This window comes from Paenibacillus sophorae, assembly GCF_018966525.1.
GTDB lineage: Bacteria > Bacillota > Bacilli > Paenibacillales > Paenibacillaceae > Paenibacillus_AQ > Paenibacillus_AQ sophorae.
The window spans coordinates 574985-631789 of sequence record NZ_CP076607.1 but is presented as its reverse complement, the minus strand read 5'-3'; the positions used below and the strand labels follow the sequence as shown (position 1 = coordinate 631789).

The following is a 56805-nucleotide window of genomic DNA, read 5'->3' as shown; positions in this document are numbered from 1 at the left end:
CGAGAAGTTCTTCCCACAGGGAGCGGCGGTGAAGGAAATCGAACTGGGCTATTACGGTGAACTGTTTAATTCCGAGAGCCAGGTGGCGGCGCCGATGTGGCGGTTTGTGCTGGAGGACGGAAAGTCTTATTACGTCAATGGCATCAGCGCCGACATTATCAGTCCCAAGACACCTTAGTGAAGTAACGGATTACGAAAAGAGGAGCAGGAGATATGGGGATTTCATTTACGGTGCTGTCCAGCGGTTCAACCGGCAATGCCACGATTGTACGGGGCGGCGGGACGACACTGATGATCGACGCGGGTTTAAGCGCGCGGCGGATTGAGGAGCTGCTGGCGATGCGGGAGCTAAAGGGAGATGAGATTGAGGGGATACTCGTGACGCATGAGCATTCCGACCATATCAAGGGTCTCGGCGCGGTCGCCCGTAAATTCAATCTGCCGATCTACGCCAACAGCAGTACATGGAGCGCAATCGAGAAGGGCATCGGGAACATCAAGGACCATAACCGGCTCATTCTGGAGACCGGACAATCTAAAGATTTTGGAGATATGCGGGTGGAATCATTCGCCATTTCCCACGATGCCGCAGAGCCGGTCGGCTACAACTTCTATGAAGGCAAGGAGAAGCTCAGCGTGGCGACCGACCTCGGCTATGTCAGCGACAAGGTGAGAGCAGCCATCTCGGATGCCGACGTATTGGTGCTGGAGGCCAACCATGATATCGAAATGCTGCGGATGGGGCGGTATCCATGGAATACGAAACGGCGGATACTCGGCGATATGGGCCATCTGTCCAATGATGCGACGGGTGCGGCGCTCAGCGAGATTCTGACGGGACGCACCAAGCGGACCTATCTGGCTCATTTAAGCCGGGATCATAATATGATCGAGCTTGCGAGAATGTCCGTTCGCGGAGCGATGGAAGACAGAGGCTGCTTCTATAGAGACAGCGAGTTCCGGCTCTGCGACACCTACTACGACCGGCCTACGCCATGGGATACGGTGAGCGAATCATAAGATGGTCAAGCTCAGACATTTTCCGCTCAAGCTCCTGGCGTGTAATTAGTCCTTTGTCAATCAGCAATTCGACCGCTGCGGTTAGAGCGAGTGTCATATGATAATGTTCGTCTTTCAGATCGCCTAGCTTGCCTATGAACTGCGCCAAATCCATACTTGAAGTAAAAGAATCCATAGCCGTTCCTCCTGCCACTATTTGTCGTTTTTTTTATTTTCATGAAGACGGCGCCGCTATCGGCGCTATGGTACAATAGAAAGATAAAGGGGCCGGCTTGCACACTGCTTGTCAGTCAGCTTTTCTAGAATTATAGTCTGATAGGCGGCAAAGTATTCCGCTATTACGAGATTGAGCGCTTCAGGGTCAATAGCAGATGAAACATTTTGCCGCAGAATGCAGTCTATAATGTGAACGAGGGCGACTGCAGGAAGGCTGCTCATACGGTTAGGCGTGAGTTAAAGAGGGGAGAGGATGACAGATTGGGACTGTTTGACGATGATTTCTATTCAACCAAAGTATCCAGACGGAGAGAACGAAAAGTCTCGAAGCGCCCAATGCCCCGCCGCTGGTCGAAACCCTTCAGAGGACGAAGCTTGTCAACGATGCAAGTGTCCGCGATTTGCTCCCTGATCAGCGCAGTGGTCGCAGTTCTGCTGTTCAGTCTCGTTACAGGCCAGCTTTCCCATCCAAAGGGGGCGGCGCCTGCCTTCATTCAGAATGTCACGCCAAGCAGTGGCGATCCTTATGAACGGATTATCAAGGCAGCGGCTACCGTTCGTCCAGCGGTTGTCAGCATAATCAATCATAAAGAAGAGGAAACCAAAGATACCCCGGATGAGTCGGCGCTCGGATCGGGTGTGATTTATAGGAAGACCGGCGATAAGGCATTTATTATAACCAATAACCATGTCATCTCCGGAGCAGGCAAGCTTGAGGTTGTTACGGTGGACGGCGAGACCCGCAAAGCGGAGCTTGTCGGCGCGGATAAAGTCAGCGATATTGCCGTCCTCTCCATTGATGCCGGGGGGATTAACACCATCGCGCAGATGGGCGATTCTTCAAAGCTTCAGCTGGGGGAAACGGTGATTGCGATCGGCAACCCGCTCGGCCTTGGCGACACGCTCACCTCGGGAATTGTCAGTTATACGAACCGCAGCATCCCGGTATCTCTTAACCAGGACGGCGTCTATGATTGGGAGCAGGAGGTTATCCAGACCGATGCCGCCATTAACGAGGGCAACAGCGGCGGGGCGCTCGTGGACCTGAACGGCCGCGTGATTGGCATCAACACGATGAAAATATCCGACACCGGCGTGGAAGGCCTGGGGTTTGCCATTCCGGCTAATCATGTCATCAAGATCGCGGAGGAATTGTCTCAAAAAGGGAAGATCGCGCGCTCGTATCTTGGCGTATACTCCATCGATTTGAATAATCCGTATGTTCCGCTTGCCGAAGACCAACGCAAGGCGCTCAATCTCCCGAGCAGCGTCAAAGAAGGCGTTGTGGTTCTTGATGCCGTCGGTCCGGCCAAGGAAGCCGGACTCAAGCTGAACGATGTCATAACGAAATTTAACGGCCAGACTATCGACTCCACGCTGAGCTTGCGCAAATATTTGTACAACGAGACTAAGATCGGCGATCCGCTCGTCATCACTTTTTACCGTCATGGCGTAGAGCAGGAAGTTACCGTTACACTCAAAGAGAAACCGGGGGAATAATTCCGGCGGAAGCAGTATATACTAGTAAAACTTTACTGAGGAAAGGCTGGCTGAGCTTGGATTTGAAGAGTCAGCCTTTTACGGTAAAAACTGGAGCATTTCCGGGTGCATAACTTGCCTTTGCTGCCGCGATGTGTTATTATGATATTAATCATATTTTAATTTGAGGCCTGAATTTTCACATTGAAAAGGGTTGTCAAGTTGGAATACAGCCTTTTTCAATGTGTGAATTTTTTCTTTGTTCAAAGATAAAAATAACATGTTAATTTTATTTTTTGGAGGCATACACCAATGCAAACAGGTACAGTTAAATGGTTTAACGCAGAAAAAGGCTTTGGCTTCATCGAAGTTGAAGGCGGAAGCGACGTATTCGTACATTTCAGCGCAATCGTCGGCGACGGCTTCAAAACGTTGGACGAAGGCCAACGCGTTGAATTCAACGTTGTTCAAGGCAACCGTGGACCACAAGCCGAAAACGTTGTAAAACTGTAGAACCAACAAACCGTCCCGCCTAAGAATCGGGACGGTCTTTTTTTAAAAATGATGAGCATTTGCCAATGCTCAACTATAAGATATTGTAAGCTGTGAGCTTATAATCAGGCTGATCACCTTTTACCATACTTTGCATATAGAGAAATGGAGGGGAACGGCAATGAACTACCGGAAGAAACCACTGGAGGAAATACCGGAAGAGAATACCGCCGTATGGTCCTGCACGAACGATGATTGCAACGGATGGATGAGAGATAATTTTACGTTTGATGTTGCGCCGACCTGCCCTTTGTGCAGCGCACCGATGGAGCAGAGTATGAGGATGCTTCCCCAACTGCTTAACTCAAACAGCAACCCTAAAGCGTTGAAGAAGGGGATTTCCATTTCTTAAATGGCGGCAGCCTCAATATAGACAATAGAGAAGCAGTTAAGGCGGGAAACCGTCTTATTTTTTTTGCTTTTGTCAAAAATTTTGTGATTAATGTCACAAATTTATTGATTTTTACCGATAAAAATGATTATAGATGTGATTAACGTCACAATTCACCTCTTAAAATTTTGACAAAATAGAAAGCAACTAAACGGGAGAAGGAAGGGAGAACATGGACACAATTATGCTGTCGCGCATGCAGTTTGCGTCGACAACGATTTTTCACTTTTTCTTTGTGCCGGTAACGATTGGATTATCATTCATCATCGCGATTATGGAGACCATGTACGTCCGCAGCGGCAACGAAGAATACAAGCGAATGGCAAAATTCTGGGGCAAGCTCTTTCTCGTGAACTTTGCGATCGGGGTGGTTACCGGGATTTTGCAGGAATTCCAGTTCGGAATGAACTGGTCGGATTACTCGCGCTTTGTCGGAGACGTATTCGGGGCGCCGCTTGCGGTTGAAGCGCTGCTCGCATTTTTCCTGGAATCAACGTTTATCGGAATCTGGATTTTTGGCTGGGAGAAGGTTTCCAAGAAGGTCCATCTGCTGTCCATCTGGTTTGTGGCGATTGGGACCACGCTGTCCGCTTTCTGGATCCTGGCGGCGAACTCATTTATGCAGCACCCGGTCGGATATACCATCAACAACGGCCGTGCTGAGATGAATGATTTCTTTGCGCTGATCACTAACGGTCAGGTTCTGGTTGAGTTTCCGCATACCGTATTGGGCGCTTTTGCAACCGGAGCTTTTCTGATTATCGGCATCAGCGCAATCAAGCTGCTGAGAAAGCAAGATGTTTCGTTCTTTCAAAAGTCTTTCAAAATCGCGGCAATCGTCGGCATTATCAGTTCGATTGGGGTTGCCTTTGCGGGTCACTGGCAGGCGCAGTATTTGGTTAAGACCCAGCCGATGAAGATGGCCGCCTCTGAGGGCCTATGGGGCAAGAGCGGCGATCCGGCGCCTTGGACGGTGGTTGCCAATATTGATCCTGTGAACAAGACAAGCACTCATGAACTGAAGATTCCGTATGCGCTCAGCTTCCTCTCCTACAGCAAGTTCTCCGGTGAGGTCAAAGGGATGAACGAGCTGCAGGCCGAGTATGAACAAAAGTACGGTCCGGGAAATTACATACCGCCTGTACGCACGACCTTCTGGAGCTTCCGGATTATGATCGTGGCAGGCATGGCCATGATTTTCATTACCCTATGGGCTGTGTATCTGATGTGGCGCAAGAAGTTCGATCAGCCGAACACCGGGTTTATGCGCATCTGCTTGTCGGGACTTCTGCTGCCGCCGATTGCCAATACGGCCGGTTGGCTCATGACGGAATTCGGGCGCCAGCCGTGGACGGTATTCGGTCTGATGACAACGGAAAGAAGTATTTCGCCCAACATTACGGCGGGCCAGGTATTGTTCTCGCTAATCACGTTCAACGGTATATATGCGGCTCTCTTTATCGTGCTGATCTATCTGTTCGTCAAGGTTATTAAAAAAGGACCGTACACTATCGAAGAAGACTCGCATTCGACGGACCCTTATAACAAGAAGGAGGGACACCATGCTCTCACTTAATGAACTTTGGTTTGTGCTGATTGCGGTTCTCTTCGTCGGATTCTTCTTCCTGGAAGGCTTCGACTTCGGTGTGGGGATGCAGTCTCAACTGCTCCCGAAGGACGAACGTCAGCGCCGGGTAATGATTAACTCCATCGGTCCTTTCTGGGATGCGAACGAGGTATGGCTCATTACCGGGGCAGGGGCGATGTTCGCCGCGTTCCCCGAATGGTACGCGACGCTGTTCAGCGGATTTTATGTGCCGTTTGTCTTCGCTCTGTTCGGTCTGATTCTCCGGGGTGTGGCCTTTGAATACAGAGGCAAAGCACAATCCGGCGGCTGGAGAAAGACCTGGGATCTGTCCATTCTGATCGGCAGCTTCCTTCCGCCTTTCCTGCTTGCCATAGTCTTTGCGAGCTTTATCAAAGGTCTGCCGATTGACGGCGACATGCAGATGCACGCAGCCTTTTTCGGCGACATTGTCAATGTCTATACGGTGCTGGCCGGCCTTGCGGTTGTCCTGATGTGCAATATTCACGGCCTGCTGTTCACGGCGCTGCGCACCTTCGGCGAGCTGCAGGAACGGGCTCGCAAACGGGCACGGACTCTGCTGCTGCCAACAGGCGTGCTGCTGCTGGCTTTTGTCATTATGACTTACTTCCAGACGGATATCTTCGACGTGCGCGGTGCGCTGCTGTGGGCTATTGTGGTGCTGGGTCTGGTCGCTTTCTTGCTGGCGGGTTATTTCAGTAAGAAGAAGCGTGACGGCTGGGCATTCGGCATGACCGGCGCGGTGCTGGGCCTCTCGGTAATCTCCGTATTCGTCGGCCTGTTCCCCCGGGTTATGGTCAGCTCGCTTGGGGAAGCTTACAACTTAACTATTACGAACGCCGCATCCGGTCATTATTCGCTTAAAGTGATGACGATCGTGGCGCTGACCATGCTGCCGTTCGTGCTGGGCTATCAGATCTGGAGCTATTTTATCTTCCACAAACGGCTTAGCGATAAGGAGACTCTCGAATATTAATGGATAGAAATTTGCTTGGGTATAAAGGAGTGAGGCCGGCCTTTCTGGCGGTAGGCTTCCTTACCCTGGTGCAAAGCTTGTCCATCCTGCTGCTAGCCGCATCGCTGGCAGAAGTTATCTCCGCGCTGTTCGCGGGGAAGCCGCTGAAGGAACAATGGGGCACTGCGCTGTTGTTCCTTCTTGCGTTTCTGGCGCGGCATGCCTGCGGACTGCTGATGAGCAGTATCTCGTACCGGTTCGCCGAGAAGACGGGCAGCGCCATGCGGCGTGAGATGATGGACAGGCTGTTCCGGCTGGGGCCGAGAATGGCCGGGGATCAAGGAACGGGAACCTTGGTGACGCTCGTACTGGAGGGAGTGACGAAGTTCCGCACCTACTTGGAGCTGATTATTCCGCGCATGGTCGGCATGGCGGTAACGCCAGTGCTGCTGCTCGTTTATGTGTACACACAGGACAGTATGAGCGGGATTATTCTAACCGTGACGATGCCGATTATTATCGTATTCATGATTCTGATCGGCATGACAGCCCGTAAGCAGATGGACCGGCAGCTGGAATCGTACCGGACGCTGTCCAATCACTTTGTGGACTCGCTGCGGGGGCTTGAGACGCTGAAATTTCTCGGGCGAAGCAAGGACCACAGCCAGGCCATCGCGGAGGTCAGCGACCGCTACCGGTCGGCAACGATGCGCACGCTGCGTGTGGCGTTCCTGTCATCGTTCGCGCTTGATTTCTTCACCATGCTGTCCGTTGCTTCCGTGGCCGTCAGTCTCGGCGTGCGGCTGGTGAACGGCGATATGACGCTGGTTACGGGACTGACGATTCTAATCCTGGCGCCGGAATATTTCCTGCCGGTGCGGCTGGTCGGCGCCGACTTTCACGCCACGCTTGACGGCAAGGAAGCGGGTGAAGCGATGAAGGGCATTATTGACCGTGAACCTGTAAAGGCGGTAGCGCTAGAGCGTGGGGCATCAGCTTTGACGGATGCTCCGGCAGGAGATGAGGGGCTGCCGGAAGATCGCTCCGGGGCAGAGGACACGGAGTATGCTTCGGCGGGCAGACCGGGTGGGAATCCCTCCGTCGGCGGGAGGTCTGCGGCAGTCTCCGGTCAAAGCGCTTCTGTCTTGCTGGAGTCGGCATTTGCCTGGAATGGCAGCAGTATGCTGTCTCTCCAGGGGATCGGGGTACGGCATGAAGAAGGCGGCCCTTCCTCGCTGGAGGAGATTAGTTTGCAGTTCACCGGCACCGGCAAAATCGGCATCATCGGCGAAAGCGGCGCCGGAAAATCGACGCTGATTGATGTGCTGGCCGGGTTTTTGCACCCGGGCGTGGGGAGCATAACGATTAACGGCTGCGAGGTGAGCGCGCTGACCGACGACGCCTGGCGGCGCCAGACGTCATATATTCCGCAGCGGCCGTACATTTTCAGCGGAACGCTGGCGGATAATGTCCGGTTCTACTACCCGGAGGCTCCGCTTGCTGCTATTTCCAGAGCTGTCGCCGCTGCCGGACTGTCGCCGCTTGCCGCCTCGCTGCCTGATGGACTGGATGAAAGGATTGGCGGCGGAGGACGTTCCTTAAGCGGCGGACAAGAGCAGCGGGTCGCGCTGGCGCGGGCGCTGCTGAGCAGCCGTCCGATCATGCTGCTGGACGAACCGACGGCGCATCTGGATATCGAGACGGAATATGAGCTGAAGGAAACGATGCTGCCGCTGTTTGAGGACAAGCTTGTCTTTCTGGCTACGCATCGTCTGCACTGGATGGCGGACATGGACCGCATTATTGTTATGAAGCAGGGCAGGGTTGCCGAAGTGGGCACCCATCAGGAGCTTCTTGAACGCAAAGGAACCTATTACGAGCTTGTAGAAGCGCAACTGGAGGGGATTCATTGAAACGGGAAGGCTGGTTTGCTCCATATGTGTCGTCCTATTTCTGGCGTTTCCTGCTGATTGTCATGCTGGGCGCGCTGACCGTATTCTCGGCTTCATCCCTGATGTATACGTCCGGCTTCCTGATTTCCAAGGCATCCATCCCGCCGGAGAACATCCTCATGATCTATGTCCCGATTGTCGGCGTCCGCGCGTTCGGCACAAGCCGGGCGGTCATCCACTATGTGGAGCGGCTGGTCGGGCATGATACGATTCTGCGGATTTTGTCCCAGATGCGTCAGCGGCTGTACTCCATCCTGGAACCGCAGGCATTATTCCTGTCCTCGCGCTTCCGCACGGGCGATATCCTCGGGATGCTGGCTGACGACATTGAGTATTTGCAAAATGTATACCTGCGTACCGTATTCCCCGCCGTCATTTCCCTGATCATCTACGCGGCGGCGGTTATCGCCATCGGCACCTTCGATGTGCGGTTCGCGCTGCTGATCGGCCTGTACATCCTGGTGCTGGTCGCCGTGCTGCCGCTTATTTCGCTGCTGCTGACGCAAAAACGTCAGCGCGAGATCAAGCAAGAGCGCAACCGGCTGTACCAGAAGCTGACCGATGCCGTGCTCGGCATGAGCGACTGGATGATCAGCGGGCGGCAGGGCCAGTTCGTCGAAACGTATGAGGCGGATGAGCGGGCGGTCGCCCGTACGGATGCCGCGCTGCGGCGGTGGGCGAGGCTGCGCATGTTCCTGGGCCAGTCGGTAGTTGGCCTTGGCGTCTTGTCCATGATCTGGTGGGCCGGGGGCCAATTCGCGCAGGGCGCTATTCCCGGCACGCTGATCGCCGCCTTTGCCCTTGTGGTCTTCCCGGTTGCCGACGCTTTCCTGCCGGTATCCGAGGCCATTGAGAAAATCCCGCAGTACCGCAATTCGCTGGAGCGGCTTGCGGGTGTGGAGGAAAGGCAGTCGGAGTTAGCGGAGGGCGGCGAAAAGGCGGGTAACACGTCATATGAGGGAGACTCAGAGCTGTCTAAGGCTGGTGGCGCAGACGGCGGCCAACCGGGCAGTGCTAATTTGGAGCAGTCAGGTGCTGACCGTGCAGCTGGGAGCGACTCCGGCCGCGCTGGTTCAGACCTGTCTGCAGCCGGTGGCAAAGAAGGTCATTCGGCGCATATTTCGCTGCGCAATGCAGGTTATAGCTACGGCGAAGCCGGAGAATGGTCGGTTCGCGATTTGACGCTGGACATTCCCCAAGGCAAGAAAATCGCCATCATCGGCCGCAGTGGTGCAGGCAAATCGACGCTGCTGAAGATGATTCAGGGAGCGCTTACTCCAACCGCAGGGTCAGTCACGATTAATGGACGTGCCGCCGCTTCTTACGGAGACCGGATTCCATCCATTATCTCTGTGCTGAACCAGCGTCCGCATCTGTTCGACACGACCGTTGCCAATAACATCCGTCTCGGCGCCCCGGAGGCTTCCGAGGAGCAAGTCGCGCAGGCGGGCGCTTTGGCGAAGCTTGGCGACCTGATCGCCTCGCTGCCCGCAGGTTACGACACGCGGGTACGCGAAGCAGGTCAGCGCTTCTCCGGCGGGGAACGTCAGCGGATCGCCCTGGCGCGCATTCTGCTGCAAAATACGCCTGTCGTTCTGCTCGACGAGCCTACCGTCGGCCTCGATCCGCGTACTGAGCGGGAGCTGCTGTCGACGATTTTTGCCGCAATGGAGGGCAAGACGCTGATCTGGGTCACGCATCACCTGGTCGGCGCGGAGCGGATGGACGAAGTGATTTTTATGGAGAACGGCAGAGTCGAAATGCGCGGCACCCACGCCGAGCTGATGGCTTCCGAGCCTCGGTACCGCAGATTGTATGAGCTCGATCGGCCGGGGTATACGGCGCAGCGCGCCTCTTCGGCCAATTAAGCCAAACGCAGCATTTTGGCACAGCAAGGCCATTCATAGACCCGTAAAGGCAAGCTGCGTCAGGCGGCCGTTTTTGCGGGTTTATTGGTTCCTTTTTCGCCGGAATTGTGGTAGAACAGTAAGAGGAGTATTACGCCTTAAGAGGCAAAGGGAAAGGAATGCTTGCAGGAAATGTATGTAGTATGCAAAGAACATCTGGAGCTGGCCATCGACATGTTCGTTGACGAATATGAGGATGCGCCCGACATCGTGGATCTGAAAGATACGGAATTCTCGGACTGGGACCCGCCGGCGAAGTGCGCGGAATGCGAGAAGAACGCGGAGTTTCTGGTGGTGTAAATAGAAATGGGAGAGAAAAAGACGGCTTCCCGCCGTCTTTTTCCGTTGATAGCACATTAGCGGATGGGACAATCAACAGAGGGGGATACACGCATGAATTTGAGCATGAATTGGATTACACTCCGGGTGCGCGATTTGGAGGCGTCCCTGAACTTCTATCACGGGATTCTCAAACTCCCGATTCAGCGCAGATTCGAGAGCAGAGGCAGGCAGATCGCCATGCTGGGGACGGATGGGCAGCCGAAAATTGAGCTAATTCAGGGGAGCGAATCGGTACTGAAGCCGGAATCCGGCGTGTCTATTGGTTTTGAGGTGGAGTCCCTGGATGAGGCAATGGAATACCTAAAGAGCGAGGGCATCCCGACTGTCCGCGGGCCGGTCGCACCCAATCCCCCCCTGCGGTTCTTTTATATCCTGGACCCGGACGGCTTTGAAGTGCAGCTAGCGGAGCATAGCTAGTCTCAAGACCACCACTTTTATATGAGGACATACGATATTATCAAAGGAATGGTATTCTCCCGCCTACGTAAAGGTGAGTAATGTACAACTAAGCCCGATTCCCTTAAAATGGAAGACGGAGCAAGTCATTCTTATCCGCCGGGAGGAAAAATGCAATGGAAATGGACCAGACGATCGAGGCTTTAATCGACCAGGCCGAGGTTTCTTTTATCGGTTCCGTGGATGACGAGGGGTTTCCGAACATGAAAGCAATGCTGCCGCCGCGCCGCAGGGAAGGACAGGGAGTCTTTTATTTCACGACCAATACCTCCTCCATGCGGGTCCGGCAGTATCGGAACTATCCGCAGGCCTGTGTGTACTTCTGCAATCCGCGTACGTTTAAGGGCGTTATGCTGAGAGGGACGATGGAGGTGCTGGAGGATCAGGACTCCAAGGACCTGATTTGGCGTGAGGGCGATACGGACTATTATCCGCTCGGCGTGACCGACCCGGACTACTGCGTGCTGAAATTTACGGCGGAGAATGGGCGGTACTACAGCCATTTTCATTCGGACAATTTTGAAGTGCCCATGATGCGGTAACCCTGAACAGAAGGAGGAACGCTAGAGGATGAAGCATCTTTTACTGAAATATATGGCCCGGCTGACCTCCTTGAGCGAAGAAGAGCAGCGCGCCATACTGGATGAAATTCTTATCGAAGAATACAAGAAGGGAACCGTTCTGCTCAGGCAGGGGGAAGTTCCCGACAAATGCTATTTCGTCCTGAAGGGATGCGTCCGGCAGCATGCGGTTGATGTGATGGGGCGGGACATAACCTCGAACTTCTACACGGAGGAGCAGGCGATCGCCATCTTCAACGTACATAAGCCAGATAAATCGTCGGATTACGCCCTGACCTGTCTGGAGGACTCTGTATTGGTCGTCGCCCGGCTGGACACCGAGAGGGAGATGTACGCCAAATACACGCAGTTGGAGTCCATGATGCGCCGGATGATTGAGGAGAGCTTCGGTCAGGTTCAGGAGGAGTTCGCCGCCTTTATCGCCTCTTCTCCCGAGGAGTGTTACAAGACCCTGCTTCTTCGAAGACCCGGACTCATCGACCGAGTTCCCCAGCATCAGCTGGCAAGCTATCTCGGCATGACGCCGGAGTCGCTGAGCCGGATCAAGAAGCGGCTCCACCGCGAACGCTCGGAGACGGAGCTCTGAACAGCAGCCAGATCCCGAAGCCCAGTTCCCCGGCGGTCATCGGCAGCATAAACACCCATTCCAGCCCCTTTACAAGACCCTCGGCTTCAGGCCAAAGCGTGCGGCACACATGGATGACGATATAACCCGCCCCGGCCAACAGCAGCAGTACGCTGATGATCTTCGGTATATTCCCTGCTCGGAGAGCCAGAACCCCCACAATCAGAAGATGCCCGCCAAAAATTATCAAACCAACCGACCATACCGCTTTAAAAGCTCCCAGAAACAGCATCGTCTCCGTCTCCAGCTGACCGGCCGTGAAGCCCGGAAATGCCCCGTTTCCGCTGCCTGTAATCAGGGAAACCACAACAAGGCTCGAGACGGCCACAGCCAAGACCGCCGTATATGAGAGGCGCAGCCATGCGCCCAGTAGGGACAGGCCCGGTTGCACCGGCTTCAGCACCTTATATAATCCCCATGCAGCCACGATGTCACAGACCATAATCAGGGTCCAACCCAGGATCTCAGCCCTGAACAGCAGGGGAGCGGCGCTCAAGCTGCCAAATGTAGCGGCCGGGTCTCCCTCCGTGACCAGACCTCCATGTACATATCCGTACGAGAATGCGGCGGCAGCCGCCATTAAAATGAGTGAAATCCCGGCCGCCCGGGCCGCTGGAGTCGACATTCGAATAACCCTCCTCATAAGAATTCTTCATGGTTACATTGTACAAAGGAGGAAACGGGACTTCCTTGACTTAAGTTAAGGAAAGATCCGTGTTTGTGTATTCACTGGTCCTTGTTTATCATTAGAGGACGAAGAAAGGGGAGTTCGGATCTTTATGTTCATTCAGCTCATTGCGGTCGGAAAATTGAAAGAGAAATACCTGGTACAGGGCATCCAGGAATATGCCAAGCGGCTTACGCCCTACCTCAAATTCCAGATGATTGAGGTAGCGGATGAAAAAGCGCCCGATACCTTAAGCGAAGCCGAGGTATCGGGCGTGAAGGCGCGAGAGGGCGAGCGCATCCTCGCGCATGTGAAGGAGGGCGCGCATGTCATCGCGCTCGCCATCGACGGCAAGCTCTGGAGCTCGGAGGAGCTTGCCGGGGAGCTCGACAGACTCGGCACCTACGGGACGAGCCATGTCGTGTTCGTCATCGGAGGCAGCCACGGGCTCTCCGATGCGGTCCTGAGCCGCGCGCAGCAGCGGCTCAGCTTCGGGCGCATGACGCTGCCCCACCAGCTCATGCGCCTGGTGCTGGTGGAGCAGATTTATCGGGCGGTGAAGATCAATCGAGGTGAACCGTACCACAAGTAGGGCGAAATTTTTCGCATTAACCGCTTGCTGAGTGTAGAAAGTTGCCCACGAGAGCAGTGGAGGGGTTAGCCTACCTCGGGTAAATATCTCGCGCAGACGGGGCTGTGCACGGGAATTTGGCGGCAGGCGTTGAATGATGGGGAGAATTACAGAAAGCTCAGGATGGAGTTTTCAAAATCAAAGAATTGAAGAGTGCTGTAGTTTTTAACGGATATGTTGATTCCATATTCAGGCTTGCTTGTTTGGCCGGGTTTGTTGTAATCCCGGTCAACAAAAACCGCATTAGGAACTGCCCATGTCTTCGCAGGAATTAAAAAGAAGTCCGGCATCATGTTGTTTTTAAAGATAAGTAGAGCCATATACAAATTGGGATTATTGATATTAAACTTGCTCTTTTGTGCAAGAACGTAACCGGTTCCCCTCAATGATTTGACTTGGATTTCCAAGAAGCTTCCTGCTTTGTTCTTCACGATGAAGTCGATTCCCCGATCATCAACTTCCGATGTAAACACCTCAAGTCCATAAGAGGCAAACTCCATCTTGGCAAAATACTCAGCGTATCGTCCAAGTTGCAGCGAATTGAGAACCGTCCAGTTTTTATTCGGCATTTAAGATTCCCTCCTGCTTGGGTCACAAGACAAGCGTTTGCCAGAAGCTACTCTATTTTTACAATTCCGGTTTCATCGACCCAGTAGATTTGGAACGGCATAGCGTCCTTAAGCCACTTCATTCGCGGTGTCAAATTCTTAAAGGTGCTGAATCCGTCTGGAAGAGCAATACCTAATGCTACATTGGGATTTTCTCCGTGATACAAGATCAGGTCAAAGATAGCCCCGGAAAACCAATGACGAGCTTGGGTGTGTTGACTTTTCTCTGGATATCCTTTAACGCTAATCCACAACTCTTTGCCTTCAATGCTTTGCGCTACTATATCCTTTCCTGAAGTTCTGGCTTCTGTGTCAGCAACGCTGCAAATCGAGTAACCATTGAGAATGAGATGATTAACAACTTTGCTTTGAACACAGCCTTCCCAATACCATGGTCTGATAGCAGCTTCCAGTGGTGATTTTTGGACCTCGACATTTGTTGTTGTGTTTGCTGACTGGTCAGGTAAACGATTGGTCGTTTTTGTTTTATGACAATGGTCGCATTTACCATGATGGCGGTGTATTTCAGAATTACTGAACAGTGAACGGCAGATTTTGTAGACCGTTTGTCTTGGAATTACATTTGCAGAGATGGACAAGCAGTCATCACATAACTCTGCATTGAGTAGTGAAACCAACACTTTTTGTATATTTGACATATATAATCCTCCAGATTGCTTTGACTGTTATAATTGTATCACAGTCATTTGTAATAATTGTCCAAATATTTCAATTTCACAATTTGGAGGTGTATCATTATAATTACTTTTGATAGAGCTAAGGCGTCTGTAGGGATATCAAACTTTGTGGAATATTATGAGGATTATCTTTATTATTACCAGCATCAATCTACAGAGAACAAGAAACGTTTGGCGCAAAAATTACTTGAATCAAACCCAAGAGCAGTTTCGATTACGGGTCAAAACACAAGGATTGTTTACACTGTAGCGATCTTTTCTAATGAATGGGACAAGGAAATGTTAAAAGCAGTTATTGAATCCAACCATCCAAGTGTAACAAGTGAAATTAAAGATAAGGCAAAACAGCTATTAAACAAACTTGTCGTCAAATAATTATAGACAACGTCTGATTATACTCGGGGCTCTCCCTAATAACAGAGAAAGCCCCTTCTGCCATTTGCTCGGCGGAAGGGGCTACGCTTAAAAAATGTTTTTCGGTCTCCGAATCGAAGCAGAGTTCCACGTTCTTGACCCTCCGCTTGTCGTCCAGGTTGATCTTCTTGACGATCAGGTGCATGAGCGTCTTGCGTTGCTCGAATGGGGACTTGCGGAGTAGATCGTCGAGCCGCTCTATAAGGGAACGCACAAGCTCAAAGGGCACCGGTTCTGCCCCATCGCCCTGTAGTTCTAGCTCCAGTCTTGACTTTTGGGTTAGTTCATTGTCTAATTCGCTATTGATGTCCTTCAGCCGCTCGGAGAAGAGATCACGGTCGATTTGATCTAGCTCATACAGCCCAAGATATTTCCGCCTTTTCCCCTCTAAAATGGCTATGCGGGCGTTGACTCCTGAAAGTTCGTCCCGAAGCGGCTTGATGCGTCCGGACTTCCGTTCGTTCACGCTCTTTACAATGGCCTTTAGTATTTGAGGCTGGTCAAGCACGTTCTGAATTCGGTCCATTACGGCTTTCTCTGCCTCGATTTTGCGGATACTGTTGGCATGGCAGACAGAGCTTCCTTTGCTACGGAAATTGCCGCACGAGTAGTACATCCTGGTGACCTTGGTACCGTCCTTATTCGTGTTCACTGTGCGACTAGCGGTCATCGCCGCCCCGCATTCGGGGCAGCGTATTATTCCGGTCAGCAGGTACTCTCCCTCGAAGCGCTTCTTCGGCATGAAGCTTTTTTTCTTTCGAAGAAGCTGCACTTTGTCCCAAAGATTCCGGTTGATGATTGGTGGGTGCTGACCATCCACTAAAATCGGATGGTCATTTTTTCCACGCCGCCGTTTCTCTCCCCAATTCTCGTACTGGTTGTAGCGGATTTTGCCTACAAACATCGGGTTATCTAGCAGGTCTCGCACTGCGCAGGTGGAGAAGGGGTTCTTGGTACCAGTAAGATAACCCTCTCGATTAAGCTGATTGGCAATAGCTTTGAGTCCTTGCCCGGATGCATACAATTCAAATATTTTTCGTATCAGCAAGGCTTCTTCTTCGACAATGACCAGCTTTGTTTCTCGGCCTCGTCCGTTGGCGGAACCTTCAATACGGTATCCGATAGGCACTTTGCCGTTGTGTTTGCCTGTCTTGGCGCGTTGTCGATGCCCCATCTTGACGTTATCGACAATGGTATTCCTCTCCAATTCGCCGACAGCGCCCATCATTTGGAGACCAAAGCGCCCCATTGGAGTTTGGGTCTCAAAGTTTTCAGAGAAGGAGCGGAAGGTTACGTTATTTTTTTCTAAAATATCTACAATTTGCAGAAGATCAATGCTTTTCCGCGCCATTCTATTGAATTTCCAGACGGTGACCTCATCTATCAAGCCTGCCTTCACATCTTGAATCAAGCGCTGAAGCTCATACCGTCCCTCAATGCTTTTTCCGCTGATGCCGCGATCGACATATTCTCCGACAATTTGTTTTTTGTATAAGGTACAGTAATTTCGCAGGGTTTCGAGCTGGGCATCAATTGAGTACCCATGCTCGGCTTGCTCATCTGTCGATACCCGCGCATAGATTGCAACCCTATTTATTTTTTCCATGTTGGCGGTTCACCTCTTTTTCGATTAGTATGGGAGGAATGTTGAGATGTAGCAGCCCGATATCTCCGTGAATGACAGCATGTTCCATGTCCCGGTCTGGGGGAACGGTAATACTCTTAATGAGACTGCGGTATAGCGCCTTTTTCTTGTCGGGAGCAGCCTTACTCAAAATGACCGCAATATCTTCAACGGCACGCTTCACGTGCTCCGGTGGATAGGTTTGCACGGAAAAGCCGGATATTGTTTGCTCCAATTTCTCCCGTTCCAGTTGGAGTTTTTCTGTTTCCCCTCGAATTTCTTCCAGCTTTTGTTTCAGGGAAGTCCCGTCGATATGTCCATCCTCAAAAAGTTCGTAACAGCGGAGGCTGCGGCTTCTTAGAGAGGACTCTGCGGCGGCAACTCGTTTAAGTTGTTCCTGAAAAGGAGCCGTGTTGCTTTCGTTCCTCCGGTTAACCTCGGTCAATAGTCTGTCTGCGATAGCTGGGCTATCCAAAAACAAGGCTAAACGGCTCATAATCCGATGTTCAGCCTCTTCCGCTGGGACATGGTGGGGACGGCAAGAGGATGGACCGTGGGAAGCGTAGTTGCCACATATATAATAGTAGGAAACCTTCATCTTTCCGCTTTTGCGTGTCCTGCGGACATGGATGGGAACCATACCCTTTCCGCAGGAGGGGCACTTGAGCAGACCGGCAAGTGGAAAAAGCCGTGAATGCAATTTTGTTACGGGCCGAGAATGCTTAGCCAACTGCTCCTGGACCTGATTCCACAGCCTCATATCAATGATAGGCTCATGCGTACCCTGGACGAATTTTTTGGTCCGGGGGCTGGACTTGTTTTCGTAGGTACTATAAGTGACTTGGCCTATATAGTTGCGGTTGGTTAGAATCCCCCGTACTGTAGCGGAGCTGAATGCCTTGCCGCGCTTCGAAGCATAACCTTCACAGTTAAGTCGGTTTGCGATGGCCCTGTATCCTTGTCCTCCCGCATAGGATTGAAAAATGAAGTTAACAAGGTTGGCTTCCTCCGGTATGATTTCGGTGTAAGAGAGTGCCGGATTGTCTGTATGAGGCAACCAACGGTAGCCTAGTACCTGGTTGCCTGCATTTCAATTCCCTTGTCGACTACGCTCCTGCATTCCGATCCGTACATTTTGAACAATCTGTTCCCTTTCCAGTTCAGCTACTGCGCCCATCATTTGTAGTGCAAAGCGTCCGATTGGCGTAGCCGGTTCAAACCCTTCTTTTAGACTGTAGAGTCCAACCTTATGTTTATCGAGGGCCTCCAGCACCGATAGCAGATCGTTCATATTGCGGGATAGGCGGTTGAGGTGAGTGCACATTACTTGGTTAAAGCATCCGTTACCAGCATCATTCAGCATTTCTTGCATGGCTGGTCTACCCGTAATGGACTTGCCTGAGCGTCCAGCATCTACGTAAACTTTGAACGGGGTAGCACCGATCAAGCGGCAATGTTTCAGAAGTGCTTCCTGTTGGGCTTCAAGGCTGAATCCTTCCTTAGCCTGCATCTCGGTGGACACGCGGATATATAATGCGGCATTGATCTTGGTTTTCATGAAAAATCACCTCTTATGAGTTTTTTGAAGCAGTATCTTAGGACACCAGCTGGAAATCAGCAGTGCCGAGAAGATCGGCGGTCATTTCCCAAGCCAGTCTTTCTTCTTCTTCCCATTCCATAAGTTGCAGTACGGCGGCTCTCACCAGTGGTGGGGCTTGTTTTCTCAGGTAACGGACAATCATATCAGCCAGAATGTCTATCGCAAGGCTCAAGTCAGTTTCGTTTGTTGCTCGAATATCCATAGATAGCCCTCCTTCACTTTTTCTTTTTTCTGTACTCTATGATTTCAAAAACAACTAAGGCGGTAGCGTTGATTAGTGCCAAGATAGCTTTTCTCATACGGAAGATCTCCCATGTGTGGTTCGCATCACATCAGCCCCCGTTCCTTCATGCTGACGAAATTACCGTCCCCAAGGATGATGTGGTCGAGCAGCTCGATGCCTAGCAACGTTCCGCTGTCACGCAGGCGCTCAGTAATCTCAATATCCTCCGAGCTGGGAACCGGATTGCCAGAGGGATGATTATGGAAGCACATTAGGGATGCAGCATTGGAAATCATACAAATTTTGTAGACCTCCCGTGGGTGAACAAGGGAAGCATTTAGTGTCCCGATGGAAACGGTTTGAAACGCGGTAGGCTGATTTTTGGTGTCCAGCGTCATTACGCAGAATACTTCCCTATCACAGTCACCGATGAGTTGCCGGAACAACTCGGCAGCATCCTCCGGCTTACGAATGACCCTTTGAGGGTAAAGTAAGGACGTTTTTTCCCGGACCATTCGCAGAGTGACAAACTCAATCCGCTTGGCGGCATTCTCCTTGCTCATTGGGGAAATCCTCCGCTTGTGATTTCTCCCAGCCAAGTCAATGTATCATCGTCTAAAGTGGAAGCTGGTATCACGTATTGTGCGAGCCAGTCGTTGTCCAGCAGAACACCGGCTCTGAAGGCAGGAACATCAGGAGTTCCAATGTTTTCCACGAACTCCATACCCAGTGAACTCGTCCGCAAAAGGGAGCGGATGTCATCTCCCGGTTCACACAAAATGAGCGGATGGGACAGCAAATGCTCCAGCTCCTCTCCTGGCTCAGCCTCAGCTTGTAGTCCCTCCAAAAGCTCAGAGATGAAGCGGTGAAGCGTCTGAGGAAACACATCTCGGCTTAGCTCAGCTAGGTCCTCCTGCGATTGAATAATAATCATGATCTTGCCCCTTTCAGTTATTATTGTGGAATCAAGATCATGATATGTGGTCCAAAAGTACGTCAATGCAGTTTAAAGATGGGTCCGGACGGGCTTGGGAAGTACACCTACCCCTACTTTCCCCTTTCCCCCTGCGGCCCCACCCGGAAAATGGGGCACCAAAACCGACAGCAACAAAAGGACATCTTTAGAAAAAAGTCAGGGGGGTGGGGGGTTTTTCTTTGAATGTTGTTGACTTTGTTGCCCTACTGCCCTCCCCCTGGCCCGCAGGCCCGGGGGGAGGTTCCCCTTTTTTGGGGAGTGAGGTTCAGGTTTCAAAAAGATCGCCTCTTGGTTGGGGCCGTTTCACAGCTGCTTCCCGGCTTCTCTCTCTTTCCTCCGTCTCGGTGTCACCCTCTACAATCGCGTCTCGCTTGATCCAAATCGTTTGGATTCGGCTTCCGTCCAAGACCTTCCGCCGCACGCGTTTAATTTTTTCCCTGCCGTTCTCGTTGCTGACTTCCGGTTCTAGAAGGCCGTCGATTTGGAGCTGCCGCCAGAGGTCGGTCTTTTTGAGCGGGATTTGCTCCTGCTGCTTGGACAAGAAGGCGCTGACCTCGTTGTACAGCACGTCCGGCAGGAAGAAGAAGCGCTTTTTGTCGTGCCAGCCAACGTGTGTTCCCCTGGGGGTCAGGTCTTCGTGCTGCTTACGCTCGGCTGCGTTCGCAGGGAGAGTGTAGAGTGATCCGTTATGCAGCAGTGCACCGACAATGGACAAGAAGTTCTCACCCGGTCGGCTGTCCAAAACCTGCTCGCTCTGCTGTTCGGACAGGGAGAGAAGGGTGGACCATCCCTCCTTCAGGTGGTCTTGCCGCTCCGTATCCATCAGAGCCCCCTCGGCAACGGCGAACTCCAGCAGGGTGTCCCAGCCCAGGAACAGCCAGGCGGCATTTTCCGCCAGTCTGCCGTGACTCTGCCCGGGCAGGGCCAGGTCGCGCCGTTCGTGGAACGTACGGCGAAGTCCATCCACAAAGCCGGGTTCCGACATCCGTTCCCCCACCCAGGCAACGTACCCGGCCATTGTGTGTGCCAGCAGGCTGCTTTGCCGCTGGGCGATGGTCAGCTTCGCCAAGTCGATGTCCCTCGGACGAAGTTCCACACCCTGAACCCTGGCGTTGCTGGAATGTCCGTCAATCTGCTGTTCCCCGGTGACAAGTGCAATCCCCTTGGCGGCGTAGTCGGTCCTCAGTGATGAATCGGCTTTCATCCGGCCCCGGCCAACCCGGTCGCCGTAGCTTCGGATCAGGAACTGCGCAATCTGCTCCATCTTTCTGGCCTCTGCCGAACTGGCGCTGGGGTGGAAGTCGTCGATCCACAGCAGGGAGTCCTTGCAGTCGAAGGCCCGTTTCTCCAGCGAGTTGGCCGTGTCCTTGAAACTGGCCGGAGGGCTTTTGGGCGTAAATGGGCCAAAGTGGCTCAGGAACAGTGCCGAGAGCGTGGACTTGCGAGTGCCGGTCACGCCGTACAGCCAAAGTAGAAAGGCAGGTTCAATGCCTCCCTGCCGGAGCGCTTCGCAAAGTGGGCTCAGAAAGACTGCCGCAAGGAGCGGCATCGTGACTTCGGGCTTGGCGACATTCAGAAGATTCAGGCTAGCTTGAATCGGTCCACGAAGGGAACGGTCCGGCTCAGGCAGTACGTACTTCTCCAAGCGCTTGTCCAGCCGAACTTCCACGTTCTCCTTTCCCACACAGCCCCCGCCGTGCAGGTACCGCCAACCCTCGGGGAACTGCCGAAATCCGAGGTGGGCGTAAACGCTCTTTGTCTCGGCTTCTTTGCTGAGAAGCTGGGTGAGGTGACGCATCTTTTGTTTGGCTGCAAGACCCGGCTCTAAGTTTGCCCTCATTCCCCAGTCGAAGATCCAGTTCATGGCCTCGAAAGCATCCTGTCTGACTTCGAGGGTGCGTAGGGGCTTGCCGGTGTCCAAGGAGAGCCCTTCAATCTTGAAAAAGTGCTGCTTTTCCGCACCGTCGTCCAGCAGAACGACGGACGAGGCGAAGGCAACAAAGTTGGCGATGGGGCGAAAAGACTCTTCGCCGTTCTTGTCGAATGTCACGTCCCCGACCTTGCCGCCCTTGATCCTGTAGGGGGTTCCCGCCAGCTTGCTTTCAATGACTTCAAGCGGTTTGGGTTCCGCCCTGCGCAGAAGCTCCGCCGGTGAATTGAAAACCAGCCCGTCTTTTAAACGGACGGAACCGAAGCAGGCCTTCACCTGAGCCTCCGAACAGCCGAAGGCGGCGCAGCGGGGAGGACCGAAGGACTTAGCCTCCGCGTCCGTCGCTATCTTCGCCAGTCTGGCTTCACTGCGTGCACTGTGCTTGTTGGAAGCTTCTGAGAAGACTTGAGCCTCATCCGGTGCTCCGGCACGTGAGAGCAGGGAAGCGGTCGTGAACCACTCATCCTCGCTGCACCCGTAATCACTTTGGGCATCGACGATCCCCTGGAGTTTGCGACAACCCTTGGTCAGTGACTGGAGGGTTGGTGTTCGGTCCAGAAAAGGAACCTCCGCGATTGTTGTTTGTGAAGAAGCAGTGGAGGGGCCACGTAAAGAGTGGTTCTTGACAAGTGCAGGCCGAGGGTGCAGTTCCTCTGAAACGTCTTCGTAGACGGTCCCCTGTGAGGAAATTGAGGCGTCTTCCTCCACGTCATCGTCAAAAAAGTGGTCTGTGATGTAAGCCGGATTCATGAGCCTTGCCATCCAATCCGGTGCCGGGGCCAGCGGCAAATCATCCGGGCTTCCGCCTTCCGCCCACGCGTAGCGTCCGCCGTTCGGGTGGACAGAACCGGGAATGACGGTGTACTGTCCATCACCCAACAGCTCCAGCGCCTCGTGGTGGTCGGTGCTTGAAGAGAAATTCTTCTTCTTGCAGGGACAATTGGGAGGGGCTTGGTAGAGGTATCGTTCGCCTCCACCCGGCGTAGGGTATCTCCAAGTGGGCGGCAGGTCGCCGCAAGACAGTTCCTCCAGTTTGGCTCTCCCGAAATCGCCGTCCACGTCGATGGCGACAATCCTTGAGGCAGTGCCAAGTACCAGTCCGGCATTGGAGTTTGGGCGTTTGTTGAACCAAGTTTCGATCTGTTCTAAATTATTAGTAGCTCGGTTCTTCCAGTCCGAAATCAACGGGGCTTTGCCCGGGCGGTTGCACGTCCTTCGGTGCTGTTCACTGGCATCAGAGTGATCGTGAGAGCATACTGGTAGAATGAGAAACCCACTCTGGGCCAGCCCCATGGCTTCATCTTTGACGCTCAGTGTAAAGTTTTGGTTTGGTATTTGATCGCCGTGGTGGTTTTCTATTTTCAAAGCGCAATTCCTCCAGTCGGTTGTAATGAAGAGACGGTCCACCTGTGAGGGCGAACCGTCCTGCGTCTTTATTCGTACTGATCTTCGTCGCCCGATTCGTCCGTGTAAGTATCTTCGGAATCGGTATCAAACTCGTCGGGAATCAGCTCCGTCTGGACGAGATTGGTGAAGGACCTGCCGTTCTTGGTGTTGATCTTGATGGTTAGGAGCAGTTCGCGTCCGACCAGGCCGTTGACGTCGAGTGCTTCTTTCGGTTTTGGCAGAAGGTCAGTCACCTCGAGCAACTGGCGGAAGGAAGAGCCTTCCTTCCAATCCGGTTGAAGCAGAAAGGATTCAACCAAAGATTCGCCCTCAGTGTTGAAAAACTCAGCCTCCAGCCGCAGGCGTTCGGTCCCGCTGGCGTTGATGACGGAGGCGGCAGCGATCAAGGCTTTGTACTTATTGTCGATCAGGGTGTCGAATCCTGGGCGGCGGAGTAGCAGCGGTACTTCATCAGGGCGGGTGAGTGCAGAGCGAACAAGCTCTGTTTTCTGGTAATGATCGTTAGTTCCTTCTTGCGGTTTGCTGATCGGACGTTTTTTAGTTGGAGGCATAGATATCATTCCTTTCAAAAGGTCTAGCATTAATATAATTCATCTGGTAATGAATTTAAATAGAATAATAACTTAATTATTCAATTATAAACTTGATTTATTCATTATTTATATTATAATATTCATTAATGGATGATGTTTTGAACTTAATTTTCTTCTTTTTGGTATCATCTGAACCTTTTGTCGTGGACTTCGCGCGATGAAAGCTATTCAGGCTTTTTGCCGTGAGTTTCGGGCTGTTTTTCAATTTTTCAATATTAAATTTGTATAGGGGGAATGGGCATGTCGGAGTATAAGCTGAAGCGAGATCCACAGGAAGCAGAGAAAATCAAGGCGGCTATTGTAGAAATCCTGGAAGAGAACTCAAAGCGTTCCCAGTTCGAAATTAAGGAGGAATTGTTTAATAAGCTTGGTTTTGAAGTCTCTCAACCTTCTGTTCACCGCTATCTGACGGGTGAGCTCAGCATGGTCAAAGACAAGGAGAAGGGGTGGATCAAGGCTGAGAAGGAAAAAAAAGAACAGCATCGGGAAACGTTGAGTGTTTTGCTGAAAGACTTTGTCGTGGAACGCATCGCTCCTGTACAGTTGGTTGTGCTTAAGCTGGAACCGGGTTATGCAGGACTTATTAATTTGCATTTGACGGAGGGATATTCGGATACTGTTGCTGGGTCCGTGGTAATGGGGGACGGGCTGTTGGTCGCTGTCAAAGATAATGAGGACGGAGAAACTCTACTGGAAAAGCTGGGCTTTATCGTAGAGTGAATTATCTTTAATGATGTGACGGAAAAAAACACAGCATCGCCCGAATTGGAGCGATGCTGTTTGCGTATTACATTTTAGAACAAGCGTAAAAAGTAAATAAACATCCTACCAAGACACGCTTTTTTCAGGTACTTATTCTGCTTTGGCAATTGTACTAAACTGGAACACACCTTGATCAACCTGAAGGGCGTTGTATGTCCATACGTTATCAGCCGTTTTCTCTGTGCCGTCTGCCGAAATGATCTTGATCTGCTCTTTTACCTTCATCGTGAGCGTGCCGCTCTCTTCGTCAAAAGCCGCCGATTGTATCTCGTAATCGACCAGTTCCTCACGGGTGCCTTTCTCGCTGAGCGTTTGGACAAGCTTTTGCTGCTGAGAGTATAGTTCGCTGTCGTACAGCAAATGGATCTCCACGAGCGAGAAGTCTCCTGTGTTGATGGCCTCAATCAAGGAGTTTAGATATCCCAGGTAGTTGTCCTCAAAAATGAAGTCGTCAGACTTGGCGTTGCTGCCTTCGATGATCGGGGTGTTCTCCGCAGATGAAGGTTCTTCCGCCGGAGTAATAGTAGCAGTTGCCTCCGCAGGGGAGGACGAGCTGTCGTCAAATGAAGTGATTCGGTAAACAGCATTTTGTCCCACATTGAAAATGAGTTCGCTCACTTGCACAGGTTGGACGACGAAACCTACGCGAAGTGTGCGCTGTCCGCCCGGCAAAACTGTTGATGTTTGGATATCGCCGGACTCCACAGTTTCCGCAGTTGGATCGCTCTCCAACAGTTCCTTGTTGACCGTAAGCAGGTTGAATGCCCGACCAGAGACTTCCAGCGGATTGTCAGTGCCATTTTGCAGAGTGAGGTCAAATACCAAGAATTCATGATCGAACACATCCTTGGTCGTTTCCGCGCTGTTGATTTGGATGAGAAGCCCCTTGTACTCCGTTTTCCACAGATGACCTGCTGGAGGTTCTGCAGATGTCGTACTTGTGGTGGTTGTGGGGACCTGAGTTTGCGTTACAACATCGGGACTTGTGGTTGGCGATGGAGCCAGGTCAGCGTTGTTCTTTGAGGCGCAGCCCGACATAAGCAGAGTGGCTGCCAAGATAACAAAAGTAATGAAGATTCGTTTCATGTAATATCTCCTTGTATGTTTTTTGATGTGAAGATAGCTGTTGAGCCAAGCACTTCATAGAGGGTATGAACTGTGCCTTCTAATATCATTCATTAAATAATCTACGGGCAGTGTTGCCAACTACATTGGTAGAGACACCATCAAATACGGCACCAGTGACCCCTCCAACCAGCGGGATCATCTTGGAAAGGTTGATGACTCCTTTAGTTCCGAACTTGGTAAGCAGACGGAATCCGACTTTCTTATTGATATTTATAAGTACCTTGCCAGATAAGCCTCTGAGCGCGCTCTCCGCTGCCTTTTTACCTACCACAATGCCGACATCCTTCAAAACGTCCTTGATCCCATTGCCGCACAGGCAAAGGTAAGCCATGGTGCGAACTTGGTCCTCTTTCACATCCCGTCCAGACATGATGGCGATAGCGGCGATCATTCGAAGCTGAATGTAAATAACTGATGCCAGATTCGCCGGGATTGCGGCAGGGAGGGTGACAAGCCCACCAAGACCCGTCAGAAATCCGCTGGTTGCGCTCTTTGTGTTCTGCCACCGGATCAGTGAACTGATTTGGTCGTTTAATTCACCTTTCTTCTGCAAAAACTCCTCCGCCAGCTCGTAGGCATCACTTGTACCAGGTATGCCTCCCATCACCGCCTTTTCGTATGCCCAGTCTAACGCTTGGTTAACAGCCTGCTGTGTAATTCTCATTTTCAAATGCCACCTTCACTTATAAGCGTATAATTTAAGAAAACATGAGGTTTGGTAAAAGGGATCTGAAGACCATTCCCCACATTTATAGGACAAAATTACCAAAGTCATTTAAATTATAATAACCTATAAGTTATTGTGCAATGAATATTCGACCAAATAGATAACTACACGTCACCTTCTAACTTTACTAGTCTCAAATAGAGAGGTGGCAAAGTTGAAAAATACTGATATTCAAGTACTGGTAGGAGCAAAATTAAGATATTTAAGAAAAATAAAAGGATTATCGCAAAAGGAGGCTGCTGAGAGGGTAGGTGTGACAGACGTTTACTGGGGAGCAGTTGAGCGTGGATCACGTAACTTATCAATTCAGTCTTTAGGCAAGCTTGCGTCGGCTCTTGAAGTAACAGTATGGGAGCTATTTCGTTTTGAAGAGCTTGAAATTGACACGGAGATTCATGAAAAAAGACAGGTTGCTCAAATTGCACATTCTCTATTGTTGACACGAAGCCTTGGAGAGAGCAAAATGGCATTGGATGTTCTAAGAAGGATTTTTGAAACACTTGACAATGAAAAGAAAATAAAATGATAGGTCCACTTCATTAAGAGTGGGTCTATTTTTTTATACGATATACTTGGAATTTATATTTACCTTCTCCTTAGAATGGCTGTCATAAAATTTCATGTCTCGCGTGGACTGGTTCGCCTGTTCGGTAAATGCACGGCTTATCTCAGGTTTGTCAAAAACCCAAAAGTCTCTCTGCCGTTGCTGACTAAAGAGACTTACGAGCGCATATTTAAAGCTCGCCTCGTTACAGATCCCAGCTGTGCCGACTGGAAGCAAATCCACCACTTCGCCTATCGTGAACTCTGTAGTGGTGATGCCTTGGGCTTCCAAAGTCAGAAGAAAGCAGGTGAACAGCATATCGCAGTTGGCTCGTCCCACAATTTTGTCCAACCGGAAGCGCTTTGAGGAAAGGTCATTCCAAGAAAATGCCCTTATGGTAGGCTCCTTGGTCCGAAAATCCGGCGACACCAGCTTGTAGGCGTGTCGGTTGCCGTAACCCTTCAGGAAACGATCGAGTTTTATCCGTGTATCTTCTTTGTCGGGCAGTTTTGGAAGGACGGAACGGAAAAAGGCGGTGTAGTCCACCAAATCGGCAAAACCCAACCCGTTATCTTCTCCTTGATAGGCATGGCCAATTTCCTGAAGCAAGCCCCGCATGGCATCCATTCGGTGACGATCCGCAAGCTCAAAATCGTTCGGGCGCTGGAGATGAAGCAGAAGCGCAGCTGCGCTGAAGCCATTGTTCCAGTCTGGAAGCTGCGCCTGCCAAAACCTGAAAATCTCCTGCGGCTCTGCTGACCCTAGCGGCAAGAACTCCGGCCAGGCCTTGAGAATGGCCGAAATCGTGCGCGATGCGGCAGAGGGTGGGCTTTGGCGCTGCCAGCCTCCGAAGTGCCAGCCGAGTGCCTTTTTGACAGTGGGCGGTGGAACAGCAGCAGCCGGATCGCAGAAAATCTCGCGCCATTCCTCAAGCGGTTCTGCCGGGTATCTGGCGTAAGGGAAGCGTCCCAAATGTTCGTCGACTCGCTCCTGAATGATAGCGGCCACGGCCCGCTTTTCTTTTTCGCTTAATGTAATCATGATATACTCCTTTCCAGTGTGTTCTTCGTATGAATTCCTTCTAGCAATGCCTTCATCCGGCAACCAGCAACCAGCAAGCTACTTGCCAAAATAGTCGGCAAACGGGTCTTCAGTGGTGGAGTTTGTTCTCCAGTCGGCCTCTTTGGATTCGCGCTTTTCTAGTCCATCGGCAAATGCTGCCCTAGCTTCATCCGAGACCCACAGCGGAGAAGCCAACTCCGAGACCCAATTCACCGCTAAAGCATTGGGACTTCCTTCGACAATTGGCGGTTCGTTCGCCAGTGTCTCCTCGTCAAGCAGCCGGAGGACATTCCCGGCCAACGCGACGTCGAGATCGGTCCCGTCCCAGTAAGGATTCACTGTGTCACCCTCTCTGTAGGTCAGCGCCAATCGTAATCTCCAGTACGATTCACCCAACTTGTCCCCCGCTCCATCTCTCCGAGCTGCTACTGCCAGCAGGTGCAGCGTTCCATCGTGATCAAATGTTTCCCTCAGAAATTCCAGCAGATGCTGTCTCAGGCCTTCACTTGTGTAAAAATCTTCGTCCATGTCAATCTCCTCCTAATTTATTGGTGTTCAATATATTAATATTTGCCTGTGTTTTTTTGCTTTACGGAAAAAGAAAACCCCTACCCGTATGAATGGGTAGGGGAAGACCGATGTATTTAGGAGGTAGTCGGATAGTTACAACAGGCAATGTAATCTTTGCAGATATAACAGGCCCATCATTGTCCACCTGAGGTGCGAGAAGAACAATTACAAGTTACGAAGCAGGAGGGCGTCTTTGCATTCAGGGTCACGGGAAACCGCGTACTTTTTCCCTTCCCACTCGACCCACAATCCGAAATTGACTAAATCTTCGTGCGGATGATCGACCCGCTCTTTGTGAAGGTCGGAAAAGTCGGTGATTCTGCTGAGAATGTCCGCCTCTTCGACGTAGAAGCAGTCAATGACGCTCCGAGTGGCCCGGCAACCCATTTGTCTGTGGCCTTGCCGGGTCGTAAAAGTATAGTAGTCAGCGCCCAACTCTTTCCCCAGCCTTCTCCAAAACTTCTCAGTCTGCCGGGTCAGGTCGCCTTCGTCGGTAATGTGGCGTGGTAAGATGCTGTAAGCCCTGGTGATGATGCCGACCGGCATTTCCTCTTCGGGAAGACCGCTGTTTTGCCGCAATGGATAACTCATGTTGTACCTCCTTGGATTGGGTTGAGTAATATGATGTCCTTTGAAGCTTTATGAACAACTTAGCCAAATTTAGTACAGGTGATGGGCAGATTCATCTTAAACCGGTGTATCTTTGGATGCAGCTTGCCAGGACCTGTTGCGGACAAGAGGCGGCAGATAGGTTAGGAAAGTTCTCCTTCGTCGAAGATATCTTCTGATTGGACGGGGAGAGGGAGGCTGGCTGGCTGTTGTGCCTTTATTGGAAATAAGACTACTGGCTCGCCGTCCTCCGTCTCCATGAGGGAACATTCACCGAAGGAAATGCTGCTCCGCCCGCTGAAGTCCAGCTCAAAGCTGTCGGTAAGGCTATCGACCAGCGGGGCGGAGTAAATGACGGACTTGTTGGCGAGTGTCTTCAGCGTGAAGCGGGCATCGTTCTCGGGAAGATGTTCGCCCAAAGCGACCCCGTCTTCACTAATGGCGACCTGGACTGTTGTGGGTGATCCGAGTTGCTCCAACACCTTCGGGGCAACCGCAACTCTTTTTCCACACTTAGGTGTGTTCACAATAGTCAGGAGCACAGGTTTCCCTATACGACTGGCACGTTGCTTTCCGGAGAATGAAGGGGCCTTGAATTTCGAACTGTCGTAGGGCAGAGGTGTTTCGGTTGTCATGTCGTTCTTTTCACGATTGAACATTGAACATTTCTCCTCTATAATTATTCATATTATTACCCATAAATATCTACAAAAGTTATGGGGTATCAGCATAATAGCAGTAAATATAGTAGAAGTAAACATTATTTCAACGTGCTTATCTACTGCTGATTATGTGTTAAAAGCATATTTATGAATAAAAATATTCAATTAAGATGTATGTGCTCTCTTTCGTGGAAGACTTTCATGGGAAGAATCTATGCAGAGTTGTTTCGCTGCGAGATGCAGGCGGAAAAAGCAAGACTCAACTCTTTTTGAACTGTGCAAGCCTTAAATTACTGAATAGGCTGCATAATGAAATACGCAAAAAAAATATTTTTTGGAGGACAACGATGCACAAAGAAAATGGACCTAAAAGCCGTGCCGTGCGGAAACGCCAAGAAGCGCTGGTGGACCTCATACTCGGCGGAAAGTACAATTCACAGCAGGCAATTTTGGATGCGCTGAAAGAAAAGGAGAAGAGTCTGGACGAAGAATTTGGCATCAGCCAATCCACTCTCAGCCGTGATCTTCAAGTGCTGAAAATCGACAAGTCGCCAGAGGGCTTCTACGTGGTGAGCTCCAATTTGGAGGAAGAGCGCATGGGGGCAGCGTTGGATGGGCTGTTGGCTTTGGCGAATGCGAAGGCGCATCATCCGGTTGATTTTACATGTATTACCTGTGATGAGGGGTATGAAAAACTGATAGCAAAGGGGATACGGGGGAAATACAAAGAAAAGGTGTTAGCAACAATATGCGACTCAGGGACTGTAGTTATTATGCATTCGAGTTCGATACAGGGTTTGTTTTAAAAAAATGGTCTCTGATTACATGGAGCTAAATATACTAAACTCATACGGACTTTCACAATTCTTACAACCTGGGTATAGAAAAAATCCCAGGTAACATCTACAATAGACTCACACATGTGAAAGAATGCTTTAATCTGAGTGCAATGAGTGGCAATCTTAGAAGGACCTTACGACTGGCTGTTAAAATCTAAAATGAAGGTAGGATTACATATGCTCCCAATTGATATTCCCTTTACCAAGCAAGATATCGTAGATGCTGTTAGTCAAGGAGACGATTCTTTTGATAATAGTGTAGTCTTGACGCTTGATGGAAAAGTGCTTGTAGTTACGCTTGATGAAGCACAAACAAATCCTGATAATTATGCTGTACGTCATGAAACATTCGATTCAGGGGATGATTACATAGGATTAGAGGCTAGCAAAGATGAAAAGCTTATAGAGTTAATCTACAATAATCTGTGTATTGGCTGGGAAAAGCATAAAAAGTTGGGAAGGACTTCAGTGAGTGCTGATGGAGTCTAAAAGTCATCTTTCATTCATTTGCTCTTGAGCAAAGTTTTTCTCTTGAGTCCATCTATTACAGTTAATATTGAGCCTCTTCTCTCCGCTTCATTCAGTGGCAGAAGGGGTTGTTTTTTATGTAATTATGCTTGTTCAAACAACTATAACTTGTTTGACTTAGCGCTAGAAAAAAATGCCACTAAACTGGTACAATAGACTCATCCATTATTATTACTGTGGGAGAGGGCTTATGGAGGAAATGCAGCAAAGAGAATACGATGAAGTCATAAAAAAGATCGAGAAGAACTACAAAGCGGTTACCCTATCCGAGTATAAGAAATTGGTCGGATTTATGCAGACCCGATACCACGGATACGATCAAATTCTGAGCGCCCTTCCTAAAGAACAGTTGTGGCATAATTATGACTACTTCGGAAGATCTTATTGCGAGGCGGTACAGCACAGACAGCGCTGGGGGCTAAGTTCCAAGCATTATATTCTGAGTTGCTTGTTGAAGGCCAGCCAAGGCTTAACCTCAGAGAGCAGAAGAAGAATATTCTCCGAAGAAAGAATGACAATTTTCCAAGACAATATAGGCTTTGGGCATCGAACCGGATTCGCACAAATCAAGTTTTTTGTGGAGAAAGATACTCCCTACTTGTTCTTGGTTCATGAATATGGTTTCAATAGCATTACCAATAAAATCGAAGATCTAGTCACAACGGTAGAGGCGGAGTACCTTCTGGACACCGGTTTTTCAGTCATAGAAGATAAAGTTCAGATTTATTATAAAGATGTGGGGGATTCTTACAACCAAGTCAATTTAGAAGTAGGTCTTGTCCATCCAAAGTGGCGGACCCTTGAGCCACAAGAGCGTTTGTGGTTTGACCACACATGGGATTCTCTTGGCAATGAAACCAAGGATCAACAACCTTCAGCGTTCTTCTTTGAGAAAGGCAAGCAATTTGATGCCTACAATACTATTATGAACATTTTTACCAATGTGAAGAAAGAACTCTTTATTGTCGACAACTATATAGATTCTACGCTGTTTCTTATGCTTGAGAAAGTGAATCCCGGAGCTAGAATTAGACTATTGACATCAAAACTGCAAGGCGATGCTCCGGTTGCTATTGAGAAGTTCAGGGATCAGCGAGGGAACTTCGAATGGTGCCAAGCAAAGGATTTTCATGATCGTTATATATTTGCAGACAATGACGGTTACCTGTTGGGAGCCTCCATTAAGGATTTTGCTGATAAGGCTACCACTCTGGTAACGATACAAGAGAAACAGGTTGTTAAATTGATAAAAAGTTATGCAATGGACAAGTTCAAAACTGCTATTTTGAACAAATCGCTTATTCAGAGTCCCTAAAAATAAAATGGTTTCCGGGCTGTAAAAACCGCGGCAAAAAGGAAACCCAGCAACGGGGTGGAGGATGTGCAACAGATGAATTTCTTTTTGGAAGGTCCAGACAGTACAGATTACGAATTGATTCGAGTTATTAATTATTTAAAGAGTATTCCTAATTTTGAATTGAAAATGGGTCGAATACTCAGAAAATCTATTGACGAAGTTGTAAACGGAAGGTATACAGGCAGATTCAGCATAGCCCAGTTGGATAAAACAGAAAAAACATACATCGGTACCCGAGTCCAACATATGCTTCAACACGAGCTTGAGTTGCCTTACGGAAATGTCATGGATGCTCTGATCGATGGAATAGAGGTCGATGTTAAATTTACAATCGGGAAAAACTGGACTATACCCTTAGAGGCAGATGGTCATATCTGCTTCCTTGTATCTGCGGATGACGATAGATCAATTTTTCAAGCAGGGTGTTTGCGAATTACACAAGAGGTTTTGAATACTGGAAAGAATAGAGATAGTAAGAGAACTATCAATCTCATGGGGAGGGGTTCAATCTCTTGGCTTGTATCCGACGGATCTCTTCCCGTGAATGGATTGCTTAAATTGGAGTCTCAAGTAATTGAGAGTGTTTACTCAAAGAAGTCCGGACAAGAAAGAATTAACGAATTGTTCCGTTCCTGCCCAGGTATCATCTTTAATGGTGCCGCCATTGAATCTGTTGCAAAACAGAAAGACTCATCCAAACGGGTTCGCGATGCGCGGAAATGGCTTAAGCCCGAGGGTATTAGTATCTACTCAGGAAAATACGACAATGATAAATTACTTCAAAAAGGTTTTAAACCCATAGATAAGGATGAATTCATGGCACTTTATGATCTCTGAGCAATATTAAAAATACTAAGAACTGCCAAGAGGCAGTCCTTAGTATTTTTAGCGTGCAATGCTCTGCAAAAGCTGAGAATATTCCGAAGGCTCTTCGACTTCCACTTGTACTGAAGGCTTGGAATAGATTTCTGTTACTACTTGCTCCAGCAATACATTGAAGGCTGTAGTTGTCATTCGGTGCCTGTCCTTCTTTAATTCCTCTGAGGACAGTCGGTCCAATTGTCTGGCCAAGTTTTGCGCAAGAACCTGAGCCAGCATTGGAGGAACTGCATTGCCGATTTGCTTCGCAATTTGCGTCTTGGAACCGACAAAAATAAAATCATCTCTAAAAGTTTGCAATCGTGCAGCTTCACGATGTGTCAATGGACGATGAGCTTCGGGATGTAAATAGCACCCTTTTTCCGGCTTGAAGAACTCTGTTCTGATTGTATAAGCAGGCTCATCCCAACGCAATCTACCAAAGACATCAGTAGTCCCTGTAGGTTTTTCCAACCAACAGCGAGGTGTGATCTCCGGTGCTTGCCGCATAAGATCAAAACGATTTCCACCCGGCGGTATTAATCGATAACGCTTTAGTGAGACTTCCGTAGGGTTTCTACCAAAGTGTAAATTTTGTAATTCGTCTGTTCCGGCTGTCGGTAATGGGTCCAAATTGGTGGTTTCAGGGTACAAAGGTAGGTCTGAGATTGCATCTCTAACAGATCGACGGCTAGTACCGGGCATAGGCAATGCAGGATGATGCGGACCCAATATGCCAACTATGAAGGCTCTGACTCTGCGTTGAGGTACACCAAATTCAACTGCTTTTAATTCTCCATAATTGACCGTGTAGCCCATTCGCTCGGCGAGAGTTCTAATTGCAACGGCTTCTCTGGATTTTAAAAGTTCCGGTACATTTTCTATGACAAAAGCCAAAGGCTTAACTTGGGCAACGACTCTCATATATTCCTGCCACAGTTGGTTCATTCGTAGGTGTTCGTCCCTTGGAGATATTTTCCCTAAAGGAGAAAACCCTTGGCAGGGAGGGCCGCCGATAATGATATCAGCTTTAAGATTTACCGTTCCCAGTTTTCTAATATCGTCATTGAACACGTAGCCCGGTACATCTATATCAAGCAGTTCATTTTGAAGTAGATCGTTCTCAATAATCTGATGACTGAAGTTCCTTGCATAGGTGTGAGCAGCGGCTTGATCGAACTCCACTGCAAAAACCGACTTGTACCGACCCGTTGAGTTGAAACCCAAGGAAAGCCCGCCTGCTCCCGAGAATAAGTCAATAGTTGTATAGGTTCTTTTGGACATACTGTCGTTAGCTCCTCTCCAAGATGTTCAAACTACGCGTAATCTATGATATCATATTTGGTTGCCCGAATCTTCTATCAGTTTATCATGGAACGTATGTTCCTACAATTACTTTTTAGTGAAATATTCTCAATTGATATGTTAAAAAGCTGAATGACTATTTGCAGTAGTATATTACTTTATATATCAAAATAATTAGATGATTTTACAACCTATTAATGAAATATACACTCAATAAGCAAAAGGGAAAAGTAGAAAGAAAAGGTTGTTAAGAAAGGGATTTATATGGTTATTGTCGAACATTTAGTTCATAATAACTATAAAAAGCGAATTGATAGAGGAGGGACTTGAATGTCAGCAACTAGACTTAAGCAGAATACTTTATCAAAACGAAAGATTTATGCGGTCGACTTATTCTGCGGAGCTGGGGGGTTGACTCATGGGCTGGTAAAATCCGGCATAGATGTTAAACTTGGAGTTGACATTGACCCAGCATGTAGTTACCCATATATATCTAATAATCAAAAGGTCAAATTTGAATTGAAATCAGTAGAGGAGTTAGGCGCTAAAGATATTAAAGCTGGATTCCGGAAAAATGGGATAAACTTATTAGCTGGCTGTGCTCCTTGTCAAACATTTTCTACATACAATCGAAAAGCTGATAAAGATGATGATAGATGGTGGCTGTTGTTGCAGTTTTCTCGCTTAGTAAGAGAAAGCTCTCCAGACCTAGTTACAATGGAAAATGTTCCTGAGTTAATTAAACAAGATGTATTTAATAATTTTGTTCAACAATTGACTGAAGAGGGATACTTTGTTAGTTATAAAGTTGTTGATTGTTCAGAGTATGGACTTCCTCAGCACAGAAAAAGACTTGTACTCTTAGCTTCAAAGTTTGGATCTATTAATTTACTTGAGCCGGGTAAGTTTGATATTACTACATTGTCAGTACGTGAAGCTATTGGTGATTTACCGCCACTAACCGCAGGAGCAACTCATGAAGAAGATTCTTTGCACCAATCATCATCTTTGTCTAAGAAGAATCTGGAGCGAATACGTGCTTCTCGACCTGGTGGCACTTGGAAGGATTGGGGGGAGCATCTTGTTGCGGAATGCCATAAGAAGGGTTCTGGAAAGGGATATAGGAGTGTCTATGGGCGAATGGTTTGGGATGATCCTGCCCCAACAATGACTACTCAATTTTTCGGTTTTGGGAATGGAAGATTTGGACATCCGGAGCAAGATAGAGCGATCTCTCTTAGAGAAGGGGCTATTCTGCAGAGCTTTCCTAGGGAGTATAAGTTTGTTCCGCCGGGAGAACCTGTGTCTATAAAAACAGTTGGCCGTTTGATTGGTAATGCAGTTCCTGTAAAACTAGGTGAAATCATAGGGTACAGCCTACGTGCACATATAACTGAATGGGAAGACGATATTAAAAATCGACGCAAATAATCAATGTAAATGGAGGAATAACTTTGACAGAGGAAGAGGAATATAAAATAACTATCAGTTTGAATGTCCTTAATCACTTGGGTATTAATTTGTATAGTAACATTGCATCTGTACTTGCTGAAACGGTAGCAAACGCATGGGATGCCGATGCTCTAAAAGTTACTATAGATATTGATAAGGAGAATGGCATTATTACCATTTTTGATAATGGGCATGGGATGACAAAATCAGATATCAATCATAAGTTTCTTAGGGTGGGATATGGACGAAGAGAAAGTGAAGATGGAAGGTTATCGCTTGGACTAAAGAGAGCTGTAATGGGGCGGAAAGGCATTGGAAAGTTATCACTGTTTTCTATAGCGGATACCATTGAAATTTATTCAATTAGAGATAATGAAAAAAGCGCTTTGCTAATGTCATTACCAGAGTTAAAAGAACAAATAAAGGGAACTGGAGATATGGGGGGAACATATAAACCCCAGGTAATATCTGATGAAGAAATAAATTGGCAGAATGGGACGAAAATCGTACTCCGTGATCTTCGTCAAAAGCGGATATTTGAGACATCATTGAGAAAAAAGCTAGCAAGAAGATTTAGTGTTATTGGAGATAAGAATGATTTCTCTGTAATAGTGAATGGAGATCCAATTACTATTGCCGATAGAGACTACTTTAATAAACTAGAGAATATTTGGTTGTATGGCGATGTTGAATTACCACGTACCGTTGAATCAACGGAGCATTTTGAAGACACAAAAACAAAAAGTGGTTATTCTGTGTCTGGATGGATAGGTACAGTAAAGGAATCTAGCGATTTAAAAGATGGCACAGAGAGCCTGAATCAGATAGTTGTCATGGTAAGGAAAAAACTTGCACAAGAAGATATACTAGCGGAAATTAATGAAACAGGGATATATAGTACTTATCTAATTGGAGAAATACATGCTGATTTTCTTGATGACGACAATATGGAAGATATTGCAACAAGTAGTCGGCAGCATATTATTGAAGATGATCAACGTTACATAGAATTGAGAGAATGGGTAAAAGAACAACTGAAAAAGATTCAAAGTAAGTGGTCTTCTCTGCGGGGGCAGAAGGGCAAAGATGAAGCGCTAAAGAATCCTGCACTTAAAGAATGGTTTAATTCTTTGAGTCCCGACTATAAAAGTTCCGCAACAAAACTGTTTGGGCGTATTAATCAAGTGACGGTGGGTTCGTCTGAAGATAGAGGGACATTGTTTAGCCATGCAGTTTTAGCATTTGAGAGTTTGAAGAATCGTGATAACCTAGAAGCGTTGGAGAAAATTTCAATTGAAAATCTACCTGCCCTAACAGAGGTCTTTGGTAGATTAGATGATTTGGAGGCATCTCTCTACTATCAAATAATTAAAGAAAGAATTGAGGTTATTAGGGTCTTACAAAATCGAGTTGATGACAATGATTTAGAAAAAGTCATCCAGAAGCATCTTTTTGACCATTTGTGGTTGCTAGATCCTGCTTGGGAACGGGCAACAGACTCCGAGTATATGGAACAGCGTGTTAGTAAAATATTTGGGGCTCTTCAAGCTGATTTGAGTGAGGATGAGAAGAGCTCAAGATTGGACATACGCTACAAAAGTGTTTCAGGGAAGAACGTAATAATTGAATTGAAACGTCCAGATAGGGTAGTCGACTATTGGGAGCTTGGAAAGCAAATAGACAAATATAGAGATGCTATGCAAAAAATACTTGATGAATCCGGGGCAAAAGAACCGCTAGAATTTATATGTGTTCTAGGCAAGCCTTTAAAGGGCTGGGAGAACTCAAAGAAAAGAGAAGAAGATGTTGATAAATTAAAGAGGCAGGATGCACGAGTTGTGCTTTATCCTGAGCTGATTAGAAATGCAATGCAGTCATATCAAAGTTATTTGAGTAAGAGTAAAAATGCAGGAAGACTATATGACTTATTGAAAAATATTCAGTCTGGAGTAATGGGGGTTGTTGATGAAGGAGGAGAATCAGAAGCAACTTCAGAAAGTGAAGCAGTAGAAGTTAAAAATCCTTCATAACCCATTATCCAATATTTCATAAAGGCTCTGCTAAAAGTGATGGCTCCTGATTTAGTACGATGATCAGTATACGGACAAGAGTCTGGTGAATAGCCATTTTCAGCAGCATCCCAGCCTTTACCGTATGCAGATAGAAACGCCTTGTTTTTGGTGGATGGAAGCACTCTATTCACTCCTTAGAAAAGCATGTTGTATTAGAATGCGGATGATTCCCTTATTTTATTCGTTTTTATTTAAATTATTACGCTACGAAAACCACATCATTAAATACCTTATTATATGGATTTAAAGAATTTTTAGAAACGGATCGAAATCATAAAGGGCACCCAAACGGGTGCCCTTAATTTCGCCTTATGAATGGTACGAGGATCATAACATTCATAAGGCGAATTTTTGCACGCCGAGGCACAAGAAATTTCGCCCTACAAATGTTACGGTGAACCGTACCATAAGTAACAGCGAGGTCGAGTGGTGCCGCTATTCACTAAAAGAAAATAGTCACATCGTTGATGAATATGCATCTCAATAGAGGTGCTTTTTTCATTACAGCAAGATTTGGAAAGTGCATTTTATGCCATGATGTTATCTTATGTTCATCAAATAATTACTGAAACGGAATGGAGGCACATAAAGAAGATTATGATTACCATATGGCGATCTTAATAATCTGAGTCAATCGTTAGTTTTTTGATAGGTGCGTAGATGTGGTAGGCCGAATCAAGATTGTGGATGTCATCAAAAAATTGAATAAGTTCGATGTGAGAATCGTCAGCTTCCTGCCTGGAAATCTTCAAAAATCTTGCATAATCAGTTATGAAAACATCACCTATATCAAGGAGATCACCAAAATATTTAAACTTGGCACAGAAGAGCTGTGGTAAATCAACGGAAAAATAAAAAGGTTTCTCTATTTGAATATCACTTGGGATCCCGAACAAGACCTTGAAGCGGGTTGAGTTGGGTTGGCAATTCGAATAAATGACATAACATGAGCCAGATACTGTTTTATCAATGTCATTTAACAGCTTGTTTGAATGAGACCGAATCTTCGTTTTGTAATCATCAGTTGCCAGGTCAACCTCAAAGGCTATGCCGCTCACCCTGATTGATTCGAACTCCGTTAGGGTGAAATCGGTGACAATATCACCATTGATGTTTTTAATGGGTCTTTTAACGACAGATGGCACTGGACTTTGAAGTATGTTCAAATTTTTTACTCTTAGAGAGTTTGGAGCAATACCGTATTGGCGTTTGAAAGCGCGGGTGAAAGATGATTGTGTTCCAAAGTTTAGCATGTAGGCTATATCTGTTAGTGGTAAATTATCGGTTTGAATGAATGGTAGTGATGCGTTCAATCTTCTGGATAGTATGTAGTTGTTTAAAGAACAACCCATCATGGCAGAAAAAAGTCTGTGAAAGTAATATTTGGACATGTTAAAGGTATTAGCCACAGACTCTAGTGATAAAGACTGGTCTAAATTGTTCTCAATATGGATTAAAGAACTCTCTATGACTTCATAATGGTCCATAATAACCCCCAATCATTTTTTTCAGAATAATCTATGATTATTATTACAATGGTGATTAGCCAAAGGAGGTAAGGTTAATGACGCAAGACAGAATGAATGGGATCATAATCGGCATTTTTTATATTGTAGCTGCGGTCACTTCAGTCATCGCTGTTATCTCATATGAGCCGGTATTGTCAGAACAATGGTATATGTCCGTGGCAAATGGATTTAAAACCAAGGTTTTGCTCGGTGTCATTAACGATCTCTTGCTCGTTCTGACAGCAGTAGGTACAGCGGTTATGCTGTTTCCTTATCTCCGTCGTTGGAATGAACAACTAGCACTAGGATATCTATGCTTTCGATTTATGGAAGCTGTTCTTATTGCAATAGGTGTGGTGAGTATATTGGGTTTATTGCAGCTTAGTATACATTATGAAGCAAACAGCTTAGCAAGTGAAGAAAATCTTCACGAGATCGGTTACATGCTGCAAGCTTTCCATCGTTGGACATCGATGTTAGGTCCCAATTTTATGCTGGGTATCAATACGGCATTGTATAGCTATTTGCTTTTTAAAACAGGTTTAGTGCCAAGACCGTTAGCGCTGTTTGGTATGATTACAGCTGTACTCGTATTCATAGCCGGTCTATTAGAAATGTTCGGTATCGTAGAACCTCTCTCTGCAGCAAAAGGACTTATTGCTCTACCTGTGGGCGTTTATGAATTGAGTTTGGCAGTCTGGTTGATTGTGAAGGGATTTCACAAGCAAAACCTCGAAAAACTAAAAGCGTGTTAGATTGTTTGCCCTATTAAACAAATAGAGATAGATTAATAAAAGAGAAGTATATCCGAAGAAACCACTCCATTGTCAAAGGAGTGGCTTTGTCTTTATATATTGATGTAAATTTATGACCTTGTAATATTTCGATTAATATGTTTCTTTGGGTGTGAAAGGGCCAATTCCCTTTAATACATAGTCAAAGAAATTAAGAATAATTTGATTTTCGGTTTCAATACAGTAATAGGTATCAATCGTTGCTTTTCCACCTTGCAGCATATTTGCAAGTACAGGAGAAAAAAGCGGTAAATCGGTCAGGCTTAAATGTTTTGCACCTTGAAAATGAACGGTATATACCTCTGAGAAGTTTCGATCAGCCGCTTTGTTTGCCGCATAAGTGGAATTGTTATCAAGCTGTCTCCAAACATCGTCAGAATAAATATTAAGAAGCGGGGTCGTGTAGGTTTTGTTCGTTGCCACCAAATCATCAGTATCTTCATCATAACTAAGCTCACTGAACAGAGGGGCATCAATATTGACAACCGCATGCACATCATCACGCTCTCTGCCAAGCCAAACACTGGCTGCGCCGCCCATGGAGTGCCCGAACACACCGATTTTGGCTGTATTGATATGTTGATAGATGGGGTTACTGTCACTTTTGGATTTTTCAAGTATCGTATCAATTACAAAATTCATATCGTCTGTTCGCAGCTTCATCCATTTTTGAATGAGTCCGTAGAGTTCTTCCACCGTGTAAATGCCCTCTTTGTTGGCATTGCTGACTTCCCGGTAATATTCTGAATTGATCATAGCTTTCGTTCCATCCGCTGCAGCCGTATAAAAGGAATGATAGGGATGATCAATTGAAACGACTACATAACCGTGGCTGGCAAGCTCCGTATAGGTAGAGGTGTTGCTCGACTTAATACCGTATGCCCCGTGGGAGAATACCAATAGCGGGTATGTGCCGTCTGCATGTTGGGGATACCAAAATTCCACATTAACAAATCTGTGTTTCCCTGTGTCGGTAAATGCCTCAATGCGGCTGTTGTCTGTGTAAGTATAAGTGGCTGTTGCGACTTTATATTCGCCCGTAACCTTTGGCAATTTATACTGCGGAAAAACAAGTACAGGTGTAAATGCAAATGTCAGCACAACGATCATAATGATTGCTTTTCTGACGATACGAGCACCTTTGTATTCGTAGGGATTTGCTTTGATGCGGATCAGCGAAACCGTTCCAATTAACGCCATTATAAATAACAGGATTGCACACAATATCCAGCGGAAGCTCCAAATGATGACCGAAAAAAGGGTGAGGGTTGTAAATGCAACAAATACAGCAATTCTAACCCAATTTCTGATTTTTTGATGGCTTTGCTTCGTTACCATGCAATATATTGCAAAAGCAATCTCGATAATCAAAGCGATAAAAAATAGTAATGTCCCCATAGTAGTATTCCCTTCCTATTCGTATTCATTTTGATGATTTCATCATAAAAAACTGCTAAAAGGAAGTATATAGAAATACAATAAGCTGTATCTACAGGCAAATAAGCTGCAAAAAAAGCGGCAAGCTATAAAGCTTACCGCTTCAGTTCCTTTAGTTTTTCGTTAATCCTTTGGGCTTCTTTTTTATCACCTTGCCATGACAGCAGACGAACGATGACATAGATTAGCGCAATTTGCAATGCCATAATGATTACATGTAAGGCACTGTTCACAATTCCAATTACATTACCAAGGGAAATCAATATCATTTCCAAAGCTAAGAAATGAATTATGATTCGTACACGCATGTTCTTCTCACTTATATCATTAGGAGAATACAAAATAAATCCAGTCAATGCGCCTAAAAGTGAGAATATCATAAGGATATAGATCGACTTCAAATCATAGACCATATCAGGATAGAAAATTTGCCGCAAAATAGTAATAATAATGATGATTGCTGCGAAGATGATCAAGAAATTTCGAATAACCCCTTTTACAAATTCTGAAATCTTCATATATGTCCCTCCTCTTACAGTCCCAGCATATTTTTAAGCACGGGCACATACTGCCTTGATATAACAACACGTTCCCCGTTATCAAGCACGGCTTCAAATCGGCCGCTTATTGACGGATGAATAACTGAAATCTTAGCTATGTTCAAAACAGTTGATTTGGATGCACGAAAACAGTTCTTTTCTTTGCATAATTCCTCTAACTCATAAAGCTTTTGTTTTACCTCAAAAACTTTGTCCTTGCTGTAAATAAAAACCTTTCCGTCAACTGCTTCAAAATAATAGATATCACTAAGTTTTATACGGTGGACACGCTCATTATGATATCCGAGCAGAATGAGGCTTTCTGTTTTCAGCTTATTTACGATGTCGCATATTTCGTCATCTACCTCATGGCACCTGATGAGGATTTCCTCTTCCTGTTCTTTGTTTATTTCTTCTATTGAAACTTTTATATCCTCACCCACTTTAACTAGATCTCAGACGATTCGAACAATTAACGATTATAACAAAAGAAGTAAAGATAGGATACAACGATATACAAGGGGAAGTGAAATCAAAGACAGCGCGGTGAACCGTATCATAAGTGAGTGTAACGTTTTTGTCTTGATTCTCAGTGGCAAGCTGATTGGGCATTCAAACTTGAACTCGATGCTCTTAAGAGTCTAGTCAGTGTTGAGATGATACGCTCAATCAGAGATTCCAAAAGCTGCTTCTTAAGCTGTACGTCGTTCTCCATTACAGAATGGACTTCATTTAGAAGGCGGATGCCGATGCGATTAACAAAAAAATGAGGGAACCGTCCGGCAAGAGCTTGAACGGTTCCCTCATTTTTTTCGGTTATTCCACCATTTTCGGGCTTCCCAACGTTCGCATAAAAGCCTCTAGATTGTCTGTTATAAACCCGGTATTTTTAAATCCGGCATTGGCAATCATGTCCTTGGTATCTTTGAGAAACTCAGTCAAGCTGGCAGTAGAGGCATTCCCGAATCTGTTTTCACCGACGATGTCCCCGATCTGTTTGGCTGCTCCCTCTCTGTATTCCTTCAACCAATCCTTACGAGTCGATGCTTTCTCAGCGAAGGTTCGCAAGATGCTACCCCAGTCTTTTCCGTTCACAATAGCTTCCTGTAGCTTGTCCAGCGTTTCCGGCTCGAATTTCTGCATCATATCGGTCAAATCTATATAATCGTCCGGAGCCCCAATAGGCCTTTGCGGGGGTGTTTCGTAATGGATTTCTTTCGTTTCAGGGTCTACGGTTCTGGTTTTGGAGATGGCTCCGATTTGACGGATCGTATTCATAAATTCCGCCGCTTCGTCATCTTTCATGTAGTTGTCCGCGATATACTTAGCTTGAGTGAGTCCCAATTCTAATAACGCTGATCTTTCCTCTTCTCCGGTTACGTCGGTAATGAAATTGGATTGAATGATGCCGTAAACAGCTTCCTTCACCTCCGAGGGTTGATCTTTGAGAAGGCGATTCAGCGAATCATTGATTTGAACGGTTCCAAAATATTTAGCCGAATGATTCACAATATCGGATGCCGCCAACTTTCTGGCAGCCGGGCTGATTTCCACTGTATCGGTGTCATGCGAGAGTTCGGGTATCGTGCCTGTGATCAAGGCCGGTTTATCGGTATGCTGTTTCGAATTTATGTATAAATTTAAGTCATACTGGGTCGAACTGTAAATCTTCATAATTAACCCACCCCTATCCCGTTTATTTATTTCGATTTTCCTCTTATATCCATAATATCGGAATATTATTCCATATTTTTTATATAATTGGACAAAAAAAAGCAACGGGCAGTTTATTCCACTGCCCATTGCGCTTTCGTCGATCTTATCAACCCCCGTAAATGCTGTAGGCAAAATGATACACAATATCTGTATCGTTCACGCTAGGGCGATCCGTTACCCTCGCCAACACGCCGCAAATGTCATAATAGTGAGTGAAGCTTATGGCGCCAGGCAAATATTGGCTAATGCTTCCGGTTGAGGGAGGCAAGGATAACGTAATGGAGAATTCGCCGCTGCTGTTTGTCCATACCTTTCCGCTCCGATATCTGTTGTTGCTGCCTTCGGACCAATTATCATTCTCCCAAATGACTTCGACTTCCGCATTGGCTACGGCATAGTTATCCGAGGTCGCAGCAACGCCGGTCACCGTAAAGCTATTTCCTGTAATCCGGTAGTAGCGTCCATATGCATAGCTGGGGTAATCATTCGGACCGCCATTGGAGTTATAGCCCGTTATAACAAGTTTATCGGCTCTTAATACCGGCTGCAGATGGAGTGAGTAGTTGTTATCCGAATAGGCATTTGTCGTATAAACCCGCAGATAGTAAGTGCCTGTTCCCAGTGACACGTTGCCATTTTCGGAGGGCGTCAATGCCATCCGATTATTGCTTAATGCGCTATACAATTCCGCTTTGTAGCCATTGCCTAGAGACGCTTGGTCCAAATCAATATGCATTGCGTCATAATTTCTGCTTTCAGGAACCGTGATTGTATACCAATCCTGATCTACCTCCGAATTGATGGAGCGGCTTGCAAGAGTAGAACCTCCTGTGGCCACCGTGAAAGGATAGGCATGAAGCGCATTCTCGTCCGTCTCGTATGCATCATAGGTTGAGCTTGTGGAGACTGTTAAATAGAACGGATCGTTAATGCTGCCTCCAACTGCACCATAAGCTTCAATCAAGTAGGCTTTGGAACCGGCAGTACTGTTTCTCGTGCCGACATTTTCGGCCAAGGTCCCGGATCCATTTTCATAGTTATTCAAATAAGTTCCATAAATCGAATAATCAATCGGATTCGGGTTCAACTCCCCGGTGGACATATCAAATTCATAGAGATAAAGATCGTAATCAAGCTGCGCTGATGCTGGACTATCCATTTGGACCTGCAGTATGCTCCCCGGCTGTACATAAATAGGGTATAAATAGGAGGACGTACTTTCCTGTTGAATGTAGCCCGTATATGTATAAGTCGCCGCTGTGGCTGTAGAGCTAATAGATTGTGGAGCCGCAATCAATCCTTTTTGCATTTTCGAAGCCGTTGAAGCTGATTTCAAATTCTCGAATGCCTTTACTTGGTGCTGTTTCAATTTCGATGAATCCATCTCAGGCGCAGCTTTGGTAAGCTCGGATATAATCTCTCCACTCGGCTGCAGTACTTGTTCTGTGACATGAGCATCAGGGGTAGCCCCGGATTCCGCCATGTCATCGGCAGCAAACGCATTGAGGCCAAAGGCAAAGCTGAAAACTAGATTCATGACGATAACGATAGAAAGTGTTTTTCTCATAATTACAAACTCCTCTCTTTTATTAGAAATTTTTACTACTATTCTAGTATATCCCAATTATGATGGCTTGTTAAGGGAGGCTAATAGGATGTTCTAAATTTCGCCTTATTGATGAGACGGTGAACCGTATCATAAGTAACGGTAAGTTTTTTTGGAAAATCCCGCAGCAGGCTTGGAAAGGAGCTTTGCCGGGCATGGGTTTGGGATGGGCTACGCATGGCGAAAAAGTCGGCGCAAACGGGATTCTGCGAGCTTTTTGGGATCACAGAACGACGCGGTACCTGGAGGGGGGGACTTTTGCTTGCGAAAAGCAAAAGCCCCCTTCGCCGTTTTGGCGGAAGGGGCCAGTTCGCAGGTTTCGAGCTGCCGGATCAGGCGGTCTTCGGCCTCGACCAGCCGCTCGTACGTCTCTTGTTGGTTTTCGGTCACATCCACGCTTCGTCTCGTTCAATTGACCCCTCGAAAGGGGTCTTGGCTCTAGGTCACGAATATGATATATGTACGGCAGTAGAGCTTAGCGGTGATTTAGTTTAACCTATATTTAAAGGAGGTAAAAAATGGATTTACGCCTGAAGTTTAATGAAGATGTATTAAATTATGACAAAATGCGCCCAACGTATGTAAAAGAACTGTTTCATGATGTGATTCAGTTTTCAAACTTAAATAATAGTAAAAAAGCTCTAGAAATAGGTATAGGGACAGGACAAGCCACATTACCTTTTTTGTATACCGGCTGCAAGGTTACGGCGATCGAACTTGGTGAATCTTTGGCTAATTTCTCAGCTGAAAAATTTTCGGAATTTGCTAATTTCAATGTGATCAATCATGATTTTGAAAGTGTAGCTCTTGATCATAATCACTATGATTTAGTTTATTCTGCAACTGCTTTTCATTGGATACCGCAAGAAATAGGATATACAAAAGTTTATCAACTTTTGAGAAATGGCGGAGTATTAGCACTATTTTGGAATCGTCCGTTTCCAGCCAGAAAAGGTGACCTTCATACTGCAATGCAGAAAGTCTATGACAAATATAGACCATTATTTAAAAAGCCGATATTAGCACACAGACACAGCGAGGAAAACTGTTTGGAAATGGTCAATACAATTAAACGGTACGGTTTTATTGATGTGAGTTTTAAGCTATATCATCGAACAAGAACATTTGACGCTAAAAGTTACGTTTCACTTCTTAATACTTATTCAGACCATAGGGCATTACAGGAGGATAAACGAATACTTCTTGAAAAAGAAATTATAGAAGCAATCAACCATTACGGTGGACATATTAATTTACACGATACAATAGAATTATTCTTAGCAAGAAAGCCTTAGCCACTACCGATACATACTTTCCAAGAAATGATTAAGACGACCAGTTTTATTTCATATCGGGATATACCTCCGGAGGCACACCTTACGGCGTAACAAGGGATGAAATGAGCTTAGGACCGAATGAGAAATGGAAGGGGACTGTATCATAACGATTTACTTTCATGTTGATTGATTACTGAACTATCGAAGAACGATAGTTGAACAAAGCGAGATCAAAGAAAGGGCCATCCCACTATAGGATGGCCCTAAAACTTGCCGTTACAGACAACGCGGAGAACCTTATCATAAAATAACGGCGAAATATAACGATAGGTATAAAATAATCAGCTGCATACGCGGCTCAGCCTGAACCCGCCGAGGTCGCAGACAATGATTTGCCGTCTACTTCATTCTTTGCCCCTGCCCCTCGGGCAGAGAAGTTCTACCCTGGCTACCCGTATGAAACCGCAGGGGGCCGCCTTTCGATTATTTTTCCCTAAGGATGCCTGGCTCTGATTTCGATAGCTTCGTTATTCAGGAGTCGAATTGTGAAGGGCCGCACAGGCTAGAATGTCCGCCGTCGTGCGAATTCTGCCAAGCCGCGGGAAGATCACGGAACGCACATGCTCATGCTCCGCCTCACTGAAGCCAGTCATGGCGTCTATCGCAAAAATCACCTGATACCCGTGGGCGAAGGCTTCTCGCGCTGTGGTATCCACACCAATACCTGAAGCAATGCCGCAAAGGACGATCGTCGTAATGCCACGCCGGCGCAACTGCTGATCCAGGTCCGTCGCATGGAAGGCACCCCATTGGCGCTTTGTAATCACGTGGTCGCTGTCCGTGACACCGATCTCTGGCACAATTTCATCCCAGCCGGGTGGCAGGTTCATTGCAGGAGGAGCCTGATCCAGCAAAGGACGCGGCATATCCTTGAAGTCCTTGCTGGATACGCGCACGAGCCCCACGAATGCACCTGCGTTTCGGAACGCCTTCACCATGGAGGCGGCACGGCTGACGACTTGCTCAGCTGAATGAGGGGCATAGCGGGTTCCAAGCCATTTCTGCAAATCAATTACGATTAAGGCTGTCTGAGGAAAATGAAATAATAATTCTTCCATGAATCATCACACTCCGTGAACAAAATCGAGTTTGACCCTCACCATGACTCTTTGTATAAAATTATGAACTATTGGTCACTTGACTCTATGTTTATTATTTTGTACTCTTGGTCACGAGGTGTCAAGAGAGGATTTGTGATGATGAGTGTAACGAAACAGGAGATTATCCGTTCAGCTTTCCAGTTGTTTAAGAAAAAAGGGTTTCTTGCGACTTCGATTCAAGAGATCGCCGAGGACTGTTCCATTGCCAAGGGCTCGGTGTACAAATACTTTCCCTCGAAGGAGTACCTATTCTGCCAAGTATTCGATGAGTGCCAGACGGCGTATTTTGACCAGGCAGAGCATTTGAAGAAAACAGAGACGGGGACTCCCAAGGAAGGGCTCGTCAAGCAGATTGTGTTCCGCTATCAGTATTTTATCGAATTCAACCGTATTTTGGTTGAGTTTACGGAGCTCCCTATTACGCAGGATGCTACCTTCCGTCCGCTTCGGAATCATGTTCGCGGCCGCATGATGGAGTGGCACAAGGCTTGGCTGCTAGAAGTTTATGGTCCGCAAATTGAGCCGTTTCTGTGGGATCTGGTGTTTATATACCGTGCCATTCTTAAGGATTATCTGCTGCGCATCCTTTATGAGGTGAAGCCGCTGTCGATTGAAGATACGGCTTGGTTTATCGTCGATAAGTTGGATGCGCTCGCCGCACATATGACAAAGGCAGGCTCGAAGGCACTGCTCGGGCAAAGTTCTTACGACGCTTTCATCCACATGGGCTCGGACGACTGGCGGAGGGACAGAGCGCAGGCTGCTGAGGAGCTGCTTGGCAGAGTGACGGCTGCACTGGAGGTCTGGCCTGACGGGAGCGCTCGGCGGAAGGATCTACAAGAGGTTATTCATCTGTTAGGCGCTGAGATTGCCCAGCCGCAGCTAAAGCGGCCGCTCATCCAGGCGCTGTGCGCCTTTTTGGAACAGGAGCAGGAGCTTAAGAGCCTGGTCATCCAGTTAAAGCAGATTGTCCTATCTGAACGGGATTGAACCACAGAGAACCCTAACCGCAAGTAGGGGCAAGTTTTTTAGATTACTCTTTGGAGAATACCATATCTTTATCAAGCTAAACATCTGTGCAGTGAAATCCGATAAAGCAAAGGAATGGTACCTGTTCGAATTGCTTAAAAGGAGAGTCTGTATGCCTACTAAACTAGTAAAAAATATCATCATGATTTGTTTGGTTCTTGTATTGTTACCGGCAACATCCATTTGGGCAGCATCCGTCATTACGGACCCGGCTTTGGCGAAAGTCATTCGAGCGGAATTAAAGCTGCCGGCGAATAAAGAGCTGAAGGCGGTTGATTTGAAGAAGTTGAAGTCTTTGTATGCTAGGGAGTCCAAGTTTAAAATTACCAGTCTTCAAGGTCTTGAATATGCCGTCAACATACAGAGCTTAGTTCTTCCTAGCCAAAAGATAAGGAATATTACACCGCTGAGCAAGTTGAAGAAGTTAACGTATTTAAATGTTGACGGGAATCAGATTACAGACCTTTCACCGCTTTCCAGGTTAAGTACTCTGCAAACACTGGTTGTTGACGATAACAAGATAAAAAGTCTAGTGCCGTTAAAAAATCTAAATAAGCTGACTTATCTTATTGCCAGTAAAAATCAGGTGAAGGATCTAAGTCCCATTCAGAAATTGAAGTTAGAATGGCTCTTGCTGAGCGGCAATAAAATTCAAGATTTGACGCCGTTGAAAAATCATCCAACATTGGAGCATCTCTATCTGGATGATAATCTCATCCGGGATATTGCAGTGCTCGAAACCATGCCGCAATTAAAAGAAGTATCTTTGGCAAACAACCCGCTGAATGAGCAAGCGGAGCAGGTTATCCAGCAGCTGGAGAACAATGACGTCATAGTATCTTTGGAAAACAAATGAAACTCAGCCGGAGTAGATTCAAGCTTCTCTCGGGTGTAATCTGACCCCAATTTATAAAAAGAAATGAACAAAACCACTCGGATTGCTTACGAGTGGTTTTTTCTGTGAAAATCAAAACGGTTGGATGATCGAGTCTCGTCTTTAAAAGGTCCGTGTCTATAAACAATGAGCAATAGCTTACGGGCTAATGCAATGAACGTTTTTTTCACTAGGAATTCACGTTCCGGGTCGAGAATGTTTCAATCCAATCCCCATAGCAGCAATAACTTCCCTTGTAATCTTGGTGATTGCTGCTATTTCCTCTGTACTCCTACTACTAATCAAAGTCATATGTTCATCTATCGCTTTGCGGCGGTCGGTGTTTTCTTCAAACCGAAAAATTTCGCTGGCTGAAACTTGAAAGGCTGCGATTATTTTCTCTAATGTCTCTAAAGAAATGTTACGGTCGCCCCGTTCTACCCCACCTATGTAACTGTAATGAAGCGATGCAGCTTCGGCCAGTTGTTCTTGTGTCCATCCCTTTGCTTTTCTAAGCTCACGTATCCGATTGCCAACGCTTTCTGGTAAATTCATGGGATCACCTCCACTTAAGGGTAGAAGAGGTACGCTGACCATTACAGATAATCAAACACAAATCATTATTTTAATTAACTGTACTTAAAAGTACTATTTATATTGACCAGCTATGCAAACAACTATACAATCAATTAAAAATGGATAAAAAAGGAGGCCCTTACCTTGCGCCCTTCCATTCTGAAATCCCTCAAGCCGGATATCATTGTCGAAATGCTGGAAATAGCTTTTCTCTTCGAGAATTGGGACAAGCTGCTGAACACATCGGACATTCTCTACAGCTATGCACAGTGCATTTATGAGGAGCGGCAGTTTTTCAAGGCCAAAAGATTACCTGTGCCGCATGTGAATATGGCGCGTCCGCTGGTTTACTATTACGGGTTCAGTCATCTGATGCGGGGGATTGCTTGCCAGAAGCAGGGCCAGTATAATCGGGCCAGAGAATACATTGATAAATATGCGGAACTCGGCTGGATGGAGGATTTAGGGGAGGAAGGTATGCAGATTGTCGAGGAGTTCAGGTTCCTGGCAAGGGCGAATGGATATGCGCTGGATATTTTGTCGGGGAAGACGGAACGGCTGGCGGAATATGTGGTTTTTTTGAAGAATAATCCGGAGGAACTGCTGCCGGGGCTGGATACGATATTGCAGGCTGCGCTACGGCATGGTCTGAGTGTGGATGATCTTTTAGATACGTTTGCGGAGCAGGCAGCTGAGTTTGGGGAGTACGAGGATGCAGGCAATGTCTCGCATTATTATAGCTATTGTCATCACTTGGCACTATACCACAAGCAGGCTGGCAGACAAGATAAAGCGTTGAAATACGCGATGCAGGCATTGATTCTGGCTCACCAGTCAGGGAATGACAGGAATTTTAAAAAGTGTATGGCCCTATTCGAATCGCTGCGAGAAGGGGCGGATGAGGAGCAGATTCGACAGTATGAGGAACGCTTGAGGGGATGTCTGCTGGAGGTTCACCAGCAGTTGGTTTAGTCTGTTCGTCTTCCTTATCGGAGGGAGCCGTATCATAAATAACGCAGGCTGAATACCTAAAAAAGTAAACGGTGAAGATCAATCGCGGTGAACCGTACCACAAGTAAACACAAAGTCATCGTTAATTGAAGCGTCAAAGAACAATTCAATGTCCTTGACGCTTCTTTCGTCGGGGTTGTTTCCAACGTTAACAGTGATCTTGTTTATGATTGAGTGAAGTAAGTCTTTTTGTTTCACTGGTTCAACCTTCGTTATTACCGTTGAGAAGCCCGATAAGACTTGATGAACCTGCTCAAAAGAAACCTCTTGTATGGTTGGTCTATTGAGTTCATACTCTGTATCCTTCTTTATTTCAATCAGCTTTTTCTTTTCGTCTTCGAACGTACCCAACTTCTCCACTACAGATGAAGGGGGATTGTCTGTAGTTACGATCACATCAATCAACCGCTTAATGTGTCTCTCAATATTCAGAAGTTGTTCCTGAATATATTCAAGTTGATCTTGGAGGGGTTGTTTTAATGTTCTGACCTTACCGTTTACATTTCCTACAATTTTCTCTAAGAGATCAGGATTAGATGTAATTTGCTCGATTCTCTTAAAGACGAAAGCTTCAGCTTCATCTGCCCTTACTAAATTGGTCTTACATACAGCAGAGCCTTTAGAGCGTAATGCCGAACATTGATAATAACGGAGGTATTCACCAGTGGAGTTTTTAGTTCTATGTCCAATCATTCCCTGTCCGCACATTGGACAACGCAATAGGGTAGTAAGCGGGAAGTGACCGTGAAAGGTTTTTATAGGCTTGTGAGATTTCATTTCATTCATTGATTTAGCTTTCTCCCAAACAGCCAGATCAATTATAGGTTTATGCTCGCCTTGGACAAGAGTATAGTTTTCATTCTTACCTGCTCTTCTCTTTTCGTTCCAATTTTGAACCTGATTAAACCGAATGAAGCCCGCATACAAAGGATTAATGATAATTGTACGTATTGTTGGGATGGCGAAGAAGGCGTTCTTTTTGGTTTTGTAGCCCTCTTTGTTCAATTGGTTAGCAATTGCTTTATAGCCCTTACCATTGATGTAAAGGTCAAATATATAGCGAACAAGGGTAGCTTCTTTTTCATCAATAATAAGCTGTTTGTTTACTGACTTGTAGCCTAATACAATACCACCATTCCATTTGCCTTGTTCAGCACGTTCGTTCATACCCATCTTCACGTTCTCAATGATTTGATTTCTTTCTAATTCAGCAAAGCTTCCTAATATTTGTAACATCAACTTACCCACAGGGGTAGAAGCATCGATGTTTTCACTAAGGCTGAAGAAAGCAACTGAGTTCTTTTCAAGCGTATCAATGATCTGAAGAAAATCCAATTGCTTCCGTGACATTCGGTTAATTCTCCATACTGCCACCATATCAAACAGACCGTTTCCGCTATCGGCTAGAAGCATCTTTAAATTCGGTCTATCCTCGATATTCTTGCCGCTGTATCCATCATCCTTATAAACATTTACAATTTCATAGCCCTTATTCTCAAAATGACTTTTTAGCACATTGATTTGGGCATCAATTGAGTAGCCCTCTTTAGCTTGCTCTTCTGTCGAAACACGTATATACAACGCTACCCTCATCGCTCCATATCCTCCGTATCAATCTCATCGTCTGCAAAGAACGCATCGTTCTGTTTGTTTCGTACGTACTCAGCTACCCACCGTAATACTTCCCTTTTACTTTTAGAATCAAGTGAAGCGATATTATTTTCGAACAAGGAACAGAAGAACTCGAAATCTTCTTCCTCTTCGGTAAGCATAGCTAAGTTACCAATGACCCTCTCTGCTCTGGATAGATCAAACTGAATGAAGCTGGATAAAGTGTTTTCGAAGATGGATTGTTTCTTATGGATTTCGTCATACCTCTTTGAATACCATCCAGAAGCCCATTTCTCTTCCTCTTGCTCCATCAACTTAATATTCATCTCTAGATTCGCTTTCTCTTTTTCAGGTGAGATGAATCCAAAGAAGTCCAGAATACCTTCGATTTTAGATTCGTCGACCCCAAGTTCGTTAAGCAGAGCGTAGCAGGTATTGTAATCGGGATTCTTTATCTTTCCGTTTTCAAGTTGCGAGACGTACGTTACTGCTTTACCAACTTTCGAAGACAGAACCTTAGAGGAGATACCTGTGGTTGTCCGTATTCGTTTTAGTTCTTGTCCGAAATCAATGCCGTTCATTTTCATTCCTCCCTTTGATACCCCTGATTATAGCATATGGTAGCATAAATATCAACCAATGCAACTTTATACTTGATTTATATGCTACCGTATGCTACTGTGGAGATACAAACTTACACGTAACGGAGGGAACAGACGGAATGAACACAATTAACCGACTTGATGTTTTTATAGATAGGGTGTCGAGTATTGTACTAGACTTTCTTTCTAATGAAGCGGGCGAAGCAAATGATGAATGGGGCATTGTACCAGCAGTGTTTACGCAGTGCTGGTCAGTAGATGAGGATTCGATAAATGAACAAGACAGGGTATTTGCCGAATTTCTTGAATCATTAACCCCAGCAGAATATCACAGTTATTTCGCAGAGCAAGAAGAAACCAGAAGAGTCTATTGGGAGTTAGAGATGGCAATGGTAGCATGACTTCGGGTAGGAAACAGGTCATGCTACCCTCTATATTAATAGCACACTACACGGTGCGTGGGATATGGATGTAATGGAGGAATTATATATCATTTTTGAATCAAGATTTTGACAAAGGGGAATGATTATGTTGAAGAGTATACAGATCGACACGCTTCATCTAGTGGCGAAGCTAACTAACGATCAGAAGAGCGAATTGTATGATCTAATTGATTTTGGTAAGGATTACGGTGAGGGCTTTAAGGTTTACTGGAATGGGAATGCCGTATATAAGCACATCATCCACTCGAAAGAACCTTTCTTTATGGTATTCTTTGAGCCGAGGGTGGGGACAGGACTATGGACAAAGTCGCACTATGACATACTGGTTATCCTCCAACAAGAAGCGATACAGTCAAAACCAGCAATTCTTGAATTGATCTTCAATATTGGAGATTGGCGAATAAAGCGAATGGATATTGCATTTGACTGGTTAATTCCAATGAATCAGCATTTCATATGGAAAAATGCAAATGTGAAGAAGGAAATGGTTATCGATAATCAGAACTACTATCTTTACGGTGAACGAAGTGAAAACCGTGCGGTAGTATATGATAAGAAGTTACAGCTAAAGAAGAAAAAGAACATTGACATTCCACATGAACATTTGACAAGGCTTGAAATCCGCATTCGACCTAAACTGAACAATTTATCAGTAAGTGCGACTAGCCTTGGATGGTTGAAAAAGCACCTAGATAAATTCATCTTTGTTGAAAACGCAGCGAAGCTATCACGAAGTTTGAAGGAAGAGGATAGGAAGGCATTCAGGGCGTTGAGACGTAATGCAAGAATGGACTGGTCAGCATATGGTGGAGATTCGGCGAAACGAAGAATTAGAGAGAGCGCAAAGGAACAATCCGTTGATCTGTTTGATCTCTTCATGTCTCACAGAATGCAAATGAATATGACAGCATAACCTAGAATCCTGCTTCTTCACGAAGTAGGGTTCTTTTTTGTATCCGTGAATAGGTCTGAAATTGGAAATGACACATCCTTCGACCGACTGATGTTATTTTTTACGATACGATAATGGTATGTAGTCGAAAACCGAGTAATATATAGGTGTTTATCGTTAAAGATATAGCTTGAAACTGAAAACGAGCATTTGGGAGATAGTACAGGCAATCGTGAGGATATACGAGTATAGGTAACATTTGCTCGTTAGATTGCGATAGACGTAGGTTTACTGTTCATATTCCTTGACACGACGATAGAAAGTATTTGGCTTCATATCAAGTCTTCTCATGGCTTCTGTTGCAGTGATTTGTTCTGCCTTCCATTCTTTATATACCTTCTCAAAGACAGGTGTAATCGCTTGTTTGGGTCTTCCAAACTTCACTCCATTATTCAAGGCAACTTCAATACCTTCGGCTTGTCGTTGCTTGATGTTATCCCTTTCAAGTTCATACAAAGCACCGAAGACGGTTAGCATAAACTTCCCTTGTGGAGTGCCAGTATCAATACTCTCCTTTAAGCTAACAAGTTGTACTCCCTTTTCTTCGCACTCTTTAACAATACTTAGGAAGTCGTAAGTGCTTCTAGCAAGCCTAGAGATTGATTCTATGTAGATTGTGTCACCTTCTCTTACGAAGTCCAATAGGGCTTGTAGCTGAGGTCTGTTGCGATCTTTACCACTGACCTTCTCAGTGAACCATTTGCCGATCTGGTGTTGTTCTAATGCTTTCATTTGCCGATCTTCGTTTTGTTCAGCGGTTGATACTCTGACATAAGCAACGTTCATCTTGTTCATCTCCTATGCACTATCTTATGTCATAAAGTATACAAACATTTTTGAAATATTTCAATAGTTTAATCGGACTTATTGACATATAGTTTTGAAGGGTAATAGAACCTTGTCAATTTGTATACTTTTTGACATGCGCCAATGCGGATTATGCGTACTTCTAACAGCACTGGAGGAATTGCGTTAAGAAGACTTGTCAGAGTATCCCAACGCACCTCTAGAAGCCCTGTATGCGGTCTGATGATGTAAGTGGGGTGGGGGGTGGTTTATATCTATAATGTGCTAACCGCTTTCATAAATAGCCTAAGCACATCCAGAGAGCGACTATGAGTAAAATACGAAGCGATAACGTAAGGTATAAATAAAAAGCCCCCTCTGAAGAACAGAGAGGGACACAACTACTTGATCAATTCTTCTAGCGAGACGGGGAATAATGGTTTTACCAACTCATAAACTGCCGTAGCATATTGTTGAATTTCATATTGTGAGTCATGAGCAAGCCTTTGATTGAGGAAGTGACAAACAGACTGAAGTGAAGCTGTCCAATAATACGCTGTGTACATTCCATAAGCTGAAGGGATAAGCAGACGTGCTTGTTCAGGAGCGATACTATTTTCTAATGCCCATTCGTAATCCTTTAGCCCTTGTTCAATCTGCCGAAGTAATCTTTGTGTGGCTTCAAGACCGATTGTATCAGTTACAGGCTCTCCGCTTCCCTGCTTAGAGTTCTCAGGCTTACTTCGCCAATCAGTTGGGTTAGGAACATAATTTTCTACATCAATCGTTATGTATCTTCTAGAAGCTTCATTCCAAGCATCCATTGTGTGGTCACTTCCCACTACGTACTTCCAATGTTGCCTTGCTACCATAAGGGGGGCGTAAACTTCAAATTGGATAGTAGCATGACGGAATGGGGACATGTGATCTTCCCTTGCTAAAAACTTGATAAGCTT

62 protein-coding genes and 1 pseudogene (2 of these 63 only partly in view) are annotated in these 56805 nt (G+C 46.7%); 30 read left to right on the top strand and 33 right to left on the bottom strand.

All coding sequences use genetic code 11. The features are described from left to right. Together yycI and KP014_RS03035 are read left to right on the top strand one after the other, a co-directional pair. Positions 1-178: the end of a two-component system regulatory protein YycI gene (gene yycI, locus KP014_RS03040; protein ID WP_036592602.1), read on the top strand. The gene continues 554 nt to the left of window position 1, outside the view; only the last 178 of its 732 coding nucleotides appear in the window; the start codon falls outside the window, past its left edge; the stop codon is at positions 176-178. A 35-nt stretch (positions 179-213) separates the two neighbouring features. Beyond that, entirely contained in the window at positions 214-1020 is an 807-nt protein-coding gene (locus KP014_RS03035) for an MBL fold metallo-hydrolase (RefSeq protein ID WP_036592605.1), read from the top strand. Here KP014_RS03035 and KP014_RS03030 read toward each other — a convergent pair. Beyond that, entirely contained in the window at positions 989-1195 is a 207-nt protein-coding gene (locus tag KP014_RS03030; RefSeq protein ID WP_036592606.1) for a hypothetical protein, read from the bottom strand. The genes KP014_RS03035 and KP014_RS03030 overlap by 32 nt on opposite strands. A 302-nt stretch (positions 1196-1497) precedes the next feature. On the opposite strand from KP014_RS03030, the gene KP014_RS03025 reads away from it, so the two are divergent. The 11 genes from KP014_RS03025 to KP014_RS02975 all read left to right on the top strand — a co-directional run bounded on the left by KP014_RS03025 (position 1498) and on the right by KP014_RS02975 (position 12043). Beyond that, the gene (locus KP014_RS03025) at positions 1498-2736 is read left to right on the top strand and encodes a S1C family serine protease (protein WP_036592607.1); all 1239 of its coding nucleotides are present in this window, start codon (positions 1498-1500) and stop codon (positions 2734-2736) included. 291 nt (positions 2737-3027) lie between these two features. After that, positions 3028-3228 (top strand): cold-shock protein, encoded by a 201-nt coding sequence (locus tag KP014_RS03020; protein WP_036592608.1) that lies wholly within the window; start codon positions 3028-3030, stop codon positions 3226-3228. Positions 3229-3388: 160 nt separating this feature from the next. Then, the gene (locus KP014_RS03015; RefSeq protein ID WP_036592609.1) at positions 3389-3619 is read left to right on the top strand and encodes a cold-shock protein; all 231 of its coding nucleotides are present in this window, start codon (positions 3389-3391) and stop codon (positions 3617-3619) included. 211 nt (positions 3620-3830) lie between these two features. Next, entirely contained in the window at positions 3831-5234 is a 1404-nt protein-coding gene (locus tag KP014_RS03010) for a cytochrome ubiquinol oxidase subunit I (RefSeq protein WP_090834534.1), read from the top strand. Next, on the top strand, positions 5221-6240 hold the full coding sequence (gene cydB, locus KP014_RS03005; protein ID WP_036605288.1) for a cytochrome d ubiquinol oxidase subunit II: 1020 nt from the start codon (positions 5221-5223) through the stop codon (positions 6238-6240). Before KP014_RS03010 ends, cydB begins: the two co-directional genes overlap by 14 nt. Further along, positions 6240-8132, top strand: coding sequence for a thiol reductant ABC exporter subunit CydD (gene cydD / locus KP014_RS03000; protein ID WP_090834533.1), 1893 nt, complete (start codon positions 6240-6242; stop codon positions 8130-8132). The genes cydB and cydD overlap by 1 nt, the downstream gene beginning before the upstream one ends. Then, entirely contained in the window at positions 8129-10039 is a 1911-nt protein-coding gene (gene cydC, locus KP014_RS02995; protein ID WP_036601411.1) for a thiol reductant ABC exporter subunit CydC, read from the top strand. The genes cydD and cydC overlap by 4 nt, the downstream gene beginning before the upstream one ends. Positions 10040-10210: 171 nt before the next feature. Next, positions 10211-10378 carry a CxxH/CxxC protein gene (locus KP014_RS02990; RefSeq protein ID WP_063619538.1) on the top strand — a complete coding sequence of 56 codons (168 nt, stop codon included), beginning with the start codon at positions 10211-10213 and terminating at the stop codon, positions 10376-10378. Between the two features lie 93 nt (positions 10379-10471). Beyond that, entirely contained in the window at positions 10472-10837 is a 366-nt protein-coding gene (locus KP014_RS02985) for a VOC family protein (RefSeq protein ID WP_036601413.1), read from the top strand. 155 nt (positions 10838-10992) lie between these two features. Further along, a complete protein-coding gene (locus KP014_RS02980) occupies positions 10993-11418 on the top strand; it encodes a pyridoxamine 5'-phosphate oxidase family protein (RefSeq protein ID WP_036601415.1) in 426 nt (141 codons plus the stop codon). A 28-nt stretch (positions 11419-11446) separates the two neighbouring features. Further along, on the top strand, positions 11447-12043 hold the full coding sequence (locus tag KP014_RS02975; protein ID WP_036601417.1) for a Crp/Fnr family transcriptional regulator: 597 nt from the start codon (positions 11447-11449) through the stop codon (positions 12041-12043). Here the strand turns inward: KP014_RS02975 and KP014_RS02970 are convergent. Beyond that, positions 12000-12707 (bottom strand): DUF4386 domain-containing protein, encoded by a 708-nt coding sequence (locus KP014_RS02970; protein WP_036601419.1) that lies wholly within the window; start codon positions 12705-12707, stop codon positions 12000-12002. The two genes, KP014_RS02975 and KP014_RS02970, sit on opposite strands and share 44 nt — an antisense overlap. Before the next feature lie 154 nt (positions 12708-12861). Between KP014_RS02970 and rlmH the strand changes: the two genes are divergently transcribed. Further along, positions 12862-13341 carry a 23S rRNA (pseudouridine(1915)-N(3))-methyltransferase RlmH gene (gene rlmH, locus KP014_RS02965; protein ID WP_036601422.1) on the top strand — a complete coding sequence of 160 codons (480 nt, stop codon included), beginning with the start codon at positions 12862-12864 and terminating at the stop codon, positions 13339-13341. A gap of 146 nt (positions 13342-13487) precedes the next feature. Here rlmH and KP014_RS02960 read toward each other — a convergent pair whose 3' ends face one another. Together KP014_RS02960 and KP014_RS02955 are read right to left on the bottom strand one after the other, a co-directional pair. Next, the gene (locus tag KP014_RS02960; protein ID WP_216700451.1) at positions 13488-13949 is read right to left on the bottom strand and encodes a DUF4365 domain-containing protein; all 462 of its coding nucleotides are present in this window, start codon (positions 13947-13949) and stop codon (positions 13488-13490) included. A gap of 47 nt (positions 13950-13996) precedes the next feature. Further along, on the bottom strand, positions 13997-14647 hold the full coding sequence (locus KP014_RS02955; protein ID WP_036601426.1) for a hypothetical protein: 651 nt from the start codon (positions 14645-14647) through the stop codon (positions 13997-13999). A 147-nt stretch (positions 14648-14794) separates the two neighbouring features. Here KP014_RS02955 and KP014_RS02950 point away from each other — a divergent pair, with 147 nt between their 5' ends. Beyond that, the gene (locus KP014_RS02950) at positions 14795-15061 is read left to right on the top strand and encodes a hypothetical protein (RefSeq protein ID WP_036601428.1); all 267 of its coding nucleotides are present in this window, start codon (positions 14795-14797) and stop codon (positions 15059-15061) included. On the opposite strand, the gene KP014_RS02945 is transcribed toward KP014_RS02950, so the two are convergent. The 9 genes and pseudogenes from KP014_RS02945 to KP014_RS02910 form a co-directional block, all read right to left on the bottom strand. Then, positions 15054-16706 (bottom strand): recombinase family protein, encoded by a 1653-nt coding sequence (locus tag KP014_RS02945; protein WP_036601431.1) that lies wholly within the window; start codon positions 16704-16706, stop codon positions 15054-15056. The two genes, KP014_RS02950 and KP014_RS02945, sit on opposite strands and share 8 nt — an antisense overlap. Then, on the bottom strand, positions 16690-17220 hold the full coding sequence (locus tag KP014_RS28580; protein WP_246590633.1) for a hypothetical protein: 531 nt from the start codon (positions 17218-17220) through the stop codon (positions 16690-16692). Before KP014_RS28580 ends, KP014_RS02945 begins: the two co-directional genes overlap by 17 nt. Further along, positions 17221-17781, bottom strand: a pseudogene (locus tag KP014_RS29310) (recombinase family protein); the annotation flags it as partial. Positions 17782-17814: 33 nt separating this feature from the next. Next, a complete protein-coding gene (locus KP014_RS02935) occupies positions 17815-18282 on the bottom strand; it encodes a recombinase family protein (RefSeq protein ID WP_036601438.1) in 468 nt (155 codons plus the stop codon). Positions 18283-18319: 37 nt separating this feature from the next. Then, positions 18320-18526: a hypothetical protein gene (locus KP014_RS02930; protein WP_036601440.1), complete on the bottom strand. Its 207-nt coding sequence runs from the start codon at positions 18524-18526 to the stop codon at positions 18320-18322. A 125-nt stretch (positions 18527-18651) separates the two neighbouring features. Continuing rightward, entirely contained in the window at positions 18652-19110 is a 459-nt protein-coding gene (gene radC, locus KP014_RS02925) for a RadC family protein (protein WP_036601448.1), read from the bottom strand. Continuing rightward, positions 19107-19481, bottom strand: coding sequence for a hypothetical protein (locus KP014_RS02920; RefSeq protein ID WP_036601450.1), 375 nt, complete (start codon positions 19479-19481; stop codon positions 19107-19109). The genes radC and KP014_RS02920 overlap by 4 nt, the downstream gene beginning before the upstream one ends. Before the next feature lie 307 nt (positions 19482-19788). Beyond that, complete coding sequence (locus tag KP014_RS02915; RefSeq protein ID WP_246590726.1) at positions 19789-22746, bottom strand: bifunctional DNA primase/polymerase; 2958 nt, start codon at positions 22744-22746, stop codon at positions 19789-19791. A gap of 140 nt (positions 22747-22886) precedes the next feature. Then, positions 22887-23411, bottom strand: coding sequence for a hypothetical protein (locus tag KP014_RS02910; RefSeq protein WP_036601454.1), 525 nt, complete (start codon positions 23409-23411; stop codon positions 22887-22889). A 282-nt stretch (positions 23412-23693) separates the two neighbouring features. Here KP014_RS02910 and KP014_RS02905 point away from each other — a divergent pair, with 282 nt between their 5' ends. Next, positions 23694-24173, top strand: a complete 480-nt coding sequence (locus KP014_RS02905; protein ID WP_036601456.1) for an arginine repressor — start codon at positions 23694-23696, stop codon at positions 24171-24173. 132 nt (positions 24174-24305) lie between these two features. On the opposite strand, the gene KP014_RS02900 is transcribed toward KP014_RS02905, so the two are convergent. Together KP014_RS02900 and KP014_RS02895 are read right to left on the bottom strand one after the other, a co-directional pair. Next, complete coding sequence (locus tag KP014_RS02900; RefSeq protein WP_036601458.1) at positions 24306-25301, bottom strand: TcaA NTF2-like domain-containing protein; 996 nt, start codon at positions 25299-25301, stop codon at positions 24306-24308. Positions 25302-25386: 85 nt separating this feature from the next. Next, a complete protein-coding gene (locus KP014_RS02895) occupies positions 25387-26007 on the bottom strand; it encodes an EcsC family protein (protein ID WP_036601459.1) in 621 nt (206 codons plus the stop codon). 217 nt (positions 26008-26224) lie between these two features. On the opposite strand from KP014_RS02895, the gene KP014_RS02890 reads away from it, so the two are divergent. Then, entirely contained in the window at positions 26225-26596 is a 372-nt protein-coding gene (locus tag KP014_RS02890; RefSeq protein ID WP_036601460.1) for a helix-turn-helix domain-containing protein, read from the top strand. Between the two features lie 33 nt (positions 26597-26629). Here KP014_RS02890 and KP014_RS02885 read toward each other — a convergent pair whose 3' ends face one another. The 4 genes from KP014_RS02885 to KP014_RS02870 form a co-directional block, all read right to left on the bottom strand. Then, positions 26630-27655, bottom strand: a complete 1026-nt coding sequence (locus KP014_RS02885) for a hypothetical protein (RefSeq protein WP_036601461.1) — start codon at positions 27653-27655, stop codon at positions 26630-26632. Between the two features lie 78 nt (positions 27656-27733). Then, positions 27734-28204: a hypothetical protein gene (locus tag KP014_RS02880; RefSeq protein ID WP_036601463.1), complete on the bottom strand. Its 471-nt coding sequence runs from the start codon at positions 28202-28204 to the stop codon at positions 27734-27736. A gap of 207 nt (positions 28205-28411) precedes the next feature. Next, on the bottom strand, positions 28412-28837 hold the full coding sequence (locus KP014_RS02875) for a hypothetical protein (RefSeq protein ID WP_036601465.1): 426 nt from the start codon (positions 28835-28837) through the stop codon (positions 28412-28414). Positions 28838-28998: 161 nt separating this feature from the next. Then, on the bottom strand, positions 28999-29514 hold the full coding sequence (locus KP014_RS02870; protein ID WP_051500479.1) for a hypothetical protein: 516 nt from the start codon (positions 29512-29514) through the stop codon (positions 28999-29001). A gap of 350 nt (positions 29515-29864) precedes the next feature. Here KP014_RS02870 and KP014_RS02865 point away from each other — a divergent pair, with 350 nt between their 5' ends. From KP014_RS02865 to KP014_RS02850, 4 genes are all read left to right on the top strand, one after another. Next, entirely contained in the window at positions 29865-30323 is a 459-nt protein-coding gene (locus KP014_RS02865) for an arginine repressor (RefSeq protein ID WP_036601467.1), read from the top strand. 147 nt (positions 30324-30470) lie between these two features. Then, positions 30471-30845 (top strand): hypothetical protein, encoded by a 375-nt coding sequence (locus tag KP014_RS02860; RefSeq protein ID WP_139210644.1) that lies wholly within the window; start codon positions 30471-30473, stop codon positions 30843-30845. Positions 30846-31074: 229 nt separating this feature from the next. Then, the gene (locus KP014_RS02855) at positions 31075-32199 is read left to right on the top strand and encodes a hypothetical protein (RefSeq protein ID WP_036601471.1); all 1125 of its coding nucleotides are present in this window, start codon (positions 31075-31077) and stop codon (positions 32197-32199) included. Positions 32200-32274: 75 nt separating this feature from the next. Beyond that, entirely contained in the window at positions 32275-33078 is an 804-nt protein-coding gene (locus KP014_RS02850; RefSeq protein WP_051500480.1) for a NaeI family type II restriction endonuclease, read from the top strand. A gap of 48 nt (positions 33079-33126) precedes the next feature. On the opposite strand, the gene KP014_RS02845 is transcribed toward KP014_RS02850, so the two are convergent. Then, the gene (locus KP014_RS02845) at positions 33127-34383 is read right to left on the bottom strand and encodes a DNA cytosine methyltransferase (RefSeq protein WP_051500481.1); all 1257 of its coding nucleotides are present in this window, start codon (positions 34381-34383) and stop codon (positions 33127-33129) included. A 351-nt stretch (positions 34384-34734) separates the two neighbouring features. On the opposite strand from KP014_RS02845, the gene KP014_RS02840 reads away from it, so the two are divergent. Next, complete coding sequence (locus KP014_RS02840; protein ID WP_051500482.1) at positions 34735-35835, top strand: DNA cytosine methyltransferase; 1101 nt, start codon at positions 34735-34737, stop codon at positions 35833-35835. A gap of 23 nt (positions 35836-35858) precedes the next feature. Continuing rightward, positions 35859-37886: a BbrUII/HgiDII family restriction enzyme gene (locus tag KP014_RS02835; protein WP_051500483.1), complete on the top strand. Its 2028-nt coding sequence runs from the start codon at positions 35859-35861 to the stop codon at positions 37884-37886. 659 nt (positions 37887-38545) lie between these two features. On the opposite strand, the gene KP014_RS02830 is transcribed toward KP014_RS02835, so the two are convergent. Next, positions 38546-39415 (bottom strand): helix-turn-helix transcriptional regulator, encoded by an 870-nt coding sequence (locus tag KP014_RS02830; RefSeq protein ID WP_036601474.1) that lies wholly within the window; start codon positions 39413-39415, stop codon positions 38546-38548. Between the two features lie 77 nt (positions 39416-39492). Between KP014_RS02830 and KP014_RS02825 the strand changes: the two genes are divergently transcribed. Beyond that, positions 39493-40191 carry a DUF4386 domain-containing protein gene (locus tag KP014_RS02825; protein ID WP_036601475.1) on the top strand — a complete coding sequence of 233 codons (699 nt, stop codon included), beginning with the start codon at positions 39493-39495 and terminating at the stop codon, positions 40189-40191. A gap of 132 nt (positions 40192-40323) precedes the next feature. Here the strand turns inward: KP014_RS02825 and KP014_RS02820 are convergent, their stop codons facing one another. The 6 genes from KP014_RS02820 to KP014_RS02795 form a co-directional block, all read right to left on the bottom strand. Then, positions 40324-41628 (bottom strand): alpha/beta hydrolase family protein, encoded by a 1305-nt coding sequence (locus tag KP014_RS02820; protein ID WP_036601477.1) that lies wholly within the window; start codon positions 41626-41628, stop codon positions 40324-40326. Between the two features lie 134 nt (positions 41629-41762). After that, positions 41763-42185 carry a DUF3021 family protein gene (locus tag KP014_RS02815; RefSeq protein WP_036601479.1) on the bottom strand — a complete coding sequence of 141 codons (423 nt, stop codon included), beginning with the start codon at positions 42183-42185 and terminating at the stop codon, positions 41763-41765. A 14-nt stretch (positions 42186-42199) separates the two neighbouring features. Continuing rightward, a complete protein-coding gene (locus KP014_RS02810; RefSeq protein WP_246590632.1) occupies positions 42200-42649 on the bottom strand; it encodes a LytTR family DNA-binding domain-containing protein in 450 nt (149 codons plus the stop codon). Between the two features lie 373 nt (positions 42650-43022). Then, positions 43023-43880 (bottom strand): hypothetical protein, encoded by an 858-nt coding sequence (locus KP014_RS02805; protein ID WP_036601481.1) that lies wholly within the window; start codon positions 43878-43880, stop codon positions 43023-43025. 148 nt (positions 43881-44028) lie between these two features. Then, positions 44029-45489: a hypothetical protein gene (locus KP014_RS02800; protein ID WP_036601484.1), complete on the bottom strand. Its 1461-nt coding sequence runs from the start codon at positions 45487-45489 to the stop codon at positions 44029-44031. 210 nt (positions 45490-45699) lie between these two features. Further along, entirely contained in the window at positions 45700-45924 is a 225-nt protein-coding gene (locus tag KP014_RS02795; RefSeq protein ID WP_036601487.1) for a hypothetical protein, read from the bottom strand. A gap of 122 nt (positions 45925-46046) precedes the next feature. Here KP014_RS02795 and KP014_RS02790 point away from each other — a divergent pair, with 122 nt between their 5' ends. Continuing rightward, the gene (locus tag KP014_RS02790) at positions 46047-46823 is read left to right on the top strand and encodes a class I SAM-dependent methyltransferase (RefSeq protein ID WP_036601489.1); all 777 of its coding nucleotides are present in this window, start codon (positions 46047-46049) and stop codon (positions 46821-46823) included. 509 nt (positions 46824-47332) lie between these two features. On the opposite strand, the gene KP014_RS02785 is transcribed toward KP014_RS02790, so the two are convergent. Then, entirely contained in the window at positions 47333-47923 is a 591-nt protein-coding gene (locus KP014_RS02785; protein WP_036601490.1) for an isochorismatase family protein, read from the bottom strand. A gap of 138 nt (positions 47924-48061) precedes the next feature. Between KP014_RS02785 and KP014_RS02780 the strand changes: the two genes are divergently transcribed. Then, the gene (locus KP014_RS02780) at positions 48062-48955 is read left to right on the top strand and encodes a TetR/AcrR family transcriptional regulator (protein ID WP_036601494.1); all 894 of its coding nucleotides are present in this window, start codon (positions 48062-48064) and stop codon (positions 48953-48955) included. A 151-nt stretch (positions 48956-49106) separates the two neighbouring features. Beyond that, complete coding sequence (locus tag KP014_RS02775; protein WP_036601495.1) at positions 49107-49850, top strand: leucine-rich repeat domain-containing protein; 744 nt, start codon at positions 49107-49109, stop codon at positions 49848-49850. Between the two features lie 216 nt (positions 49851-50066). On the opposite strand, the gene KP014_RS02770 is transcribed toward KP014_RS02775, so the two are convergent. After that, positions 50067-50423, bottom strand: a complete 357-nt coding sequence (locus KP014_RS02770) for a helix-turn-helix domain-containing protein (protein ID WP_036601498.1) — start codon at positions 50421-50423, stop codon at positions 50067-50069. Positions 50424-50588: 165 nt separating this feature from the next. Between KP014_RS02770 and KP014_RS02765 the strand changes: the two genes are divergently transcribed. Beyond that, the gene (locus KP014_RS02765; protein ID WP_036601501.1) at positions 50589-51416 is read left to right on the top strand and encodes a hypothetical protein; all 828 of its coding nucleotides are present in this window, start codon (positions 50589-50591) and stop codon (positions 51414-51416) included. Positions 51417-51494: 78 nt separating this feature from the next. Here the strand turns inward: KP014_RS02765 and KP014_RS02760 are convergent, their stop codons facing one another. Beyond that, positions 51495-53048, bottom strand: coding sequence for a recombinase family protein (locus KP014_RS02760; protein ID WP_036601504.1), 1554 nt, complete (start codon positions 53046-53048; stop codon positions 51495-51497). Further along, positions 53045-53647 carry a helix-turn-helix domain-containing protein gene (locus KP014_RS02755; protein ID WP_051500484.1) on the bottom strand — a complete coding sequence of 201 codons (603 nt, stop codon included), beginning with the start codon at positions 53645-53647 and terminating at the stop codon, positions 53045-53047. Before KP014_RS02755 ends, KP014_RS02760 begins: the two co-directional genes overlap by 4 nt. 140 nt (positions 53648-53787) lie before the next feature. Here KP014_RS02755 and KP014_RS02750 point away from each other — a divergent pair, with 140 nt between their 5' ends. Both KP014_RS02750 and KP014_RS02745 read left to right on the top strand, forming a co-directional pair. Further along, entirely contained in the window at positions 53788-54069 is a 282-nt protein-coding gene (locus tag KP014_RS02750) for a hypothetical protein (protein ID WP_036601507.1), read from the top strand. A 127-nt stretch (positions 54070-54196) separates the two neighbouring features. Continuing rightward, entirely contained in the window at positions 54197-55024 is an 828-nt protein-coding gene (locus KP014_RS02745) for a hypothetical protein (protein WP_036601510.1), read from the top strand. 267 nt (positions 55025-55291) lie between these two features. Here KP014_RS02745 and KP014_RS02740 read toward each other — a convergent pair whose 3' ends face one another. Both KP014_RS02740 and thyX read right to left on the bottom strand, forming a co-directional pair. Then, positions 55292-55849: a recombinase family protein gene (locus KP014_RS02740; protein ID WP_216700450.1), complete on the bottom strand. Its 558-nt coding sequence runs from the start codon at positions 55847-55849 to the stop codon at positions 55292-55294. Positions 55850-56250: 401 nt separating this feature from the next. After that, on the bottom strand, positions 56251-56805 hold the 3' portion of the coding sequence (gene thyX, locus KP014_RS02735) for an FAD-dependent thymidylate synthase (protein WP_036601516.1). The gene runs 129 nt beyond the window's last position; the window shows 555 of its 684 coding nt (coding positions 130-684); its start codon lies off the right edge, out of view; its stop codon occupies positions 56251-56253.

Excerpts from the sequence above, each read along its gene's own strand:
- KP014_RS02865 (WP_036601467.1), top strand. The coding sequence starts at position 29,865 with ATGCACAAAGAAAATGGACCTAAAAGCCGTGCCGTGCGGAAACGCCAA.
- KP014_RS28580 (WP_246590633.1), bottom strand. The coding sequence starts at position 17,220 with ATGAGCCGTTTAGCCTTGTTTTTGGATAGCCCAGCTATCGCAGACAGA.
- KP014_RS02960 (WP_216700451.1), bottom strand. The coding sequence starts at position 13,949 with ATGCCGAATAAAAACTGGACGGTTCTCAATTCGCTGCAACTTGGACGA.
- KP014_RS03010 (WP_090834534.1), top strand. The coding sequence starts at position 3,831 with ATGGACACAATTATGCTGTCGCGCATGCAGTTTGCGTCGACAACGATT.
- KP014_RS02840 (WP_051500482.1), top strand. The coding sequence starts at position 34,735 with ATGTCAGCAACTAGACTTAAGCAGAATACTTTATCAAAACGAAAGATT.
- KP014_RS02955 (WP_036601426.1), bottom strand. The coding sequence starts at position 14,647 with ATGTCAAATATACAAAAAGTGTTGGTTTCACTACTCAATGCAGAGTTA.
- KP014_RS02760 (WP_036601504.1), bottom strand. The coding sequence starts at position 53,048 with ATGAGGGTAGCGTTGTATATACGTGTTTCGACAGAAGAGCAAGCTAAA.
- KP014_RS02755 (WP_051500484.1), bottom strand. The coding sequence starts at position 53,647 with ATGAACGGCATTGATTTCGGACAAGAACTAAAACGAATACGGACAACC.
- KP014_RS03035 (WP_036592605.1), top strand. The coding sequence starts at position 214 with ATGGGGATTTCATTTACGGTGCTGTCCAGCGGTTCAACCGGCAATGCC.
- KP014_RS02910 (WP_036601454.1), bottom strand. The coding sequence starts at position 23,411 with ATGCCTCCAACTAAAAAACGTCCGATCAGCAAACCGCAAGAAGGAACT.
- KP014_RS02805 (WP_036601481.1), bottom strand. The coding sequence starts at position 43,880 with ATGAAGATTTACAGTTCGACCCAGTATGACTTAAATTTATACATAAAT.
- KP014_RS02935 (WP_036601438.1), bottom strand. The coding sequence starts at position 18,282 with ATGAAAACCAAGATCAATGCCGCATTATATATCCGCGTGTCCACCGAG.
- KP014_RS02915 (WP_246590726.1), bottom strand. The coding sequence starts at position 22,746 with ATGGGGCTGGCCCAGAGTGGGTTTCTCATTCTACCAGTATGCTCTCAC.
- KP014_RS02900 (WP_036601458.1), bottom strand. The coding sequence starts at position 25,301 with ATGAAACGAATCTTCATTACTTTTGTTATCTTGGCAGCCACTCTGCTT.
- KP014_RS02750 (WP_036601507.1), top strand. The coding sequence starts at position 53,788 with ATGAACACAATTAACCGACTTGATGTTTTTATAGATAGGGTGTCGAGT.
- KP014_RS02945 (WP_036601431.1), bottom strand. The coding sequence starts at position 16,706 with ATGGAAAAAATAAATAGGGTTGCAATCTATGCGCGGGTATCGACAGAT.
- KP014_RS02855 (WP_036601471.1), top strand. The coding sequence starts at position 31,075 with ATGGAGGAAATGCAGCAAAGAGAATACGATGAAGTCATAAAAAAGATC.
- KP014_RS02895 (WP_036601459.1), bottom strand. The coding sequence starts at position 26,007 with ATGAGAATTACACAGCAGGCTGTTAACCAAGCGTTAGACTGGGCATAC.
- KP014_RS02740 (WP_216700450.1), bottom strand. The coding sequence starts at position 55,849 with ATGAACGTTGCTTATGTCAGAGTATCAACCGCTGAACAAAACGAAGAT.
- KP014_RS02975 (WP_036601417.1), top strand. The coding sequence starts at position 11,447 with ATGAAGCATCTTTTACTGAAATATATGGCCCGGCTGACCTCCTTGAGC.
- rlmH (WP_036601422.1), top strand. The coding sequence starts at position 12,862 with ATGTTCATTCAGCTCATTGCGGTCGGAAAATTGAAAGAGAAATACCTG.
- KP014_RS02870 (WP_051500479.1), bottom strand. The coding sequence starts at position 29,514 with ATGTTCAATCGTGAAAAGAACGACATGACAACCGAAACACCTCTGCCC.
- KP014_RS02920 (WP_036601450.1), bottom strand. The coding sequence starts at position 19,481 with ATGATTATTATTCAATCGCAGGAGGACCTAGCTGAGCTAAGCCGAGAT.
- KP014_RS02845 (WP_051500481.1), bottom strand. The coding sequence starts at position 34,383 with ATGTCCAAAAGAACCTATACAACTATTGACTTATTCTCGGGAGCAGGC.
- KP014_RS02785 (WP_036601490.1), bottom strand. The coding sequence starts at position 47,923 with ATGGAAGAATTATTATTTCATTTTCCTCAGACAGCCTTAATCGTAATT.
- KP014_RS02770 (WP_036601498.1), bottom strand. The coding sequence starts at position 50,423 with ATGAATTTACCAGAAAGCGTTGGCAATCGGATACGTGAGCTTAGAAAA.
- cydB (WP_036605288.1), top strand. The coding sequence starts at position 5,221 with ATGCTCTCACTTAATGAACTTTGGTTTGTGCTGATTGCGGTTCTCTTC.
- KP014_RS02790 (WP_036601489.1), top strand. The coding sequence starts at position 46,047 with ATGGATTTACGCCTGAAGTTTAATGAAGATGTATTAAATTATGACAAA.
- KP014_RS02980 (WP_036601415.1), top strand. The coding sequence starts at position 10,993 with ATGGAAATGGACCAGACGATCGAGGCTTTAATCGACCAGGCCGAGGTT.
- KP014_RS02780 (WP_036601494.1), top strand. The coding sequence starts at position 48,062 with ATGATGAGTGTAACGAAACAGGAGATTATCCGTTCAGCTTTCCAGTTG.
- KP014_RS03020 (WP_036592608.1), top strand. The coding sequence starts at position 3,028 with ATGCAAACAGGTACAGTTAAATGGTTTAACGCAGAAAAAGGCTTTGGC.
- KP014_RS02880 (WP_036601463.1), bottom strand. The coding sequence starts at position 28,204 with ATGGACGAAGATTTTTACACAAGTGAAGGCCTGAGACAGCATCTGCTG.
- KP014_RS02985 (WP_036601413.1), top strand. The coding sequence starts at position 10,472 with ATGAATTTGAGCATGAATTGGATTACACTCCGGGTGCGCGATTTGGAG.
- KP014_RS02815 (WP_036601479.1), bottom strand. The coding sequence starts at position 42,185 with ATGAAGATTTCAGAATTTGTAAAAGGGGTTATTCGAAATTTCTTGATC.
- KP014_RS02930 (WP_036601440.1), bottom strand. The coding sequence starts at position 18,526 with ATGGATATTCGAGCAACAAACGAAACTGACTTGAGCCTTGCGATAGAC.
- KP014_RS02825 (WP_036601475.1), top strand. The coding sequence starts at position 39,493 with ATGACGCAAGACAGAATGAATGGGATCATAATCGGCATTTTTTATATT.
- KP014_RS03030 (WP_036592606.1), bottom strand. The coding sequence starts at position 1,195 with ATGGATTCTTTTACTTCAAGTATGGATTTGGCGCAGTTCATAGGCAAG.
- cydD (WP_090834533.1), top strand. The coding sequence starts at position 6,240 with ATGGATAGAAATTTGCTTGGGTATAAAGGAGTGAGGCCGGCCTTTCTG.
- radC (WP_036601448.1), bottom strand. The coding sequence starts at position 19,110 with ATGAGCAAGGAGAATGCCGCCAAGCGGATTGAGTTTGTCACTCTGCGA.
- KP014_RS02850 (WP_051500480.1), top strand. The coding sequence starts at position 32,275 with ATGAATTTCTTTTTGGAAGGTCCAGACAGTACAGATTACGAATTGATT.
- KP014_RS03015 (WP_036592609.1), top strand. The coding sequence starts at position 3,389 with ATGAACTACCGGAAGAAACCACTGGAGGAAATACCGGAAGAGAATACC.
- KP014_RS02775 (WP_036601495.1), top strand. The coding sequence starts at position 49,107 with ATGCCTACTAAACTAGTAAAAAATATCATCATGATTTGTTTGGTTCTT.
- KP014_RS02800 (WP_036601484.1), bottom strand. The coding sequence starts at position 45,489 with ATGAGAAAAACACTTTCTATCGTTATCGTCATGAATCTAGTTTTCAGC.
- KP014_RS02990 (WP_063619538.1), top strand. The coding sequence starts at position 10,211 with ATGTATGTAGTATGCAAAGAACATCTGGAGCTGGCCATCGACATGTTC.
- KP014_RS02970 (WP_036601419.1), bottom strand. The coding sequence starts at position 12,707 with ATGTCGACTCCAGCGGCCCGGGCGGCCGGGATTTCACTCATTTTAATG.
- KP014_RS02875 (WP_036601465.1), bottom strand. The coding sequence starts at position 28,837 with ATGAGTTATCCATTGCGGCAAAACAGCGGTCTTCCCGAAGAGGAAATG.
- KP014_RS02830 (WP_036601474.1), bottom strand. The coding sequence starts at position 39,415 with ATGGACCATTATGAAGTCATAGAGAGTTCTTTAATCCATATTGAGAAC.
- KP014_RS02820 (WP_036601477.1), bottom strand. The coding sequence starts at position 41,628 with ATGGGGACATTACTATTTTTTATCGCTTTGATTATCGAGATTGCTTTT.
- KP014_RS02745 (WP_036601510.1), top strand. The coding sequence starts at position 54,197 with ATGTTGAAGAGTATACAGATCGACACGCTTCATCTAGTGGCGAAGCTA.
- KP014_RS02885 (WP_036601461.1), bottom strand. The coding sequence starts at position 27,655 with ATGATTACATTAAGCGAAAAAGAAAAGCGGGCCGTGGCCGCTATCATT.
- KP014_RS02905 (WP_036601456.1), top strand. The coding sequence starts at position 23,694 with ATGTCGGAGTATAAGCTGAAGCGAGATCCACAGGAAGCAGAGAAAATC.